We start from the raw sequence: 55,218 nt of genomic DNA on the forward strand, positions 1-55,218 counted from the left end.
GGGGGGGGGGGGGGGGCCCCCCGGGGCGGGGGGCCGGGGGGGGGGGGCGGGGGGGGGGCCCCCCCCCCCCCCGGGGGGGCGCCCCCCCGCGGGGGGGGGGGGGGGCGGGGGCCCCCCCCCCCCCCCCCCCCGGCCGGATCCGTCGCGGCACCGTCCGTGCCGCGCCGTTCACCGAGCGTCGCCGCCCCGGCCCGGCGACGCGCCGACCGCGATACGGTCGCAGGACGGGTACGGCGACGAGAGGTGGCGGGTACGGATGGCTGAGCAGGCGACGGCGCAGATCGGCGTGACCGGGCTGGCGGTGATGGGCCGCAACCTGGCCCGCAACCTGGCCCGCAACGGCTTTCGGGTGGCGGTGCACAACCGGTCGCCGGAGCGCACCCGCAGCCTGGTCGCCGAGCACGGTGACGAGGGCACCTTCGTGCCGGCCGAGTCGCTGGCCGACTTCGTCGGCGCGCTGGAGCGGCCCCGCGCGGTGATCGTGATGGTCAAGGCCGGCGCGCCGACCGACGCGGTGATCGACGAGCTGGTGCCGCTGCTCGAAGAGGGCGACATCGTGGTCGACGCCGGCAACGCGCACTTCGCCGACACCCGGCGCCGGGAGGAGGCGCTGCGCGAGCACGGGCTGCACTTCGTCGGCACCGGGGTGTCCGGCGGCGAGGAGGGCGCGCTGCGCGGGCCGAGCATCATGCCGGGCGGCTCGGCGGAGTCGTACCAGAAGCTCGGGCCGATCTTCGAGAAGATCGCCGCGCAGGTGGACGGCGTCCCGTGCTGCCGGCACATCGGCCCGGACGGCGCCGGCCACTTCGTCAAGATGGTGCACAACGGCATCGAGTACGCCGACATGCAGCTCATCGCCGAGGCGTACGACCTGTTGCGGGCCGGGCTGTCGGCGAGCCCGGCGGAGATCGCGGAGATCTTCCGGGAGTGGAACACCGGCGAGCTGGAGTCGTTCCTGATCGAGATCACCGCCGAGGTGCTGGCGCACACCGACGCCGCCAGCGGCAGGGCGTTCGTCGACGTGGTGCTCGACCAGGCGGAGCAGAAGGGCACCGGCCGCTGGACGGTGCAGAGCGCGCTGGACCTGGGCATCCCGATCACCGGCATCGCCGAGGCCACCTTCGCCCGGTCGCTGTCCGGGCACGCCGACCAGCGCGCGGCCGCCCGCCGCGCCTTCGGCGACGCGGGCGAGAAGTGGCAGGTCGAGGACCGGGACGCCTTCGTCGAGGACGTCCGGCGCGCGCTGCTGTCCAGCAAGATCGTCGCGTACGCGCAGGGCTTCGACCACATCCGCGCCGGCAGCGACGAGTACGACTGGGACATCGACCTCGGCGGCACCGCCACCATCTGGCGGGGCGGCTGCATCATCCGGGCCCGCTTCCTGAACCGGATCCGGGAGGCGTACGACGCCGAGCCCGGGCTGTCCACGCTGCTGGTGGCGCCGTACTTCGCCGACGCGGTGAGCGACGGCGTGCCGAGCTGGCGGCGGGTGGTGGCCGACGCGGCCCGGGCCGGCGTGCCCACCCCGGCGTTCTCCTCGTCGCTGGCGTACTTCGACGCGCTGCGCGCCGAGCGCCTCCCGGCGGCGCTGATCCAGGGCCTGCGGGACAACTTCGGCGCGCACACCTACCACCGCGTCGACCGCGACGGCTCCTTCCACACCCGCTGGGCCGCCGACCGCTCCGAGGTGGAGGCCTGAGAGGACCGCTCGATCGACGTGGGCGCCGGCGGAGCGATGAGATCGCCGGCGCCCACCGGTCCACCCCCCGACCGTGACAACCGAGAAGATCGGGAGCAGGGGCATGGGCCTCATCCACATCGAGCTGTTCACCACCCTCGACCTGGTCGGGCAGGCGCCCGGCGGCCCCGACGAGGACCCGATCGGGTTCCCGTTCGGCGGCTGGCAGGAGCCGCTGCTGGACGACGTCGCCGGGGCGCAGGTCGCGGCCGCGTACGAGGGCACGGACGCCCTGCTGCTCGGCCGCCGGACGTACGACATCTTCGCCGCCTACTGGCCGCGGCAGGACGGCCGAAACAACGCGATGGCCACGCTGTTCAACGGCATCCCGAAGTACGTGGCCTCGCGTGGCCGGCCGGACCTGTCCTGGGCCGGCTCGACGCACCTCGGCCGGGACCTGGCCGGCGCGGTGCGGGAGATCCGGGACAGGCACGAGCACGTGAAGGTCGTCGGCAGCCTCAACCTGGTGCAGACGCTGCTGCGCGAGCGGCTCTTCGACCGGCTCGACCTCTGGGTGCACCCGATCGTGCTCGGCGTCGGCAAGAAGCTGTTCGACGGCGGCGCGGCGCCGACCAATCTCACCCTGCTGGCGCCCCCGGTGGCCGGCCCGAAGGGCGTCGTGCACCTGCGGTACGCGCTGGCCGACGGCACGCCCGGGACGGGCGACATGACCGCGCCCGATCGCGGGCGTCGGGGCTGACCCGCCCGGCCGTGGACGCGCGACGGCGCCGTCACCCGCGCGGGTGACGGCGCCGTCGGGTCACGTCAGAAGAACCGGCGACGCTTCGCCTTCTGCGGGCGCAGCATGTCGGCGCCCTTGGTGAGCAGCCGGCTCACGCCGGACGGGCCACGCCGGGCCTCCAGGGTGCTGCTGAGCCGACGGGCACCGGCCGCCGCGAGCGGCACGGCGACCGCCATGACCGCCCACTGGGCAATCCGCTTCTGAATCATGTGGGTTCACCTCCGCGTCGTGTCTGTTGCACGTGGAGATACCCCGAGCGGCGGGTCGCCAACCGTGAGCTACGCCCCCGGCGCGGGCGGGGCCACCGGGTTGGGCAGCGCGCCACCGAACCGGCGGTCCCGCTGGGCGTACAGCTCGCAGGCGTACCACAGGTGGCGGCGGTCGAAGTCCGGCCAGAGGGTGTCCAGAAACACCAGCTCCGCGTACGCGGTCTGCCAGAGCAGGAAGTTGGAGATCCGCTCCTCGCCGGACGGGCGGAGGAAGAGGTCCACCTCGGGGATCTCCGGGTGGTAGAGGTACTTCGCGACGGTCTTCTCGGTGACCTTCGCCGGATCCAGCCGGCCGGCCGCCACGTCCCGGGCTATCGCGGCGGCCGCGTCGGCGATCTCCGCCTGTCCGCCGTAGTTCACGCAGAACTGCAGGGTCAGCGTCGAGTTGTCGCGGGACATCTCCTCCGCGGTCTGCAGCTCGGAGATCACGCTCTTCCACAGCCGGCCGGCCCGCCCCGACCAGACCACCCGGACGCCCAGCTCGACGAGCTGGTCCCGGCGGCGGCGGATGACGTCCCGGTTGAAGCCCATCAGGAAGCGGACCTCGTCCGGCGAGCGCCGCCAGTTCTCGGTGGAGAACGCGTACGCCGACAGGTAGGGCACGCCCAGCTCGATCGCGCCCTCGACGGTGTCGAAGAGGCTGTGCTCGCCCTGCTCGTGACCCTTCGTGCGGGGCAGGCCGCGCTCCTTGGCCCACCGGCCGTTGCCGTCCATCACCACCGCGATGTGCCGGGGCAACGCCTCGGCGGGCAGCGCCGGCGGCCGGGCGCCCGACGGGTGCGGTGTCGGCGGCACCGGCTCGCGCCGGCCGGCCCTCAACGATCGGATCACTCGCTCTTCCCCCTGTCCACGCCGTCCACCCGGGCGACCGCGCCGCGCGGCGACGGGACCGGGCCGGCCGCGCCACCGCCCGACGACGGGACCGGACCGGGCGCGCCACCGCCCGAGGGCGGGGCAGCGCCGGCCGTCCCCCGGTCGACCAGCGGCAGCGAGCGTAGCGCGCGCTCCAGGTGCCACTGCAGGTGCGCCGCGACCAGGCCGCTGCACTCCCGGCGTACCCCCGTGCTCGTGGCGTCGGCGACCACCCAGTCGCCGCCGGTCAGCGCGGACATCAGGTCGATGGTGGCCGGGGCGGGATGGGCCGCGCCGGGCGGACGGCAGTCCGGGCAGACCGCGCCGCCGGCCGGTACGGAGAAGGCCCGGTGCCGCCCCGGCGTGCCGCAGACCGCGCAGGCGGTCAGCGCCGGTGCCCAGCCGGCCAGCGACATCCCGCGCAGCAGGTACGCGTCGAGCACCAGGCCGGTGTCGTGCTCGCCCCGGGACAGCGCCTTGAGCGCGCCCAGGGTGAGCTGGAACAGCCGCAGCGACGGCTCCCGCTCGACCGGGGTGAGCCGCTCGGCGGTCTCCGCGATCGCGCTGGCCGCGGTGTAGCGGGGATAGTCGCCGAGGAAGCGCTTGCCGTACAGCTCGATCCCCTCGACCTGGCTGACGCTGTGCAGCGAGCTGCCGGTGTTGCCCTTCGGGTCGCCGGCGAGCTGCACGTCGACGTGGCCGAACGGCTCCAGCCGGGCACCGAACTTGCTGGTGGTGCGCCGCACCCCGCGGGCCACCGCGCGCAGCCGGCCGTGCCGGCGGGTGAGCAGGGTGATGATCCGGTCGGACTCGCCCAGCTTCTGCACGCGCAGGACCACCGCGTCGTCGCGGTAGAGCTGTCGGCGGTACCCGGCCATCGGGCCATTCTCCCTCGGGGTCGGAAATCAGGGTCGGTTCGGGGTGGATCGGCGGATCGCCCCGGATGTGCGGCGCCCGGGGCCGGCCGTAGGTTGCTGCCATGGCACTCCCCCGCACCGCCGTCGCCCTGGGCGCGGCCGCGACGCTCATCCTCACCGCCGGGTGCGACACGCTGTCCACCCGCCGGCTCGACTTCGACACCACCGAGTCGGTCGCGATCAAGCGCGTCACGGTCCGGCCCGGCGCGGGGGACGTGACGGTCCGGGCCACCGGCCCGGCCACCGAGGTCCACGTCAAGCGGGTGCTGCGCTACCAGGGCGACCAGCCGGACACCACGTACACGGTCAGCGGCGACGAGCTGGTGCTGAACACCGACTGCGGCTTCCGCTGCTCCGTCTCGTACGAGGTGACCGCCCCGCCCGGGGTGCGGGTGGGGGGCGAGACCGGCTCCGGCGACGTGGAACTGGCCGGCACCGGGCCGGTCGAGTTCAAGCTCGGCTCGGGCGACCTGCGGATCCTCGGCGCGACCGGCGCGGTCCGGGCGGAGACCGGCTCGGGGAACATCACGGTGGACGGGGTGGCCGCCCCGGTGGAGCTGCACACCGGCTCGGGTGACATCACCGGCGTCCGGCTCGGCGGTGAGGTCGCCGCCCAGGCCGGCTCCGGCGACGTCACGGTGGAGCTGGACAAGCCGGCGTCGGCGCGGGCGCACGCCGACAGCGGCGACGTGCGGCTGGTGGTGCCGACCGGCCGGTACCGGGTGCGATCCAGCACCGGCTCGGGTGACGCCCGGCTCGGCGTCACCGACGACCCGAGCGCCACCGTGCTGCTCGACGTCGGCGCGGGCAGCGGGAACGTCGAGGTCAGCGCGCGTTGAGCTCGACCGTGGTCGGCTCGTCCGGGACGTCGTCCCGGGGCGTCCGCTGCCGCGGGACGACCGACCGGCCCGGGACGACCGACCGGCCCGGCGCGGCCGACCGGGCACCGGCCGGCGCCGGGCTGGTGGGCGCGGCGGCGGCCCGGGAGGCCGCCCCGACCAGGACCGGAACGCCGCCCGGGCGGACCGGGCGCCGGGCCGGCCGACCACCGGGGACCAGCTCGGGTGGCCGGCGGGCGGCCACGTCCTCCACCCAGCCGACGGCCAGCGTCACCACCCCGACCAGGGCGAAGACCAGCACCACCCGGATGGCCAGCCCCACCGGCTCGCGCGGGCCCCAACCCACCAGGCCGACCAGCGGGGTGAGCGCCACCACGAACGACATGTGCCAGAGGTAGACGGTCAGCGCCCGCCGGTTGAGCAGGGTCACCAGCCGGCCGAACGCTGCCCGGCGGTCCACCCACGCGGCGGTGGCCGGCGCCCGGCCGATCATCACCAGGATGAACGCGGCCGACCAGAGCGCGTTGCCGAGCGGGATGTCGTTCAGGTCGTAGCCACGCGCGCCGGGGTGGGTGAGGATCCAGGCCCCGCCCGCGCCGGCCAGCAGCAACACCGCCGGCACCAGCACCCGGTTGGCCAGCCGGCGCAGCACGCCGTCGTGGTGGGCGAAGCCGAGCAGCCAGGCGCCGAAGTAGAGACCGAACTCCCGCACCGGCTGGACGGCCGGCAGGCCACCCACCTCGATCGCCGCCAGCAGGGCGTACGGGCCGAGCAGGGTGGGCAGCGGCGCCCGGCGGAACAGCCACAGCGCCGCCGGGGAGGCGAGCACGAACCACAGGTAGTCCCGGAGGTACCAGATCGGGCTGAGCGCCAGCGAACCCCAGTCGTTGGCCGGCGGGTCGGCGACCGGGAAGAACCAGAGCAGCGCCTTCCACGTCGGCGCCAGGCCGGTCAGCAGCATGGCCGGCACGAAGATCGCGGCGAGCACCCACAGCGAGGGCAGCAGCCGGCGCAACCGGCGCAGCACCGCGGACGACCCCGACCTGGTGAGCGAGGCGGCCATCAGCGACCCGGCGAGCGCGAACATGATCGACATCGCCGGGAAGATCAGCGTCAGTGAGGCCAGCCCGGTGACGTGGTAGACCACGACGCGGACGATGGCCAGGAACCGGAGCAGGTCGAGGTATCGGTTACGCATCAGGCAGCATCTGTGTCGGGGGCAGGGAGGGGTCGGTCTTCCCTACCCTCCGGGCCGCTCGCCGGAAACCGCCAACCCCCCGGGCCGGAAGTGAAACTTCCCATACGTCCCCCCGGGTCGAACGGGGGCGAACGCCCCAGCGGCCGCTCCGGGCGAGCCGTGCCCGGGGGCGGCCGAGCCGCCGCGGCGGTCAGTGGGGCTCGCCGAGCGGGCGGACGGCGAAGGACCCGCCCAGCAGGCCGGCCGCCCGGCGCTCGTCCGGCGTGGGCAGGCCCGGCCCGGCGTACGCCTCGGCGTCGTCGCGCGGCGCGAAGCCGATCTCACGGCCCTCGGCCAGCGACCACCAGCGGCGGCGGTTCGCGCTCACCCCCCAGATCACCCGGAAGCCGGTGACCCCGGTGGTCAGGCAGGCGGTGACCAGCCGGGCGCAGTCGTCCGGGGAGAGCCACATGTCCAACCCGCGCAGCCCGGGCGGCCGGACGAAGCAGGCGCCGATCCGCAGCGCGAACACGGTCATCCCGTACCGGTCGGCGTAGAGGCTGCCCAGCGACTCGATCGCCGCCTTGCTCCAGCCGTAGAAGCTGTCCGGCCGCGCCACGGCGTCGGCCGGCACGCCGTCCGCGCCGCGCGGGGCGGGCACCCCGCCCGCCGGGCCGTCGGGCGCCGGCCGCCCCGCGGCCTCGTCCCGGTAGAAGCCGACCGCGTGGTTGGACGAGGCCAGGATCACCCGGGGTACGCCCGCGGCCCGCGCCGCCTCCAGCACGGTACGGGTGCCGTCGACGTTGACCCGCAGGATGTTCTCCCAGCTGTCCTCGTGCGGCAGGGCCGCCAGGTGCAGCACCGCGTCCACCCCGACGCAGGCCCGGGCCAGCGCGGCGGCGTCGTCCAGGTCGGCCCGGACGATCTGGACCGGCTCACCCGGCCCGGCCGGGGCCTGGTCCTGCCGGTCGAGCAGCCGCAACGCCCAGCCCCCGGCGACCAGCCGTGGCCGCAGCATCCCGCCGATCCGCCCGGCCGCCCCGGTGACCAGCACCGTGCCGGCCGTCCGGCCCGGTTCGTCGGCCACGCCCGACATCAGAAACCGAGCTTGCGCAGCTGCTTCGGGTCGCGCTGCCACTCCTTCGCCACCCGGACGTGCAGGTCCAGGTAGACCCGGGTGCCGAGCAGCTCCTCGATCTGCTTGCGGGCGGTGGTGCCGACCTCCTTGAGCCGGCTCGCCTTGTGGCCGAGCACGATCGCCTTCTGGCTGGGCCGCTCGACGTACAGGTCGGCGTAGATCTTCAGCAGCTGACCCTCGGGGATCATCTCCTCCACCACCACGGCGATGGAGTGCGGCAGCTCGTCCCGGACGCCCTCCAGCGCGGCCTCCCGGATCAGCTCGGCGACCAGCACCTGCTCCGGCTCGTCGGTGAGCATGTCGTCCGGGTAGAGCTGCGGCGACGGCGGCAGGTAGTCGGTCATCACGTCGACCAGGGTGCCGACCTGGTGCCCGGAGACCGCGCTGACCGGCACCACCGCCGCGAAGTCGCCCAGCTCGCTGACCGCGAGCAGCTGCTCGGCCAGCCGCTTCTTGTCCACCAGGTCGGTCTTGGTGACCACCGCGAGCACGGTGGCCTTCAGCTCGGCCAGCTCGCCGCTGATGAACCGGTCGCCCCGGCCCACCGGCTCGTCCGCCGGGATGCACAGCCCGATCACGTCGACCTCGGACCAGGTGGTGCGGACCAGGTCGTTGAGCCGCTCGCCGAGCAGCGTCCGGGGGCGGTGCAGGCCCGGGGTGTCGACCAGGACGAGCTGCGAGTCGGGGCGGTGCAGCACCGCCCGGATCACGTGCCGGGTGGTCTGCGGCTTGTTCGAGGTGATCGCGATCTTCTGCCCGACGATGGCGTTGGTCAGCGTCGACTTGCCGGCGTTGGGCCGCCCGACGAAGCAGGCGAAGCCCGCCCGGTAGGGCCGCTGGTCGGTGCTGGTCACTCGACCACCGTGCCGAGGACCGTGCCGTCCGGGGCGGCGACGTGGATCGGCGCGTCGGCCGAGAGGTCGCGCACCGCGGCGTGCCCGGCGCCGTCCAGCGTCGACGCCTCGGTCACCACCACCGCCGCCTCCAGCCGGCTCGCGCCCGCCGCCACCGCGGAGGCCACCGCCAGCTGCAGCGCGGTGAGGGTCAGCGAGGGCAGCGACACGCTGGCCGCGGCGTACGTCCGGCCGTCCTGGTCGCGGACCGCCGCGCCCTCGACGGCCGCCACCCGGCCGCGGGCGCCCCGGGCCAGCACGACCAGCTTGCCGTCCTCGGCGCTCAGCGCGCCCGGGTCGGACGGGGTGGGCCGGGCGGCCGGCACGGCGGGCGTCTCAGGCATCGGCGGGTAGCCTCTCCTCGGTTCGGTTGTCGTTGTCCGGCGCGGCCCGGCCGGCGACCGGCTCGTCACCCGGTTCCACCCGGCTGACCAGCACGCTGTCGATCCGGTTGCGCCGGCCGGTGGTGCCCTCGGCGATCAGGCGCAGCCCGGCCACCTCGGCCAGGGCGCCCGGGATGGGCACCCGGCCCAGCGCCTGGGCGAGCAGGCCGCCGACCGTCTCCACCTCGTCGGTGGGCAGCTCGGTGTCGAACAGCTCGCCCAGATTCTCCACCGGAAGCCGGGCGGTGACCCGCACCGACCCGTCGTCCAGGTGTTCCACCGGCGGGCGTTCGACATCGTACTCGTCGGTGATCTCGCCGACGATCTCCTCCAGGATGTCCTCGATGGTGACCAGGCCGCCGGTGCCGCCGTACTCGTCGACGACGATGACCAGGTGGTTGCGGGCGGCCTGCATCTCCGACAGCAGGTCGTCGACCGGCTTGGACTCCGGCACGAAGGTGGCCGGGCGCATCAACTGGGCGACCGGCAGCTCGTCGGCACCGGGATCGCCGCCCTGGGTGCGGCGGATCAGGTCCTTGAGGTAGAGCACGCCGAGCACGTCGTCGACGCTCTCCCCGATCACCGGGATCCGGGAGAAGCCGGAGCGCAGGAAGAGCGCGAGCGCCTGGGAGAGCGTCTTGCCCTCCTCGATCCACACCATCTCGGTCCGCGGCACCATCACCTCCCGGGCGATGGTCTCGCCGAGCGCGAAGACCGAGTGGATCATCTGCCGCTCGCCGTGCTCCACCACCCCGCGCTGCTCGGCCAGGTCGACCAGCTCGCGCAGCTCGATCTGGCTGGCGAACGGCCCCTCCCGGAAGCCGCGCCCCGGGGTGACCGCGTTCCCGATCAGGATCAGCAGCGAGGCGAGCGGGTTGAGCGCCCGGCCCAGCCAGCGCACCAGCGGGGCGACCGCCCGGCCGACCGCGTACGCGTGCTGCCGGCCCAGGGTGCGCGGCGCCACGCCGACCGCCACGAAGCTGACCACGGTCATCGCGCCGGCGGTGACCAGCGCGGCCCGCCAGCCGGCGCCGAAGCTGTCCACCGCGACCAGCGCCACCAGGGTGGTGGCGGTCAGCTCGGCGAGCAGCCGGAGCAGCAGCAGCAGGTTGAGGTGGCGGACCACGTCACCGGCGACGGCCTGGAGGGTACGCGCGCCGCGCGCCCCGTCCCGGGCCAGCTCGGCGGCCCGGGCCGGGGAGACGGCGGCCAGCGCCGCCTCGGTCATCGCGATCAGGCCGGCGAGCACCACCAGCCCGGCCGCGAAGAAGATCAGCTGGAGGTCGGGCAGGCCGGCGGTCGGGCCGGCCGCGAGGGTGACCATCACCGGGACCGGGTCGACCGCCAGCTGGCCAGCAGTCGGGCCTGGAGCGCGAACATCTCCCGCTCCTCCTCCGGCTCGGCGTGGTCGTAGCCGAGCAGGTGCAGCACGCCGTGCACGGTGAGCAGGTGCAGCTCGTCGGCGGCGGAGTGGCCGGCCGCGGCGGCCTGCTTGGCGGCCACCTCCGGGCAGAGCACGATGTCGCCGAGCAGGGCCGGCTCACCGCCGGCCGGGCCGGTCTCCCCCGGGCCGTGGTCGACGCTGCCCTCGTCCATCGGGAAGGCGAGCACGTCGGTCGGCCCGTCCCCGCCCATCCAGCGGTGGTTCAGCTCGGTCATGTAGTCGATGTCGACCAGCAGCACGGAGAGCTCGGCGAGGGGGTTGACCCCCATCTCGTCGAGGGCGTGCCGGGCCACGGCCAGCACGGCGTCGGTGTCGACCTCGACACCCGACTCGTTGGCGATCTCGATGGACAACTGTCTTCCTCTGGTGTTAGCGGCGCCGGCCGGCCCGGCCGCCCTGGGCGGTCCGCCCCGGCACGGCGTGCACGCCCTGCGCCTGCTGGTTCTCCCGCTCGTCCCAGCGGGCGTACGCGTCCACGATCTCCCCCACCAGCCGGTGCCGGACGACGTCCGAGCTGGTGAGCGGGGCGAAGTGCACGTCCTGGACATCCTTCAGGATGTCCCGGACGACCCGCAGGCCGCTGTTGGTCCCGCCGGGAAGGTCCACCTGGGTGATGTCACCGGTCACCACGATCTTGGACCCGAAGCCGAGCCGGGTGAGGAACATCTTCATCTGCTCGGGCGTGGTGTTCTGCGCCTCGTCCAGAATAATGAAGGAACTGTTCAGGGTGTTGTGGGTGACCAGGAAGTCGTCGGTCACATACAGCGAATCGGCCGCGGCCACCTGGATGCACATCGTTTCCCGGATGCCGGCCGGGATGATCGAGTCGATGAATCGCATCGGCCGACCGCCCCCGTGCGCGTCGTAGAGACGACGCTTACGGGACAGTCGGAAGGGCTCGATACCGGCCGGCAGCCGAATCTCCACCACGAAACAGTCCGATCGGTACGGAACGGGATGCCCGTTGGCGAAGCCGGGTTTGCGCCCTTCCGCCTCCCGTAGCCGCCACGTTGCCACCCCACCCAGCGACTGGACCAGGTACACCACGTCGTCGCGCAGCTGAGGCGAGCTGGTGGAGTACTGCACCCGGCAGGTGCGCCCGGGCTGCGTGGCCAGACCGCCGTCGGTGTCCAGCAGTCCCTGCAGCACGGCCAGCCGGACCTCGAGGCTGTTCTGCTTGTACTCATCCGGGACGAACTTGGTTCCGGACTTCGTACCGGCCAGGCCCAGTTGACGCAGCGCCGCCGTCACCGGGTTGGCGAGTGCAACGCCCCGTCCCCCGTTGACGTGGCGCAGCACGTAGTCGTACTTGCTCTTGTGGACCAGCTCGATGTCGGGGAGCGCCTGCTCCATCGCGACGGCGAGTTCCGGGTCGGCGGTGCAGAACGCCGGGGTGGTGCGGCACGAGATCGAGCCGTCCCCGAGGAGCAGGCCGAGCGCGTACGGGTCGAGCGGGACGTCCCTCGGCTCCATCTGGACGGGCGCCACGACCGGAAGCTCGTACCGGCGGGTGTGGCCCCGCCACTCGTTGCCGATCATGTCCTGCGTCTCGACGGTGCGCCGACGCCCGCGCCGCTTGTCGTCGGGAGTGGCGACGGTCCAGAGGTGTTCGCCGCAGCAGAGCGTCGAGGACCCGTCCTGCGTGGTGACCCGGTAGACCTTCTTGGGGCCCTGCGGGTAGATGCCGATCACCGGGGTGGGCGTCCCGTCCGAGCCGATCACCAGGTCACCGACCTGGAGCGACCCGAACGGCTTGAAGCCCTCAGGGGTGAGGACCCGGGCGTCGTAGGGCTGGGCCCTACCCCTCATGTACGCCAGCGGCGCGACCTCGATCGTGCCGGCGGCCATCAGCTTGGGGATGGTCTCCGGGTCGAGCATGTCGTGCAGCGCGTCGTAGAGCGGGCGCAGGTAGGGGTCGATCTTCTCGTTCAGCGTGCCGGGCAGGAAGCCGAGCCGCTCGCCCGCCTCGACCGCCGGCCGGGTGAGGATGATCCGGTCGACCTGCTTGGCCTGCAGCGCCTGGACGGCCTTCGCCATGGCCAGGTAGGTCTTGCCGGTGCCGGCGGGGCCGATGCCGAAGACGATGGTGTTGTCGTCGATCGAGTCGACGTACTGCTTCTGCCCGAGCGTCTTGGGACGGATGGTGCGCCCGCGCCGGGAGAGGATGTTGAGCGTCAGGACCTCGGCGGGCCGCTCGGCGCCGCCCTGCTCGAGCATGCCGACGGTACGCCGGACGGCGTCAGTGGTCAGGGTCTCGCCTTTCTCGATCAGTTCGAGGAGCTCACTGAAGAGGCGCTCGGCGAGCGCATTGTCCGCGGGCGCGCCGGTGATGGTGATCTCGTTGCCGCGTACGTGCACGTCGCTGACGACCGAGCGTTCGACGAGTCGCAGGATCTCGTCGCCCGCGCCGAGCAGGTTGACCATGATCTTGGGATCGGGGACGGTGATCCTGGTCTGCACCCGGGGCGGGCCGGGAGGTGGGGTGCCGGTCATAGATCGGGCCCGTCGGGCCCTGCGCCACCTGCTTCCGATCTCGGTGCCGGGCCCTGCTGGCGGCGGCGTGCGGACGTTGCTCCCATCGTATCCGTTGAACCCCGGCGACACCGCGCCCATTTCCGCCGCCCCGCCCGCCTTCCGGAGGGTGCCCAAGGGGCACGGAACCCGGCCGGTGTCACGCTGTGCGACCGGGCGGGACACACCGTCACGGCTGGGAGCAGATCGACCGCAACGCGCTGAACTGCGGCAACAACTTTCGACATAGCAGAGATGGATGAAAATTGGCACCTTCTGCTTCAAAGATTCTCGTGATTGGCTGCTTCTTGTCCGGTTCGCACGGAAGAGGAGAGTGATCCATGTCCGTACCCCGTACCGCCCGCTGGTTGACCGCCGCAGCCGTGGGCGTGGCCGCCGTCGTCGTGCCGCAACTTCCCGCCAGCGCCGCCGCGGCCACGGTGTGTTACGACACCAGCCAGGCCGGCGCCTACGCCGGAACGACCGACTCGGCCGCCTCGATCTGGAACGGCGCCACCAACGTCACCCTGGCCCAGTGCGGGTCCAGCCTCCGGGTGCACCAGATCACCGGCGGTGGCTCGTACGCCGTGCGCACCTCGCTCGGCGTGGGCGACGTCTACATCGACACCGAGCAGGCCGCCCAGTACAGCCCGCTGCGCATCGTCACCCACGAGATCGGGCACATCCTCGGCCTGCCCGACAACTACAACGGCGACTGTTCGCTGCTGATGTCCGGCGGCAGCGCCGGCACCGCCTGCACCAACCCGTACCCGAGCGCCGGCGAGGCGGCCCAGGTGGACGCCTACTTCGGCACCGGGCTCACCGCCCGCTCCGCGGACGGCGGTCAGGTCTTCCGGGACAGCTGGCCGGCCCCGGCGGCCGTCACCGGCTGACCGACTGCACCGCCGACGCGTCGGCCCGCCCGGGACCCCCTTCCCGGGCGGGCCGACGCGCACCGGTCAACCGCGGAAGTCGTACCGGTCGAAGGTCTCCTGGTGGCGGGTGAACCGGTAGGTCGCCCAGTGCAGGGTGACCACCGCCCCGGACCCGTCCCGGGTCATCCGCAGCAGCTCGCCGGCCTCCCGCCCGGAGACGGTGCGGAACACGTCCGGCTCGCCGGGCACCGGCGCGAAGACCGCCGGCGGTTTACCCGCCGGGTCGTCGGCGCCCCGGGCCCGCAGTGCCCCGTCGTGCCAGCCGAAGACGTACTCGAAGCCCTCGCCCCACCAGCGGCCCAGCATGCCGCGCAGCGGCCCGGGCGCGGGCGGGCCCGGTCGCCAGGGCGGCACCTCCGCCGGGTCGTGCTCGGCGGAGGCGGCCAGCAGCCGGTGCGGCAGCTCGAGGATCTCCCCCGCCGTGCCGGACGAGCCGAGCACCGCGCAGCCCATCGCCCCGGCGGTGCCGTCGCCGCCGCGCCGGCCGTAGACGGCGGCCAGGAAGCCCGGCATCGCGCCGTCGTGCCCGACGTGCACCACCCGCTCCGGGTACGGCAGCAGGATCAGGCCGAGCCCGAAGCCGGCCGCCCAGAGCGTCTCGTCGGTGGTGGTCACCGGCCAGCGCATCTCGTCCAGGGTGGCCGGCGCGAGCACCGCGCCGTCCGGGTCCAGCGCCGCCGGGTCGGCCAGGAAGGCCGCCCAGCGGGCCATGTCGGTGGCGGTGCTCCACAGCTGCGCGGCCGGGGCGACCGCGCCGAAGTCGGTCGGCGGCTCCGGATGCGCCTCGTCGGAGTACGCGTCCACCAGGAAGCCGGTCGCCGCCTCCGGGCCCGGGTCCACCGAGGTGGCGGCCAGCCCCAGCGGGTCGAGCACCCGCGCGGCGAGCACCTCGGCCCAGCTGCCGCCGCGCAGCTCGCCGACCAGCCGGCCGAGCAGCGCCATGCCCAGGTTGGAGTAGTGGTAGCGCCGGCCGGTGGGCAGCACCCGCTCCACCCGGGCCAGGTCGGCGACCAGCTCCTCGACGCCGGGGGCGCGCAGGGTGTCCCAGACGTCCCCGTACGGCTCGCGCTGCAGGCCGGCGGTGTGCGAGAGCAGGCGGCGCACGGTCAGCTCGCCGTGCGCCGGCAGCTCCAGGTGCCGACCGATCGGGTCGTCCAGGTCGAGCAGCCCGTCGTCGCGGCACTGCATGACCAGCACGGAGGTGAACGTCTTGGTGACCGAGCCGATCCGGAAGCGGGTGGCCGGGCCGAGGGTGGTGTCGTTGCCGGTGCCGCCGACCTCGCAGGTCCACAGCGGCCGGTCGGCCCGGTGCAGGGCGACCGCCAGCGCCGGCACCCGCGCCTGCGACTGGACCAGGCGGGTCAGCCGCGCCAACCGGTCGACCGCCCCGGTCACGCCAGGTCCCGGGCCAGCATCGGGCCGAGCGGCGCGCCACCGAGCAGGTGCGCGTGCACGTGGAAGACCTCCTGCCCGCCGTACGCCCCGGTGTTGAACATCAGCCGGAAGCCGTCGCCGAGCAGCCCCTCGTCCTCGGCCACCGCGGCCGCCGTCTCCAGCACCTCGCCGGCCAGCGCCGGGTCGCTCTGGGCGAGCGTCACCACGTCCGCGTAGTGCTCCTTGGGGATCACCAGCACGTGCACCGGCGCCTTCGGGCCGATGTCGCGGAAGGCGAGCGTGCGGTCGGTCTCCCGGACGACGGTGGCCGGGATCTCGCCGGCGACGATGCGACAGAACAGGCAGTCGGGTTCCATTGGGGCATGGTAAGGCGCGGCGGCCGGCTGCGGCATGATGTGCCCCGTGACTTCACGGGCGGTGCTGGTGACGGGGGCCTCGCGGGGCATCGGACGGGCGGTGGCCCGGGCGTTCGCGGCGGGCGGGGACCGGGTGGCGATCCACCACCGCGACTCGGCGGAGCTGGCCGAGGCGCTCCGCGCCGAGCTGCCCGGCGACGGGCACGTGGTGGTCCGCGCCGACCTGGCCGACCCGGACGCGGTACGCGCCATGGTGGACTCCGCAGCCGAGCTGCTCGGCGGGCTGGACGTGCTGGTCAACAACGCCGGCGTGTTCGGCCCGGCGGACCCGCCGCACCCGGTCTTCGAGACCGGCTACGAGCAGTGGCGGCAGCGCTGGCGGGAGGTGCTGGACACCAACCTGGTGGGCGCGGCGAACGCCGCCTGGTGCGCGGCCCAGCACATGCGGGAGCGGGGTGGGCGGATCGTCAACGTCTCGTCCCGGGGCGCGTTCCGGGGCGAGCCGGCGAATCCGGCGTACGGGGCGAGCAAGGCGGGGTTGAACGCGATGGCACAGTCCCTCGCGGTGGCGCTGGCCCCGTACGGCATCGGGGTGGCCAGCGTGGCGCCGGGCTTCGTCGAGACGGACATGACCAACGAGCACCTGAAGTCACCGCGCGGCGACGCGGTCCGGGCGCAGAGCCCGTTCGGTCGGGTCGCCCGACCGGAGGAGATCGCCGCGGCGGTGCACTGGCTCGCCTCGCCCGAGGCGGAGTGGGCCGCCGGTACGGTGATCGATCTCAACGGCGCCTCGTACCTGCGTACCTGAGCGTCACCGTTCAGCAAACTGCCAGCCATCTCCAGGTGGCTGAACGCCATTCGGCGGGGTAACTGCGTGGAGCATGACCGACACCCCCACCCTGCTGGACCTCTCCGCCGACTACCGGGTGGAGGACGGCCACGACGACGACCCGGTGCTGCTGCGCCCGGACGGCAGCCCGGTGGACACCTGGCGGGAGAACTACCCGTACGACCACCGGATGGCCCGCGACGAGTACGACCACCACAAGCGGCTGCTCCAGATCGAGCTGCTGAAGCTCCAGGAGTGGATCCAGGAGACCGGCGAACGCCTGGTGATCATCTTCGAGGGGCGGGACGCGGCCGGCAAGGGCGGCACGATCAAGCGCTTCATGGAGCACCTCAACCCGCGCGGCGCCCACGTGGTGGCGCTGACCAAGCCGAACGAGCGGGAGTCCACCCAGTGGTACTTCCAGCGCTGGCTGGCGCACCTGCCGGCGGCCGGCGAGATCGTGCTGTTCGACCGGTCCTGGTACAACCGGGCCGGCGTGGAGCGGGTGATGGGCTTCTGCGGCCGGCGGGACTACCTGGAGTTCCTGCGCCAGGCCCCGGAGCTGGAGCGGATGCTGGTGCGCTCGGGCATCCGGCTGGTCAAGTTCTGGTTCTCGGTGTCGCAGAACGAGCAGCGCACCCGGTTCGCCGTCCGCCAGGTCGACCCGGTACGCCAGTGGAAGCTCTCCCCGATGGACATCGCCTCGCTGGACCGCTGGAACGAGTACACCGAGGCCAAGGAGGCGATGTTCTTCTGGACCGACACCGCGGACGCGCCGTGGACGGTGGTGAAGAGCAACGACAAGAAGCGCGCCCGGCTGGAGGCGATGCGGCACGTGCTGAGCCGCTTCGACTACACCAACCGGGACGACGAGGCGCTCGGCGTGCCCGACCCGCTGATCGTCGGCCCCGCCGGCCTCGACCTCGCCCCCGAGGAGGAACCCGTCCCCGTCTTCCCCCGCCCCTGACCCGCCGGACCGCCTGCCTACCAGCGGGAGAGGCGGGTGGCGAGGACGGTGAGGGCGGCTACGCCGGCGGTCGAGGTGCGCAGGACCGACGGGCCGAGTCGGACGGGGCGGGCGCCGGCGTCGGCGAAGGCGGTCAGCTCGGCCGGGGCGATGCCGCCCTCCGGGCCGACCACCAGCACGATCTCGCCGGCCTCCGGCAGCGCGGCGGTGGTCAGCCGCTCGGTGGCCTCCTCGTGCAGCACGTAGGCGGCGGCCGCCCCGGCGATCCGCCGGGCCACCGTGCCGGTCGACTCGTCCGGCGCGCCGGCCACCACCGGTAGCCAGGGCCGGCGGGCCTGCTTCGCCGCCTCCCGAGCGGTGGCCACCCACTTCTCCCGGGCCCGTACGCCCCGCTCGCCGCGCCACTGCACCACCGAGCGGGACGCCGCCCAGGGCACGATCTCGTCCACCCCGACCTCGGTCATCGCCTGCACGGCCAGCTCGCCCCGGTCGCCCTTGGCGATGCCCTGCACCACGGCCACCCGGGGCACCGGCGCGTCCGCGTACCCCCGGGAGGTGACCTGGACGTCGAGGGTGCCCCGGCCGACGGCGGTGACGAGCGCGGCGGCCGTGCCGCCCCGACCGTCGGCGAGCAGCAGCTCCTCGCCGACCCGCAGCCGCTGCACGGTCGCCGCGTGGTGCCCCTCCGGGCCGTCCAGGGTCCACGTGTCGCCGGTCGGCAGTGTGTCGACCAGGAACAGCGGCGCGGACACCTCAGGCGTGCCCGTTGAACGCGTCGCGCATCCGGGAGAAGAAGCCGCCCTGCTTGGTCAGCTCGGCGATCTCCTCACCCCGGGTCTTGGCGAAGTCGCGCAGCATCCGCTCCTGCTCCGGCTCCAGCTTGGTGGGGGTGCGCACGTCCAGGTGGACGTAGAGGTCGCCGCGGCCGGTGCCGCGCAGGTGCGGCACCCCCCGGGCGCGCAGCCGCAGCGTGCTGCCCGGCTGGGTGCCGGCCTTGACGTCGACGATCTCCTCGCTGTCCAGCGTCTTGATGGTCAGCCGGGTGCCGAGCGCGGCGGCGGTCATCGGCACGGTGACCCGGCAGTGCAGGTCGTCGCCCTTGCGCGAGTAGACGTCGTGCGGCCGCTCGTGGATCTCCACGTAGAGGTCGCCGGCGGTGCCGCCGCCCGGGCCCACCTCACCCTGCTGGGCGAGCCGGATCCGCATGCCGTCCTCGACCCCGGCCGGGATCTTCACGGTCAGCGAGCGCCGGGTGCGCACCCGGCCGTCGCCGGCGCAGGTCGGGCAGGGGTGCGGGATGGTCGTGCCGTACCCCTGGCAGACCGTGCACGGCCGGGCGGAGACCACCTGGCCGAGGAAGGTCCGCTGCACCGACTGCACCTCGCCCCGGCCGCCGCACGCCTCGCAGGTGGCCAGGTGGGTGCCCGCCGCGGTGCCCGCGCCGGCGCAGGTGGTGCAGAGCACGGCGGTGTCCACCGTGATCGGCGCCTCGGCCCCGAACGCGGTCTCGTGCAGGTCCAGCTCCAGCCGCAGGATCGCGTCGGCGCCCGGCCGGGTACGCGGGCGCGGACCGCGCGCCCCGCCACCGGCGGCGCCGCCGAAGAACGCGTCCATGATGTCCTGGAAGCCGACGAACGGGCCGGCCCCGCCGGGCCCGCCCGGTCCACCGGCGCCGCCGCCACCCGGGGCGAGCGGGTCGCCGCCCAGGTCGACGATCTGCCGCTTGCGATCGTCCGAGAGGACCTCGTACGCGGCGTTGATGTCCTTGAACTTCTCCTGTGCCTCCGGGTCCGGATTGACGTCCGGGTGGAACTGCCGCGCCAGCTTGCGGTAGGCGCGCTTGATCTCGTCGTCGGAGGCCTCCCGGCTCACGCCGAGAATGCCGTAGTAGTCCCTGGCCACTGCGTTCGGTGTCCTCATGTTCGTCTCGCGTTGCGCCGGTCGGCGGCCGGAGCCGGCCGTCGGCCCTGACTGGTCAGTTCTGGGCCAGCAGCTCGCCCACGTAGCGTGCCACGGCGCGCACCGTGGCGATGGTGCCGGGGTAGTCCATCCGGGTGGGGCCCAGCACCCCCAGGCCCCCGACGATGGTCGCACCCGGGCCGTACCCGGTGCTGACCACCGAGGCGGCCCGCAGGTTGTCGATCTCGTTCTCGTCGCCGATCAGCACCCGGGTGGTGCTGGGCTCGGCCTCGCCGATCAGCTTGAGCAGGACGACCTCCTCCTCCAACGCCTCAAGGATGGGCCGCAGCGAGCCCTGGAAGTCGAGGATGCCGCCCCGGGTCAGGTTGGCGGTGCCGGCCAGCGCGAGCCGCTCCTCGGTGCGCTCCACCAGGGTCTCCAGCAGCACGCTGGACAGCGTGGTCATGGCGCCGCGCAGCTGCGGCGGCGACTCCTCGACCAGCGCCTGGACCAGCGGCGGGGTCTCCGACAGCCGGCTGCCGACCAGCTTCTCGTTGACCAGCCGGCGCAGGTCGGTGACGTCGTCGGCGGGGACCGGCGCGGGCAGCTCGACCAGCCGCTGCTCGACCCGGCCGGTGTCGGCGATCATGACCAGCATCAGCCGGGTGGTGGAGATCGGCACCAGCTCCAGGTGGCGCACCGAGGAGCGGGCCAGCGACGGGTACTGCACCACGGCGACCTGCCGGGTGAGCTGCGCCAGCAGCCGCACCGTGCGGTGCACCACATCGTCCAAGTCGACCGCGCCGACCAGGAAGCGTTCGATCGCCCGGCGCTCGGCCGGGCTGAGCGGCTTGACCCGGGAGAGCCGGTCGACGAAGAGCCGGTAGCCGCGGTCGGTGGGCACCCGGCCGGCGCTGGTGTGCGGCTGCCGGATGTAGCCCTCCTCCTCCAGCACGGCCATGTCGTTGCGGACCGTCGCCGGGGAGACCCCGAGCTGGTGCCGCTCGACCAGGGCACGGCTGCCGACCGGCTCCTGCGTGGCGACGTAGTCCTCGACGATCGCGCGCAGCACCGCGAGCTTGCGGTCGTCGAGACCCATCCGTCCACCTCCTGACGCACGTCGGCCCGGGGCGGGTGCGCGCCGGGCGAGCGCTCTGGCACTCGACTGTAGCGAGTGCCAGTCTACGTCGGCGTCCGCACCGGCGCGATGATCAGCGCCGGACGCCGGGCGCGACGGTAGAGCCGTTCAGCCGGACAAGCCGGGCGATGTCGCTCTGGTCACCCCTTGCCGGCAGCCCCTACCGTGACGGCATGACTGAACCACCTCGCCCTCCCGGCGCGGGGGACCCCGGCGACCGCCCGGACCCGACCGCACCGTCCGGCTCGTCGTACGAGCCACCCACCGCACCACTGTCCGGGGCGTCCGGCGCGGGCGGCTATCCCCCGCCCGGTGGCTATCCGCCGCCGCCCGGTGACCAGCCGCCGTCGGGCGGTTACCCTCCGCCGGGCGGCTACGCCGCACCGGGTGCCGGCTACCCGCAGGCGGGCGCCGGCTACCCGACCGGCGGCGCGTACGGCCCGCCGAGCGGCGGCTGGGCCAGCAACGACGACAAGACCTGGGCCCTGGTCGCGCACTTCGGTGGCGCCGCGGCGATGTTCGTCAGCGGCGGCGTGCTCGGCTGGCTGCCCCCGCTGGTCGCCATGCTGGCCCGCGGCAACCAGTCGCCGACCGTCCGCCAGCACGCCGTGGCGGCGCTCAACTTCCAGCTGCTCTGGTCGGTCGTCGGCCTGGTCGGCTGGATCCTGAGCTGCATCCTGATCGGCTTCGTCGCGGTCGGCGCGGCCGTGATCCTCGGCGTGGTCTTCGGCATCCTGGCCGGCGTCCGGGCCAACGAGGGGGAGCTCTACCGCTACCCGATGAGCATCAGCATGATCAAGTGAGCGTGCCGGCCGGCCTCCGGGCCGGCCGGCGTGTTCCACCCCGCCCGGCCGGGGTCGCCCGGCTGGGGTTTCGGGGCGTTCAGGGCAGCAGGTCGCGGACCACCGCGTCGGCGAGCAGCCGGCCGCGCAGGGTGAGCACCGCCCGCCCGCTAGCGAACCGCTCCGGGTCGAGCAGCCCGTCGGCGAGCGCCCGCTCGGCGCCGGGCCGCCCGGCGGTGTCCAGCGCGGCCAGCGGCAGCCCGTCGGCCAGCCGCAGCCGCAGCATCACGTCCTCCATGTGCGCCTCGTCGGCGGTGAGCAGCTCCCGGGCCAGCCCGGGCGACTCCCCCGCGGCCAGCCGCTTCGCGTACGCCGAAGGGTGCTTGACGTTCCACCAGCGCACCCCGCCGACGTGGCTGTGCGCCCCCGGGCCCAGGCCCCACCAGTCGGCGCCGGTCCAGTAGAGCAGGTTGTGCCGGCAGCGGGCCGCCTCGGAGCGGGCCCAGTTGGACACCTCGTACCAGGAGAAACCGGCCGCGTCGAGCGCGGCCTCCGCGGCCAGGTAGCGGTCCGCCGCCACGTCGTCCGAGGGGTACGGCAGCTCGCCGCGCCGCATCCGGGCGGCCAGCCGGGTGCCGTCCTCGACGATCAGGGCGTACGCGCTGACATGGTCCACCCCCGCGGCGACCACCTGCTCCAGCGAGGCGGCGAAGTCGTCGGCGCTCTCCCCCGGCGTGCCGTAGATCAGGTCCAGGTTGACGTGGTCGAAGCCGGCGTCCCGGGCCTCGCGGGCGGCCTCGGCGGCCCGGCCGGGGCGGTGCCGGCGGTCCAGGATCGCCAGCACCCCCGGCGCGGCCGACTGCATGCCCAGCGAGATCCGGGTGTAGCCGGCGGCCCGCAGGGTCTTCAGCGACTCCGGCGTGACCGACTCGGGGTTGGCCTCGGTGGTCACCTCGGCGTCAGCGGCCAGCCCCCAGGTGCGGTCGATGCCGTCCAGGATCCGGGCCAGGTCGTCGGCGGGCAGCAGGGTCGGGGTGCCGCCGCCGACGAAGACGGTGTCCACCCGCGGCGGCGGGGCGTCGCCGAGCACCCGGGCGGCCAGCGCCAGCTCCGCCAGCACGGTGTCGGCGTACGACTCGCGGTCGGCGCCCCCGCCCAGCTCGGCGGCGGTGTACGTGTTGAAGTCGCAGTAGCCGCAGCGGCTGGCGCAGAAGGGCACGTGCAGGTACACCCCGAATCCGCGCGCGCCGACCGAGGTCAGGGCGGCGGCGGGCAGCGTTCCGTCGACGGGGACGGTCTCGCCTTCTGGAAGGACGCCGGGCATGGCCACTAGTGTGCCCGGCATGACCTCTCCGGACGCTCTCGTGCGGGTCGCCACGGCCCGTGGGGTGACCACCCTCACCCTGGACAGCCCGCACAACCGCAACGCCCTGTCCACCCCGCTGATGACCCAGCTGCTGGCCGGGCTGGCCGCCGCGGTGGCGGACGACGCGGTCCGGGTGATCGTGCTGGACCACACCGGCCCGGTCTTCTGCTCCGGGGCGGACCTGAAGGAGACCGCCGCCGCGTACGCCAGCGGCAGCGTGCCGGCCGGCATGCTCGGCGACGTGCTGGTCGCGGTCCGGGAGTGCCCGAAGCCGGTGCTGGCCAGGGTGGCCGGGCCGGCCCGGGCCGGCGGTCTGGGGCTGATCGCGGCGGCCGACCTGGCGGTCTGCGCGCGGGAGGCGATGTTCGCCTTCACCGAGGTGCGGATCGGGGTGATCCCGGCGGTCATCTCGGCCACCGTGCTGCCCCGGCTGGCCCCGCGGGCCGCTGCCGAGCTCTACCTGACCGGCGACACCTTCGACGGGCGGCGGGCCGCCGAGGTCGGCCTGGTGACCGCCGCGGTGCCGGCGGACGAGCTGGACGCGATCGTGGCGCACTGGTGCGCGGCGCTGGTGCGCGGCGCCCCGCGGGCGCTCGCCGGCGCCAAGGAGCTGCTGCGCCGGCCGGCCGCCACCGACCTGCGCGCCGAGGTGGCCGCGCTGGGCGCACTGTCCACCGGCTACTTCCTCTCCGACGAGGGCCGGGAGGGCGTGCTGGCCTTCCGGGAGAAGCGCGACGCCGCCTGGGTGCCGGGCGAATAGTCGGTTTCTTTCGATTCGTCCCGGGAAATGTGAACCGGTCGGCCGACCCGTCTCGCCTTGATCGGGACGTACGCTGGTCGGACTGTCGATCAGGAGGTGCGGGTGCGAACTCGGACATTCGTGGCAGCCGGCGTCGTGGTCGCGGTGGTCGCCCTTCTCGGGGTCTGGGTCGTGGTCCGCCACCTCGGCGACCAGCTCGGGTTGCCGATGGCCGGCCGCAGCTGCACGGTACGCGCCGACGGCACCGTCGTGCTCGACGCCGACCAGATGGCCAACGCGGCCACCATCGCGGCGATCGGCAGCCAGCGGCAGATGCCGGAGCGCGCGGTGGTGGTGGCGCTGGCCACCGCCTTCCAGGAGTCCGGCCTGCGCAACCTGCCCGACGGCGACCGCGACTCGATCGGCCTGTTCCAGCAGCGGCCCAGCCAGGGGTGGGGCACGCCGGCCCAGATCCGCGACGAGCGCTACGCGGCAGAGCGGTTCTACGCGGCCCTGAAGAAGGTGCGCGGCTGGGAGGGCATGGAGGTCACCGAGGCCGCCCAGGCGGTGCAGCGGTCCGCCTTCCCCACCGCCTACCAGAAGTGGGCCGACGAGGCGGAGGTGCTGACCCGCGCCCTGCTCGGCGACGCGACCGGCGCGGTCGCCTGCACGGTCGGCGGCTCACCGGCGATGCGCGGCGCGGTCGCCGCGGCGGCGCTCACCCGGGGCCTGGCCCTGGACTGGGGCGTGCCCGACACCGCCCCGACAACCGAGCTGGCCGGGCTGACCGTCTCGGCTCCCGACCGGCGCGACGGCTGGCGGTACGCCCACTGGCTGGTCTCGCACGCCACCGACCACGGCGTGAAGCGGGTCCGCTTCGCCGACCTGGAGTGGACGGCTCGCGACGGCAACTGGGTCAAGGTCGCCGACGGCCGGCCGAGCGACGCCCGGGTGCTGGCGGAGGTCTTCCCCACCGAGGGCTGATCCACCTCGGCGGCCCGGTGCGCGGCCCTACCCGGCCCGGTACGCGGCCCTACCCGGCCCTACCCGGCCCGGTGCGCGGCCCTACCCGGCCCGGTGCGCGGCCCTACCCGGCCCGGTGCGCGGCCCTACCCGGCGCGGCCGTTGCCGGGCCGACGGCTGCGGCCGGGGCGGGCGACGCCGCGGTCAGGTGCCGCGCGGGTCAGTGGGCGCCGGCCACCCGGCGGCGCGCCTTGTCCAGCAGCGGCTCGGGCAGCTCGGCCGCGTCGAGCAGCCGGGGCAGCAGCTCCGGCTCCAGGCTGAACGCCCGGAACACCTCGCCGATGGTCACCCCGTGCGCCGGCCGGTCCACCACCTCGACCGGGTCCCCCGGGCCGACCGCTCCCTCGCGCAGCACCCGCAGGTACGCCCCCGGCGCCGCCCGCTCAGTGAACCGCTTGATCAGATCCGGTACGCCCCAGAAGCCGGCGAAGGTGGTGCACGGGGTGCGCGGCTTGGTCACCTGCAGCAGCGCCTCGCCCACCGCCCACTGCTCGCCGATCACCGCGCCGGTGACGTCGACCGCCCAGGTGGTGAGGTTCTCGCCGAACCCGCCGCTGCGGATGCCCCGGCCCAGCTCGGCCGCCCACCACCCGGCGTCCTCCTCGGCGTAGGCGTAGACCGCCTGGTCGGGGCCGCCGTGGTGGGCCCGTTCGCCGATGAAGTCGCCGTCCACGCCGGTCGCGCGCACCAGCACCGGCCGGTCGACCGGCCGCTTGTCGATGCCGCTGCGACCGCTCGCGTCGCCGGCCCAATCCGCCTCGGTCACCGTGCCGAGGTTCACCGCCGCCACCCTGCCCGTCATGGCGGTCAGCCTAGCCGCGGGGCCGCGCTCCCCGACACCCGGAAAATCAGCCCTTGACCGCGCCGGCCACCAGGCCGGAGGTCATCCGCCGCTGCACCAGCAGGAAGAAGACGATCACCGGCAGGGTGAACAGCGTCGAGGCGGCCATCACCGAGCCCCAGGCGGTGTCGTCACGGCCGAAGAAGAACGTCATCGCCACCGGCAGCGTGTAGCGGCTCTGGTCGTTGACGAAGGTCAGCGCGAAGATCAGCTCGTTCCACGCGGTGATGAAGGAGAAGATGCTGGTCGCCACCAGTCCCGGCGCCACCAGCGGGAAGAGCACCTTGCGAAAGGTCTGCGCCCGGCTGGCGCCGTCGATCGCCGCGGCCTCCTCCAGCTCCTTCGGCACCGCGGCCACGAAGCCGCGCAGCATCCAGACCGCGAACGGCAGCGAGAAGCCGAGGTACGTCAGGATCAGGCTGGGCAGCGTGTTGTAGAGGCCGAGCCGCTGGATCATCAGGAACAGCGGGATGACCAGCGCCTCCAGCGGGATCATCTGCACCACCAGCAGCAGGATCAGGAAGCTGGTCCGCAGCGTGAACCGGAACCGGGCCACCGCGGTCGCGGCCAGCAGCGCGACCAGGCCACTGAGCACCACGGTGCTCACCGCCACCAGCACGCTGTTGAGGAAGAAATCGGCGAAGGTCACGCCGGGGATCAGGTTGCCGGTGAGGATCTCCCGGTAGTGCTCCAGGGTGGGGTGCGCCGGCACCGGCCGGGGGGTGGCCGAGAAGATCTCCCGGTTCGGCTTCAGCGACGTCGCGATCATCCAGTAGACCGGGAACGCGGCGAAGAGCGCCACCAGCACGCCGGCGCCGTTGAGGGCGATCTTCTTCACGACTCGTCCTCCTGCTTGAGCACCATCCGGACGTACAGGCCGGTTACCACCAGCAGGATCAGCGTGAGGATGACCGCGATGGCGGAGCCCACGCCGTACTTCGGCGGCGGCGAGAAGGCCTCGGCGTACGAGTAGATCGAGAGCATGAACGTGGGCCGGTCCTGGGTGCCGCCGGCCAGCACGAACTGCTGGGTGAAGACCTTGAAGTCCCAGATCGTCGACAACACGACCAGGATGCCGAAGACGGGTCGCAGCACCGGGAAGGTGATCCGCCAGAACACCCGCCACGGCCCCGCCCCGTCGACCCGGGCGGCCTCGTGCAGCTCGCTCGGCACGCTCTTGAGCCCGGCCAGCACGCTGACCGCGATGAACGGGAACGAGTGCCAGACCACCACCAGGGTGAGGATGGCGAAGAACAGCAGCGGCGAGTTGAACCAGCCGTACCCGGTCCAGTCGGCCCGCCCGAACAGCGCGCTCGAAAGGCCGTCGGGCAGGGCGTTGAACAGCCAGGTGACCAGGCCGGACGTGTCGTCGAAGATCCACTTCCAGACGATCGTGCCGGTCAGCGCCGGGGTGGCCCAGGCGAGCATCACGCAGCTGGCCACGAACGTCGCCATCCGCTTGCCGAGCCGGTTGAGCAGCAGCCCGACCAGGGTGCCGAGGATCATCGTCAGCAGCACGTTGGCCGCGGCGAAGAGCACCGTGTTGCGCAGCACCGTACGGAAGAACGGGTCGCCGAGGATCTGGGTGTAGTTGGCCAGCCCCACCCAGGGCCACTCGCGGTCGCCGCGCAACTGCCGGACGCTGTCCAGCTTGTAGAACGACATCGCCACCACCTGACCCAGCGGCCAGAGCAGCAGCACCCCGATGACCACCAGGCAGGGCAGCAGGAGCAGGTACGGCAGGCGGTCCACCCGGCGGCGCCGCCGCGCGGGGGTCTCCCGCGCGGCGGTCGTACCGGTGGGTCTGGTCAGGGTGCTCACTTGGCGTTGAGGACGCTTTCCATCTCGGCCGCCGCGTCGGCGGTGGCCTGCTGGACCGACTTCTGCCCCTTGATGATCGAGCTGTTCATCGCCTGGGTCACCGTCTTGGTCCGGCTGACCTCGACCCACTTGGGGCTCAGCGGCGTGACCTTGGTGTTCTGCATGGTGGTGGCGAACGCGGCCATCACCTTGTCGTTCGCGTAGCTGCCGCCGGAGACCAGGTCGGAGTAGACCGGGAAGAAGCCGAGGCTGCCGGCGAAGGCCTGCGCGTTCTTCTTGTTGTTCAGCACCGTCAGGTAGTCCCAGGCCAGGTCCTGCCGGCCGCTGTCCTTCCAGACGGCGAGGTCGGAGCCGCCGGCGAAGGCCGGGGCGGGCTTGCCGTCCGGGCCGGGGATCGGGAAGGTGCCCCAGACCTTGGCGATGTCGGGGTTGTCCTTCTTCATGGCGCCGCCCTGCCAGCTGCCCGCGAAGGCCATCGCCGCCTTGCCGGTGGCGAACTGGGTACGCGCGTCGACCTCGTTCCAGGCCGCCGCGGCCGGCGGCGCGACCTTGTGCACGGTGACCAGGTCGGTCCAGAACTTGACCGCCTTCCGGGCCTCCGGGCTGGTGTAGCCCGACTTCCAGCTGCCGCCCTGCTCGGTGGCGATCTCACCGCCGGCGCCCCAGAGGAAGGAGTAGAACGGCAGCTCCGAGTTGCCCGGCAGCGCGATGCCGTAGGTGTTCGGCTTCTTGGCCTGCACCGCCTTGGCCACCGTGACCAGCTCGTCCCAGGTCTTCGGCGGCTGCACACCCGCCTCGGCGAACCAGTCGGTGCGGTAGTAGATGGCGCGCACCCCGGCATACCACGGGACGCCGTACTGCTTGCCGTCGAGCTGGGCGTTCTTCACCAGGTCGGGCAGCAGGTCCTTGCCGTCGGACCAGCCGGCGAACTTGTCCGAGACGTCGGCGAGCGCGTCCTGCGCCGCCCAGCCCTGGGTCTCGGTGTTGCCGAGCTCGGTGACGTCCGGGCCGGCACCGCCGGCCAGCGCCGCCTGGAACTTCTTCGGCGCCTCGAGCCAGGGGATGTACTGCACGACCACGTCGGTGTCCGGGTGCTTCTGCCGGAACTCCTTCTCGACCCCGTCGAGGAACGTCGTCTGGGCGTCGCCGCCCTCACCCATCATCCAGACCGTCAGCTTGCTGTCATCGGCCGCCGCGTCGTCGCCCGAACCACCGCACCCGGTGAGGACCATCGCGGCCGAGGCCACGACGGCGGTGACCGGGGCCAGCCGCTTCCACCTGTTCACGCCACTTCTCCCTCGCGCCATCTGGCACTAACCTTCCGTGCCGCACCCTAGTAGGAAAAATTCCTTTACGACAGGGGTGCCGGCGGGCGAGGCGACCGTACCGTAGGTCGCGGTGGCCCCGACCCGCCCCGACCCGCCCCGACGGGCCCGCCGGGGGCCGACCCGCCCCGGCGTACGAGCCGACGCCGACGACCGTCCGGGGTACGGGCGGACGGCGAGGGCGTCCGGGGTACGGGCGGACGGCGAGGGCGTCCGGGGTACGGGCGGACGGCGAGGGCGTCCGGGGTACGGGCAGAAACGAGCGGGCGCCCGCACCCCCGAAGGGGTACGGGCGCCCGCTGAGACGCTGCGCTGCGGAGATTACCGGTGGGTGACGCCCCGGCGACCACCCACACCGGCCACCAGCGCCACGGCGACCGCGGCGAGGAGGACCTGCAGCAGGAACTCACGCCAGTCGAAACCGGCGGTGTCCGCGAAGCCCGACGCGCGGGCGATGATCGTGCCCAGCAGAGCGGCGCCAACGCCGATCAGCATGTGCAGCCAGATCGGCATGTTCTGGCGGCCCGGCACGACCAGGCGGCCCAGAGCGCCGACGATCAGGCCGACGACGATGGCGGTGATGATGCCCCACACGGTGAGCTCCACGGCCCGTACTCCTTCATTAGACAAGTCTCAGGTTGGGTGGTTCCTGGTGCGACAGATAGGTTCCCGACCCGGCGAAATCCCAAACCGACTTTCGGCCCCGCCGACCCCAAAACCGCTCGCGGACCACGGACGGGGGCCCGCGGCGTCCTGCCCGCCGGGGTTTTCGCGGTCCACGGTCTGCGGGGTCCGTGGTCTGCGGGATTCCGTGGGGCTGCGGGGTCTGTCGACTGCGTCGGTCGGGGCACTGCGGTCCGTGGGCCCACGTCGGATGACGGTCGGAGACGCATGAGGAATGAGCGTGATGACTCCGAGGCATGAATATGCCTCAGAGTCATCACGCCTCTCGGGAAGTTGCTTCCGGCAGCCATCACGCTCCGTGACCCACGCCGCCGGACTCCCGCTTTACCCAGGTAACGCCGGCCGGCCGAGCCGCCGGCCGGCACGACCGCTCACCGCCGCCGCGAGGCCTGGCCAGGAGGTCGGGGCGCGCACGCGAGCGGGCGCCCGCACCCCCGAAGGGGTACGGGCGCCCGCTGAGACGCTGCGCTGCGGAGATTACCGGTGGGTGACGCCCCGGCGACCACCCACACCAGCCACCAGCGCCACGGCGACCGCGGCGAGGAGGACCTGCAGCAGGAACTCACGCCAGTCGAAACCGGCGGTGTCCGCGAAGCCCGACGCGCGGGCGATGATCGTGCCCAGCAGAGCGGCGCCAACGCCGATCAGCATGTGCAGCCAGATCGGCATGTTCTGGCGGCCCGGCACGACCAGGCGGCCCAGAGCGCCGACGATGAGACCAACAACGATGGCGGTGATGATGCCCCACACGGTGAGCTCCACGGTCGCCCTCCTCCTGAATGTTCGAGTCGCACGTTGTCGTGCGGTTCTTGTCGTGACCGCTAGATGCCCGAACCGCCGAAAAACCAAACCGACTCATCACCACAAGGTTCGCGCCGGTCGATGCCCGGCCGACGCGTCGATTGCCGCACGGGACGTCTACGCAGCTCAGGCCGGGTGCGGCTGATGGGAGCGCGCCCAGGTGCCACCGGAAGTTAATCCCGGTGACATGCACCGGCCCGGACGGAAACGGCCGGCACACCGCCGTCGGGCGGGGTGCCGGCCGTCCGTTCGCCGGTCGGGGTGGGCTACTTCTTGGCCGAGCCCTTGGCGTCGCCGGAGTCGGAGGAGAGGGCGGCGATGAAGGCCTCCTGCGGGACCTCCACCCGGCCGACCATCTTCATCCGCTTCTTGCCCTCCTTCTGCTTCTCCAGCAGCTTGCGCTTCCGGCTGATGTCACCGCCGTAGCACTTGGCGAGCACGTCCTTGCGGATGGCGCGGATGGTCTCCCGGGCGATCACCCGGCTGCCGATTGCCGCCTGGATCGGCACCTCGAACTGCTGGCGCGGGATCAGGTTGCGCAGCTTGGCCGCGATGGTGACCCCGTAGTTGTACGCCTTGTCCTTGTGCACGATCGCGCTGAACGCGTCCACCGGCTCACCGTGCAGGAGGATGTCCACCTTCACCAGGTCGGACGCCTGCTCGCCGGAGGGCTCGTAGTCCAGCGAGGCGTACCCCTTGGTGCGGCTCTTGAGCTGGTCGAAGAAGTCGAAGATGATCTCGGCCAGCGGCAGCGTGTAGCGCAGCTCCACCCGGTCGGCGGAGAGGTAGTCCATGCCGAGCAGGGTGCCTCGGCGGCCCTGGCACAGCTCCATCACCGCGCCCACGTAGTCGTTTGGGGTCAGCACGGTGGCCCGGACCACCGGCTCGTACACCTCGGCGATCTTGCCGGTCGGGTACTCGCTCGGGTTGGTCACCACGATCTCCTGGCCGTCCTCGGTGATGGCCCGGTAGACCACGTTCGGCGCGGTGGAGATCAGGTCGAGGTTGTACTCCCGCTCCAGCCGCTCCCGGATGATCTCCAGGTGCAGCAGGCCGAGGAAGCCGCAGCGGAAGCCGAAGCCGAGCGCGCCCGACGTCTCCGGCTCGTAGTCGAGCGCGGCGTCGTTGAGCTTGAGCTTGTCCAGCGCCTCGCGGAGGTTCGGGTAGTCCGACCCGTCGATCGGGTAGAGCCCGGAGTAGACCATCGGCTTCGGGTCCTTGTAGCCGCCCAGGGCCTCCGTCGCCGGCCGGGCGTTGATGGTGACGGTGTCACCGACCCGGGACTGGCGGACGTCCTTCACGCCGGTGATCAGGTAGCCCACCTCGCCGACGCCGAGCGCGCCGGCCTTCTGCATCTCCGGCGAGATCACCCCGATCTCCAGCAGCTCGTGCACCGCGCCGGTGGACATCATCTTGATCCGGTCCCGGGCGCTGATCAGGCCGTCGATCACCCGGACGTAGGTGACCACGCCCCGGTAGACGTCGTACACCGAGTCGAAGATCATCGCCCGGGCGGGCGCGTCGGCGTCGCCGGTGGGCGGGACGAACTGCCGGACGATCTCGTCGAGCAGGTAGGGCACCCCCACGCCGGTCTTGCCGGAGACCCGGATGCAGTCGGCCGGGTCGCCACCGATCAGGTGGGCCAGCTCCTCGGCGTACTTCTCCGGCTGGGCGGCCGGCAGGTCGATCTTGTTGAGCACCGGGATGATGCGCAGGTCGTTCTCGAGCGCCAGGTAGAGGTTCGCCAGGGTCTGCGCCTCGATCCCCTGCGCGGCGTCGACCAGCAGGATGGCGCCCTCGCAGGCCGCCAGCGAACGGGACACCTCGTAGGTGAAGTCCACGTGGCCCGGGGTGTCGATCATGTTGAGCACGGCCTGCTCGCCGGCCCGCTCCCCCTCGCGGATGGTCCACGGCATCCGGACGGCCTGGCTCTTGATGGTGATGCCGCGCTCGCGCTCGATGTCCATCCGGTCCAGGTACTGCGCGCGCATCTGCCGGGGGTCGACCACGCCGGTGAGCTGCAACATCCGGTCGGCCAACGTCGACTTCCCGTGGTCGATGTGGGCGATGATGCCGAAGTTCCTGATGCGTGCCGGGTCGGTGGCACCAGGAGCGTTCGCGCCGGGATCGAGCGTCGGTGGCACAGCGGTCCGTTCTGGTCGGCTGACGTGAGCGGGCCGACGCGACGCCGGCCCCCTCTATGCTCCCACGTCGCCCCGGACGCGGTCCGATCACTCCTCGGGCCGCGCTTCACTCCTGCGGCGGCTCCACGAACAGCGCGGCCAGGCGGGGCAGTCGGCGGCGCGCCTCGTCCTCGTCGTCGAAGTCCCAGAAGTCGTTCAGGTCGGGCGTCGCGACCGGGTCGCGCTCCGCCGGCAGCTCGGTCGCGGTCGCCTTCCGGTACGCGTCCCAGGGCACGGTGAGCATCTGCGGGCAGCGGAACTCCTCGCCACTGAGCGAGGCGGCCCGCACCCGGGGCAGCTCGGCCAGCGCGTCCGGCTCGGCGACCGCCCGGGCGAAGACCGCCCGGCCCTGGGTCATCAGCCAGCCCCGGAACGCCTCGAAGTCGTCGGCGGCGGCACCGGAGTTGATCAGGTACGCCGCGCCCCACAGGTCGACCCGGTGCGAGGCGGCCAGCACCCGCCGCTGGTGCTGGGCGTAGCCGGCGATCTCCTCGGGATCCCGCTCGGCCAGCAGCGCGACGGCCCGGGCGGCGACCGCGGGCGCCTCCCCGCCGCCACCGGCCCGGGCCTGCTCGATCAACTGCCAGAAGTCCTCGGTCCTCATGGCCTGGCAGTCTCCCAGACCCACTCCCGACCGCACCCGGTCGGCGGGGACACGCCGGCACTGGTCCGCCCGGGGCCGGGCGGGCAGCATGACGGGGTGACCGCCAGCCCGCCGCCGCCGTACCACGCCACCGCCGTACGGCCCGACTGGTCGGCGCTGCCGGCCGGGCTGCGCGCCGCGGTGGCCGCCCGGCTCGGCGGGCCGGTGACCTCGGCGCGGACCGCGCGAGCCGGCTTCACCGGCGGATTCGCCGCGGTCCTGGCGACGGCGGACGGCGGCCGGGTCTTCGTCAAGGCCGCCGACCTGGCCCGGCAGCGGCCGCTCGCCGACTGGTACGCCCGGGAGGCCGAGGTGCTGGCCCGGCTACCGGCCGGCCTGCCGGTCCCCCGGCCGCGCTGGACGCTCACCCACTCCGGCTGGTACGCCCTCTGCCTGGACGCGATCGACGGGCGGACGCCCCGGCTGCCCTGGTATCCGGCCGAGCGGGACGCCATCCTGGCCGGGTACGCCGAGGTGGCCGCCGCGCTCGCCCGACCCCCCGCCGGCCTGGTCGACCTCGGCCCGCCCCGGCTGGCCGACCTGGCCCGCGACGACATCCTCTGGTGGGGCGAGGTGGCCGCCGGTCGCGAGCCCGCACCGCCGCTGCCCGGCCCCGTCGCCCACCGGCTGCCCGAGCTGGTGGCGCTGGAGTCCCGCCTGCCCGGGTACGCCGCGGCCGGCACCGGCCTGGCGCACGGTGACCTGCGGATGGACAACGTGCTGCTCGACGCCGGCGGCCGGGCCTGGTTCTGCGACTGGGCCTGGCTGTGCCGGGGGCCGGCCTGGTTCGACCTGGTCACCCTGCTGCTCACCGGGTACGACGGCGGCGGTGGAATGGACGGGCTGTTCGCCGGCCACCCCGCTGCGGCCGGCGCCCCGCCGGACGCCCTGGACGTGACGCTCGCCGCGCTCGCCGGCTACCACCTCACCGGGGCGGCCGCCCCCGAGCCGGCGGACGGGCCAACGGACGGGCCGGTGGCGTCGCCGCACCGGCGGGCGCACCAGCGGTTCAGCGGGGAACGGGCGCTCGCCTGGCTGGCCGCGCGGCAGGGCTGGGTCTGAGCCGTTTTGGCTCGTCCCGGGTGACCTGGTAACCTGGTTCTTCGCGCAGCGATGACGCATGCTCGTCGTCGCGCGCGGCAAGCAGACCATACCGAGCTATCAAGACGAGGCTGTCGCGTGGCGAACATCAAGTCCCAGATCAAGCGCAACCGGCAGAACGAGAAGCGCCGGCTGCGTAACAAGTCGGTCAAGTCGTCGCTGAAGACCGCCATCCGCAAGTTCCACGAGGCTGCGGAGGCCGGTGACAACGAGCAGGCCGCCGTGCTGATGCGTGAGGCCGCTCGCAAGCTGGACAAGGCCGCCAGCAAGGGCGTCATCCACGCCAACCAGGCGGCCAACCGGAAGTCGGCGATCGCCAAGCGCGTCGGCGTTCTCTCCGCCTGATCCGAGTCACCTCGGAACGACCGGAAGCCCCCGGGGTCAACCCCGGGGCTTCCGGTTTTTGGCGTGCCCGCACCCCGGCTTTGTTCGTGCCGGGCCTGCGTGCGGCCGTCCCGATGGGCGCGCGGCCGTGCGGGGCTCCCGGCGGGTCCGCGCCAGGTCGTCCCGTGGCCGCCGGTGCCGGGTCAGCGCCAGTCGGGCAGGTCGTCGCCGGCGGCCGGCCAGTCCGTCGGCACCCGGCCGTAGCCGCCGGGCGTCGCCGGCCGGTGCCACCGCTGCGGGTACGCCTCGGCGCTCACCGCCGCCCCCGGCAGGGCGCGCGGCACCGTGGCCCGCCCGACCACCGGTTCCACCTGTCGCCGGAAGCGGTCCCGTTCCTGCTCGGGCACCAGCGCCGCGGTACGGACCACCGACTCGGCGACCACGTCGTTGAGCTTCACCATCAGCGCCACCGCGACCGGCAGGATCAGCACCGCCCACCAGGTCACCAGCTCGGCGAGGGCGAGCAGCACGGCGAGCGCGACGGCGCCCTCGAAGAACAGGAAGCACAGCACCCCGCCCGGGTTCACGAACCGCAGCCCGAGCGCCCGGGCGTAGAGCGGCCGGTACCGCTCCTCCTCGCTCGGCACGCTGGCCCACGACCGCCGGGAGTGGCCGGTCACCGGGCCCCACCCCGGCGGGCCGCCGCGACCGAGAAGACCGCCTTCTCCAGCGCGTACGCCCGGTCGTCGGCGCCACCCTTGACCGCGGCGTTGCACTCGGCGGCCGCCCGCATCGCGTCGACCAGCCCCTCCGGGGTCCAGCCCCGGGCCCGCTGCTGGGCGTTCTTGATCTTCCAGGCGGGCATGCCGAGCGTGCTGGCCAGCTGGTAGGGGTCGCCCCGACCGGCAGCGGCCACCCGGGCCACGGTGCGCACCCCGTCGGCCAGGGCGTCGGCGATCGGCACCGGATCGACGCCGACGTGCAGCGCCCAGCGCAGCGCCTCCAGCGCCGCCGGGACGTCCCCGATCATCGTGGCGTCGGCCACGGTGAAGCCGCTCACCTCGACCCGGCCGCGGTAGTAACGGGCCACGGTGTCCGCGCCGATCCGCCCGTCGGTGTCCGCGATCAGCTGGGAGCAGGCGGCGGCGAGCTCGCGCAGGTCGTTGCCGACCGCGGCGATCAGCGCCTCGGCCGCGTCGTCGGTGCACCGGCCGCCGCCGCGCCGGATCTCGTCCCGGACGAAGGCCACCCGCTCCCGGTGCCCCTTGAGCTTCGCCGCGGGCACCACCGTCGCGCCGGCCGCCCGCAGCCCGTCGGCGAAGGCCCTGCCCTTGGCCCCACCCAGGTGCAGCACCACCAGCTGGACGTCCGGGTCGGGGTTCTTCGCGTACCCGAGCAGGGCCGCGACCAGGTCCTTGCGGGCGTCCTGCGCCGACTGGAGCACCAGCACCCGGCGGCCACCGAACAGCGACGGGCTCAGCATCTCGGCGATCTCGCCCACGGTCAGCGACCCGGCCTGGTACTCCCGGACGTCCACGTCCGGGTCGACCTGGCGAACTTTCGCCACGGCTTCGGTCACCGCGCGCGTGGCGAGCAGCTCCTCGTCGCCGATGACGAGCAGAATGGGAGCGAGGCTGGCGGTCACGCCGCCCATCTTGGCACGGGTCACGGCGGGCGCGGGCGTGCTGCCGGACGGCCGTGAGGGCGCACCCCGCACTCAGCGCAAATCAAGACATTTGCCATGATTACTGGGCTGATAGCGGCAATACGGCAGCCTTCCTGAGTTTTCCTCCCTTCCGCAGCATCTTCCCCGGCCCGCCGCCCACCGTCGGCGGCCGCGAGCTGCCGAGCATCGCGGGCGGGCGCCGGCCACCGCCACCGCCGGCGAAACCCGGGGCTCACCGCTCACCGCCGACCCGGTGGCAGGCCGCGGGCGACGACGGCCAGCCCGCGCGGGCCGGTCACCACCGCCACATCTCCGTCGGTGTCGGTGCGCAGCACCCGGACCCCGTCCCGGGCGAACCCGCTCAGGATGCTCGGGCTGGGGTGCCCGTAGTCGTTGTCCAGACCCACCTCCACCACAGCGACCGCCGGCCGGACCGCCGCCAGGAACGCCGGATCCTGGTACGCGCTGCCGTGGTGCGCCACCTTGAGCACCTCGGCCCGCAGCGCGTCGGGCGGCACCCGGTCCAGCAGGTCCCGCTGCTCCTCGGTCTCGGCGTCGCCGGGCAGCAGGATCCGCACCCCGGCCACCGTGGCCCGCAGCACCACCGAGTTGTTGTTCGGGTCCGACCGGGTGCCCCGCAGTGGATCCACCGGCCCGAGCGCCACCAGCTCCACCCCGCCGGCCCGGTACGACCACCCCGCCGCCGCCACACCGAGCGCGACCGCACCCGCCGCGTCGGCCACCAGCTTCCGCCCGTCCGGCGGCTCGGGCAGGCCCGGGGCGAGCACGGCGGTGACCCGCCGGCCCCGGAAGACGCCCGCCACCCCGCCCACGTGGTCGGCGTGGAAGTGGCTCACCACCAGCAGCGACACCTCCCGTACGCCGAGGCGGCGCAGGCAGCCGTCGACCGCGGACGGCTCCGGCCCGGCGTCCACCACCACCGCCCGCCCGGCGGCGACCGGCAGCACCAGGGCGTCGCCCTGGCCCACCGCGCAGCCGACCAGCAACCAACCGACCGGCGGCCACCCGTCGGCGATCAGCCGCACCGGCAGCGTCCCCAGCACGATCGCGACGGCGCAGACCGCCACCAGCCGGCGGATCACCGGCCGACGGGTGGCGATGAGCAGCGCCACGGTCAGCCCGGCCAGCAACAACGCGCCCGGCACCCCGCCCGGCCAGGGCAGGGTGCCCGCCGGCAGCCGGGCCCCGACCCGGGCGACGGTCACCAGCCACCAGGCCGGCCAGCTCGCCAGCCAGGCGACGAACTCGGCCGCGGCCGGCCAGACCGGCGAGATCACCGCCGCCGTCACGCCGAGCACCGTGGCCGGCGCGATCGCCGGCACCACCAGCAGGTTGGCCGGCACGGCGACCAGACTGACCGTGCCCGAGATGCCGGCCACCACGGGCCCGCAGGTGACCTGTGCCGCCGCCGGGACGGCGAGCGCCTCGGCCAGGCCCGGCGGCACCCGCCGGCGGCGCAGCGCGTCCCGCCAGCCCGGCGCGAGCAGCAGCAGCCCGCCGGTGGCCAGCACCGAGAGCGCGAAGCCGGGGTCGCCGGCCAGGTCCGGATCGAGCAGCACCAGCACGGCGACCGCCGCGCCGAGCGCCGGCAGCGCCGCCCGGGGCCGGCCGACGGCCAGCGCGGCGAGCCCGATCGCGCCCATGGTGGCGGCCCGGACCACGCTGGGCGAGGGGCGGACCAGGACGACGAAGCCAATCAGGGCCAGCCCGCACAGCACGGCGGCCGTCCGCGGACCGGCTCGCGCCCAGCGGGCGAACAGCAGCACCGCGCCGACCACGATGGCCACGTTGGAGCCCGACACGGCGTTGAGGTGGGTCATCCCGGTGGCCCGGAAGTCCTCCTCCACCGTGGCGGGCAGCCGGCTGGTGTCCCCGACGACCAGCCCGGGCAGCAGGCCGCCCCGGTCGTCCGGGAGCGGCTCGCAGGCCCGTTGCAGGCCGCCGCGGAGCGTTCCGGCGGCGCGCTGGAGCCAGGGCGCCGGCCCGAGCGGCACGGGCGGGCCAGTCGCCGTGAGCACGGCGGCGGTGAGGTCGCCGCCCCGAGGGGTGGCCAGCCGCCCCCGCGCGGTGAGCCGCTGCCCCGGCAGCTGCCCCCGCCACCCCGGCTCGGTGGTCAGCACCAGCAACCGGACCGGCGCCCGCAGGCGGGTGCCGTCCGGGCCGGTGAGTCGCACCAGGTCCGCGGTGACCAGCAACGGCGCCGGCTGGCCGGGAGCACCGCGGATCGGGCGGGGGTCGTCGCGGAGCACCAGTTCGGCGGTGACCCGGGCCCGCTCCGCCGCCAGCGAGCGCAGCGGATCGGCGTCGCGCCCGTGCAGTCTCGCGGCGGTGGCCGTAGCCCCGCAGACCACGCCGAGCAGCACCGCGACGGCGATCCAGCCGTACCGCCGAGCCGGTGGGCGGGGGCGACCGAGCAGACCGGACAGGTGTGCCGCCGCGCCGACGGCCGACGCGGCGGCGACGCCGGCGATCGCCGCGGCCGGCGCGGCCGGCGCGGCGGTGAGGTGCAGGCAGCCCAGCGCGGTCAACCACGCCGCCACCGCCAGCCCGGCCAGGCGCAGGTCGGGTGGCTCCGGCGGCTGGGTCGCGGACGTCCCGGACGGCGGCTGGGGTGGGCTCACACCGTCACCAGGTCCTTGAGCTGTTCGTAGCGGGCGTCGCCGATGCCGTCCACCTGGCGCAGGTCGCCGACCGAGCGGAAACCGCCCTGCTGGTCACGGTGGGTGAGGATGCGCTGGGCCAGCACCGGACCGACGCCGGGCAGCGCGTCGAGCTGGGCCAGCGTGGCGGTGTTCAGGTTCAGCCGGGCGCCCGGGGCGGGCGCACCACCCGGGGCGGCGCCACCGGCCGACGCTCCGGCCGGCCCCGCGGCGGGCGCGGGCTGGCCGGGCGGCGCCGCGACGCCGACCAGGATCAGCTCGCCGTCGGTGACCTTCCGGGCCGGATTGAGCAGCGCCACGTCGACGCCGGGCAGCGCCCCGCCGGCCGCCTGCACCGCGTCGGCCACCCGGGACCCGGCCGGCACCCGGACCAGCCCGGGGCGGCGTACCTTGCCGGCCACCGCGACCACCAGGTCGCCGGCGGGGGTGGCGGTCGGGCCGGGCGCTCCGGACGCCGCCCCGCCGATCGGGGCCGCCGCGGCCAGCTCGGTGGGGACCGGCTCGGCGTGCGGGCGGGACCGCCAGGCCCAGAAACCGGCGCCGAGCACCACCACCACGGCAACGGCGGCCAGCGCACGCACCCCACGGCGGCCGGGATCGAAGGCACCCGGGCCGGGCAACCGGGACGCGGTGGTCGGGGCCGGCTCGTCGGGGCCGGCATCCTCCGGGTGGTCCGGCTCCTCCACCGGCCAGGGCACGGCCGGCAACCCCCGGTCGACCTGCCCGGCCGACGTCGTCCCGAGCCAGGCGGACGGGTCGATCGGGCGGGCCGCGCCGACCCACTCGCCGCCGGGCCGGCTGCCCTCGACGGCACCGGTCGCCGGCGGCCCGGCGGAACCGACCTGGACCTCCGGTTCGATCAGCCGGTACAACCGCCGCCGCACGATGGCCTCCTCGTCGTCTGACACGAGGCGACGGTAGGACGGGGGGAAGTGCTGGGCGGCGCACCGAAGGTCGGCTGTGGACGACGGAGGCCGCTGTGGACAACCACCTGATCATGCGGGTGGTCTGGTATGAGGACGAGCCGCAGCGCACCCGGATCGGGACCGCCTCGGCAGGTACTCCACGGTGGTCGGGTCAGCTGATTCGTTTACGTCATCAGGTCCGTAGCGTCCCACGGGATACCCCGGCCTCCCCCGCCCCGGAGATTCCGCACTGGCGCGGGAGCCACCCGTCCCGCCTGGTCCGACTCGGTCCGGAGTCTCCTCCTGGAGGCTGCGGCCCTTCGACGGACCGCTCCCCTAGCGGGCCTCGGGGTCCAGGCCGAGTGCCGCCCGGCCGCCGTCCACCGGCAGCACCACCCCGTTGACGAACGCCGCCGCCGGGGACAGCAGGAAGGCGACCACCTCGGCGACCTCGTCGACCCGGCCGATCCGACCCACCGGGTGCAGCCGGGCCAGCTCGGCCTCGACCCGCCGCGCCTCGGCCGGTTCCGCGGCCGCGAGGAACGCGGCGTGCCGCTCGGTGGCGATCGAGCCGAGCGCGACCGCGTTGGTGCGGATCCCCCGGCCGCCGTACTCGACCGCAAGCGCCCGGGTCAGCCCCTCCACGGCCGCCTTGGCGGTGGCGTACGGCAGCGCGCCGGGCACGGCCCGGGTCGCCTGGTGCGAGGAGACGTTGACGACGGCGCCGCCGGTGCCGGCCGCGAGGAAGCGGCGCACGGCCGTGGCGGCGCCGGCCACCGCCGGGCCGAGGTTGCGGCCGATCAGGTCGAGCACCTCGGCGGCGGGCGTGGCGTCGACCGAGGCGTCCCGGAAGACGGCGGCGTTGTTCACCCAGCCGGCCAGCGGCGCGGCGGCCTCGGCCAGATCGGCGGCGCGGCCGGTGGTCCGCTCGTCGCCGGCGTCACCGGCGACCGGCAGCAGCCGGCCGGCGGCGGGATGGGCCGGCTGCCAGGCCAGCGCGTCCGGGTCGTGCTCGACGACGACCACGGTGCCGCCGTCGGCGAGCAGCCGCTCCACGATCCCCCGCCCGACGCCCCGGCCACCGCCGGTGACCACGTACGACCGGGGGTCACCCACCGGTGCGCTCCCGGCGGTGCACCACGACGCTGGCCAGGCCGGGCCCGGCATGGGCGGCGACCACCGCGCCGGCCTCGGTGACGTACGTGTCGTGCAGCCGGTCGCCGAACCGGGCGGTGAGCGCCTCGACCAGCTGGGTGGCGCGCTGCGGCGCGGCGAGGTGGTGCACCCCGAGGTCCACCTCGGCGTCGCCGGCCGCCTCGACCGCCAGGTCGACCAGCCGGGCCACTCCCCGACTGGCGGTGCGCACCTTGTCCCGCAGCACGATCGCGCCGGCCGGCATGTGCATGATCGGCTTGACCGAGAGGGCGGTGCCGAGCAGCGCCTCGGCGGCGTTGATCCGGCCACCCCGGCGGAGGAATTCGAGGGTGTCGACGTAGAACCAGATGCTGGTCCGCTCGACCGCGGCGTGGGCGGCGGCGCGTACCGCGGTCAGGTCGCCGCCGGCCTCGGCCGCGGCGGCGGCGGCGAGCGCCGGGAAGCCGATGCCCATCCCGGCGGAGCGGCTGTCGACCACCTCGACCCGGTCACCGACCTCGGCGGCGGCGAGCCGCGCCGCCTCCACGGTGCCGGACAGCTCGGCCGACAGGTGCACCGACAGCACCGCGTCCGCGCCACCGTCCAGCAGCTCCCGGTACGTCCGGACGAACCGCTCGGGGGCCGGCCGGGAGGTGCTCACCGAGACCCGCCGACCGCCCAGCGCCCGGGTCGCGTCGGCCGGGAAGGTCTCCACCCCCTCCAGCCCCTCCGCGCCGTTGAGCACCACGGTCAGCGGCACGACGGTCAGCCGGTGGGCCCGCACCAGGTCGGGCGGTAGGTAGGCGGTGGAGTCGGTGACGACCGCGACGGACATGCGAGGCACGCTAGCCGATGTCCGCCCCGGCCGCCCGGGCCGGAGTGCTCAGATCGCCTCGGTGGACGGCGGCCGGGTGATCAGGCCGACATTGTGTGCCCGCAGGTGCCAGCCCCGCTCGCCGTCGTCGCGCAGCTCCGTCCAGTGGCAGTTGGCCAGCGAGCCGATCGTGCGCAGCACGGAGTTGTCCCAGCCGAGCAGGTGGCCGACGCCCTGCCGGGCGCCGCCGCCGTGGGTGGCCACCACGACGGTGCCGCCGGGCGCGAGGTCGGCGGCGTCGGCGAACGCGGTGCCGACCCGCTTGCCGAGGTCGTCGAGGGTCTCGATCTCGGCGCCCGGGTCCGGGTCGCCGGCCCGCCAGCGGGCGTACTCGGCGGGGAACCGGGCGGCGGCCTCGGTGAGGGCCAGCCCCTGCCAGCTGCCGAAGTGACGCTCGCGCAGCCGGGCGTCGGAGCGTACCGGCAGGCCGGTGAACTGGGCTAGGGCGGCGGCGGTGTCCGCGGCCCGGCGCAGGTCGGAGGCGACGATCACGTCGGGTCGCAGCGCGGCGAGCAGCGGCGCGGTCGTGGCGGCCTGCTCCCGGCCGAGGTCGTTGAGGGGTACGTCGGTCTGGCCCTGCACCCGGCCGGCGGCGTTCCAGTCGGTGTTGCCGTGCCGCCAGACGATCAGCCTGGTCATTCGGCGGTGGTGGGACCGGCGGCGTCGGCGTCGACCAGGTCGCGGTCGACGAACCGCACCTGCGGGCAGTCCTTCCAGAGCCGGTCGAGGGCGTAGAACTCGCGCTCCTCGGTGTGCTGCACGTGCACCACGACGTCGACGTAGTCCAGCAGCACCCAGCGGCCACCCCGCTCACCCTCGCGGCGCACCGGCTTGGCCTTCTCCGGCAGCTCCAGCAGGCGCTCCTCGACGGCGTCGACGATGGCCTGCACCTGACGCTCGTTGGGGGCGGCGGCGAGGACGAAGGCGTCGGTGATCGCGAGCTGCTCGCCCACGTCGATGATCACGATGTCCTGTGCCTTCTTGTCGGCCGCGGCCTGGGCGGCGGCCATCGCCAGCTCGTGAGCGCGTTCGGAAACTGACACCGTTCTCCTTCGATCAACCGTGCGACTGCTCAAGCGTCTCACACCCGCCGGCACGGCGACCTGTCAGTTCTGCCCGGTTTCAGGGACTAACCGCCACATAGCGGGCGGGGTCAGGCCTGGTAGAGGCTCCGCTTGGCGATGTACTGCACCACACCGTCGGGCACCAGGTACCAGACCGGCTCGCCCCGGCCGACCCGGGCCCGGCAGTCGGTGGAGGAGATCGCCATCGCCGGCACCTGCACCAGGCTTACCGTGTCGGCCGGCAGGTGCTTGTCGGTCAGCTCGAAGCCCGGCCGGGTGACCCCGATGAAGTGGGCCAGCTCGAAGATCTCGTCCAGATCCTTCCAGGAGAGGATCCGCTCCAGGGCGTCCGCACCGGTGATGAAGTAGAGCTGGACCTTCGGGCCGAACTCGGTCTGCAGGTCACGCAGGGTGTCGACGGTGTAGGTGGGGCCGCCGCGGTCGATGTCGACCCGGCTGACCTGGAAGCGCGGGTTGGAGGCGGTGGCGATCACCGTCATCAGGTAACGGTCCTCGGCCGGGCTGACCGGTTCGTCCGCCTTCTGCCAGGGCTGGCCGGTGGGCACGAAGACCACCTCGTCCAGGCCGAACCGGTCCGCCACCTCGCTGGCGGCGACCAGGTGGCCGTGGTGGATCGGGTCGAACGTGCCGCCCATGATCCCGATCCGCCGGATGTCTTCCTCCACCCGTTGATCGTAGGACGGGGCCGGCCGGCGACCCGGGCGGGTCGCCGGACCGGCCCGGGTCGCCGCCGGTCAGGCCGCCGCCGCGGCCACCGCCGTGCGCGCCACCAGCGCGCGCCGCAGGTCGTCGTCCGCGTCGGTCACCACCCGGCGCAGCCCGGGGGTGAGGTCGTCGCGGATCAGCATGGCGCGGACCGATTCCCGGGTGGGCTGCGCCACGGCGTAACGCGGAAAGGCCAGGCCGGCGACGCGGTCGGCCACCCAGGGGGTACGCCGCCGCGCGGCGTCCGGCATCTCGGTGAAGTACCGGTCGACGTACGCCGCGGTCAGCTCGACCTGCTCCGGCTGCCAGAAACCCTCCGCGGCCGCCTCGACCAGCCGGTTGGACAGCTCGGTGTTGCGGGTGACGATCTCCCAGGCGGCCTCCTTCGCCGCCAGCTCGGGCAGGGCGGCCCGGCACAGGGCGGCGCGTTCCGCGCCGGTGGCGCTGCGGTCGGTCGCCGCCTCGGCCGCGATCTCCCGCTCGCCGGCCGCCCCGAGCACCACCATCCGGCGCAGCAGCGCCCAGCGCAGCTCGGCGTCCACGGCCAACCCCGCCGGCACGTCGGCGCCGGAGAGCCAGCCGCCCAGCAGGTCGGCATCGGCGGTCGCGGCGATCAGGCCGCGCGCCGCGGCGAGCTGCAGCGAGCCGCCGGCCGGGGCGCCGGCCAGCAGCGCCGCGCACGCCTCGGCCACCCGCAGCAGCGCGGCGTCCCGGGACAGCGGGTCGAGGTAGCGGTCGATCAGGGTCTGGGCCCGGCCGAGCACCTGCTCGGCGATCACCACCTCACGCTCCGCGGGCAGCGCCGCGGCGATCAGCGCCACCACGCCGGCCACCGGGCGTTCCCCGTCGGTGGCCGCGTCCAGCGCCTCACCCCAGAGCAGCGCCCGGGCCAACGGGTCGGTCAGGCCCGGCAGCACCATCGGCACCGCGTCGGCGGAGGCCGGATCCAGCCGGATCTTGGCGAACGTCAGGTCGCCGTCGTTGGGCAGCAGCAGGCCGGTGGCCGGGTCGCCGATCAGCGCGGTGAGCGGCGTACGGCCCCGGTCGGCGTCCGGGTCCAGGTCGACCATGAGCCGGTGCGCCGCGCCGTCGGCGCCGTACCGGCCGACGCCGATCCGGTGCGGACGCAGCACCGGGTACGCCTCCGGCGCGGTCTGCACCACGGCCGCCTCGGTCCACCGGCCGTCGGCGTCCACCCTGGTCTCCATCCGCAGCGTGTTGACCTGCGGCCGGCGCAGCCAGCGCTCCGCCCAGTCGGTCAGCTCCCGCCCGCTGGCGGCGCCCAGCGCGGCGAGCAGGTCGGCCAGGGTGGCGTTGCCGAACCGGTGGGCGGCGAAGTGCGCGTTCAGCCCGGCCAGGAAGGCCTCGTCACCGAGCCAGGCGACCAGCTGCCGCAGCACGCTCGCGCCCTTGGCGTACGAGATGCCGTCGAAGTTCAGCAGCGCCTGGGCGGCGTCGGCGACCTCCCGCGGGGCCACCGGGTGGGTGGACGGGCGCTGGTCGGCCGCGTACCCCCAGGCCTTGCGGCGGATCGCGAAGGTTGTCCAGGCCTGACCGAACCGGGTCGCCTCGGCGGTCACCCGGGTGCCCAGGTACTCCGCGAACGACTCGTTCAGCCACAGGTCGTCCCACCAGGCCATGGTGACCAGGTCGCCGAACCACATGTGGGCCATCTCGTGCGCGATGGTGGTGGCGCGCTGCTCCCGCTCGGTCTCGGTGACGGCGGAGCGGAACAGGTAGTCGTCACGAAGCGTGACCAGGCCCGGGTTCTCCATCGCGCCGGCGTTGAACTCGGGCACGAACGCCTGGTCGTACTTGCCGAACGGATAGCGCTCGGTGAACAGCTCGTGGAACCGGTCGAGGCACTGCTTCGTGACGGTGAGGATCTCGTCGACGTCGGCGTCCAGGTGCGCGGCGAGCGACCGCCGGCAGTAGAGGGCGAGCGGGATGCCGTCGTGCTCGTCCCGGCGGACGTGCCAGGGCCCGGCGATCAGCGAGACGAAGTACGTCGACAGCGGCGCGGTGGGCGCGAACTCCCAGCGGCCGGGGCGCGGGGTGGCGGCCACCGCGCCGTTGGCGGCGACCGTCCACTCCGGCGGCGCGGTCACCGCGAGGGTCACCGGGGTCTTCAGGTCGGGCTGGTCGAAGGCGGCGAAGATGCGCTGCACGTCGTCCAGGAAGGACATCGCGTAGAGGTAGGTCTCCCCGTCGGCCGGGTCGACGAAGCGGTGCATCCCCTCGCCGGTGTTCGAGTACGCCATCTCGGCGGTGACGGTGAGCGTGTTCTGGGCCGCGAGATCGGTCAGCGTGAGCCGGTTGTCCGCCAGCGTGGCCGGGTCGAGGTCGCGGTCGTTGAGGCGTACCGCCCGCAGGGCCGCGGGTTTGACCTCGACGAACGTCTCGGCGCCAGGGGCCGTGTCGAAGCGGACGGTGACGGTGGAGCGGAAGCGTTCGGCGCCGCCGGTCAGGTCGAGATCCACCTGGTAGGACACGACGGTGATCAAAGCGCGACGCGCGGTCGCCTCTGCACGGGTCAGGCTCGGCATCCGCTTATCCTGCCCGACGGGGAGCCGAACCGGCTTCCTTCGACGCGTGGTGATGGAGGACGAACAATGGGTCAGCACCCCAAGGGCGATTTCGACCTGTCCCGGGCGGTCTGGCAGCGGGCCGAGGGTGACACCTCGGAGAGCGCGGTGGAGGTGGCCTTCGTCGACGACCTGATCGGTATGCGAAACTCCGCCGAGCCGGACGGCCCGGTGCTGGTGTTCACGCAGGCCGAGTGGGACGCCTTCGTGGCCGGCGCCCAGGACGGCGAGTTCGACCTGGACTGAACGGCGGCTTACCCGTCCCCCTCGCCCCAGCCCAGGCCGCCGGGGCCGGGGGCGTGGTGGAAGCCCGGATGGCCGGCAACGTCGGCGCAGCGCTCGCCGTCCGGCCCGAGCGCGTCGCAGAAGAGCCGCTCGGCGCGGTGCCAGGCGTCCGCCGGGGACAGCGCCGCCGCCCGGAGCGCCAGCTCCGGGCGGAGCAGGCTCAACGCCTCGGCGTACGCCACGGCGAGCTCGCGGGCCTGGTCGGGCCCGTCGGCCTCGAAGCCGAGATGGGCGGTGAAGCGCCGGGGCGGCCGGGCCGGCCGGCGGGGCGCCGCGATCAACGACGCCTCCTCGGCGCCGGCCCGGCGGCCGCTGATCGCCTCGACCGCCCGCCGCTGCCGCCAGTACGGCGGCCTGTTCTGCCGCATGCGTCCTCCCCGTGCTCGCCGCTCGCCGGACCCGCTGCCGGCTCGGAAACGAGCCAACCAGGTCTCCGGCGCCGTGGGAGGGGCCAGCGGACGACCCGTTCGCGGGCCCACACCCCGCCGGTCTCCGCCGCGGTGGGATTCAGCGCCCCTGACCTGGGTAGACGTGACGGCCACGCCGGCCGACCGTCCACCCGTCAGGAGCACCGATGGCCAGTACTCCCGTCGACCGCAGCCCGGAGAGCACGTTGGCGTTCCTCCGCGAGGGGTACCGCTTCATCAGCACCCGCTGCGAGCGGTACGGCAGCGACGTCTTCGCCACCCGGCTGCTGCTGGAGCCCACCATCTGCCTGCGCGGGCGGCCGGCCGCGACGATCTTCTACGACCAGGAGCGCTTCGAGCGGGCCGGCGCGATGCCGAAGCGGGGCCAGCGGACGCTGACCGGTCAGGGCGGCGTTCAGGGGCTCGACGGGGCGGCGCACGCCGACCGCAAGGCGATGTTCATGGCACTGATGACGCCGGCCGCCGTCCGCCGGCTCGGTGACCTGTTCGAGCGGGAGTGGCGGGCCCGGATCCCGGTCTGGGAGCGGTCCGGCCCGGTCGGGCTGTACGACGAGGTCGGCCGGATGCTCACCCGGGCGGTCTGCGCCTGGGCCGGGGTGCCGCTGGCCGAGAACGAGGTGGCCCGGCGCACGGACCAGCTGCACGCCATGATCGACGCCCCCGCCGCGTTCGGTCCCCGGCACTGGCGGGGCCTGCTCGCCCGGCGTCGCGGCGAGAGCTGGATCGGCGACGTCGTCGAGCGGGCCCGGGTCGGCACCCTGCCCGCGCCGGAGGGCAGCGCGCTGCGCGTGATCGCCGAGCACCGCGACCGGTACGGCCTGCTGCCCCGCAGGGTCGCCGCGGTGGAGCTGCTGAACGTGCTGCGCCCCACCGTGGCCGTAGACCGGTACGTGGTCTTCGCCGCGCTGGCCCTGCGCGACCACCCGGCGTGGCGGGACCGGGTCCGGGTGGGCGACGACGTCACCGAGTGCTTCGTCCAGGAGGTCCGCCGCTACTACCCGTTCTTCCCGGTGGCCGCCGCCAGGGTCCGCCGGTCCTTCGACTGGCAGGGTCACCACTTTCCGGCGGGCCGCCGGGTGCTGCTGGACCTGTACGGCACCAACCACCACCCGCAGCTGTGGCCGGAGCCGGAGCGGTTCCGGCCGGAACGCTTCACCGGCTGGCGGGACGACCCGTACGGCCTCGTGCCGCAGGGCGGCGGGGACCACCTGGGCGGGCACCGCTGCGCCGGCGAGTGGCTCACCATCGAGCTGATGAAGCGCGCGGTGGGCCTGCTGACCGGGGCGATGCGCTACCAGGTGCCGCCGCAGGACCTGCGGCTGGACCTGAGCCGGATGCCGACCATGCCGCCCAGCGGCTTCCTGATCGACGACGTCCGCCGCGCCGACTGACCGCGCCGGCCCGGCGGACCGCGGCGCTCAGGCCGCCTGGGGATGCAGCACGCTGCGCAGGCAGCCGTCCTGCTTCTTCTGGAACATCTCGTAGCCGCGCACCCCGTCCTCCAGCGACATCGGGTGGGTGGCCAGGTAGCCGGGGTCGATCTCGCCGACGGCGAGCCGGTCCAGCAGCATCGGGATGTAGCGCTGGGCGTGCATCTGCCCCATCCGCAGCACCAGCGCCTTGTTCATCGCCGCGCCGAGCGGGAACTTGTCGACCAGCCCGGCGTACACGCCGACGATGCTGACCGTGCCGCCCTTGCGGCACGCCATGATCGCCTGCCGGACGGAGGTGGGCCGGTCGGTGGTCAGCCGGGCCGCCTGCTTGGCCCGGTCGTACGCGTAGCTCGGGCCGACGTCGTGCGACTCCATGCCGACCGCCTCGATGCAGGCGTCCGGGCCGCGACCGGCGGTCATCTCCCGCAGCGCCTCCAGCACGTCGGTCTCGGCGTAGTTGACGGTCTCCACGCCCAGCCGGTCGGCCGCGGCGCCCAGCCGCTCCGGCAGCCGGTCGATCATGATGACCCGTTCCGCGCCGAGGATCTGTGCGGCCCGGGCGGCCATCTGACCCACCCCGCCGGCGCCCCAGACCGCCACCACCTCGCCGCCCTTCAGGCCGCAGAAGTCGGCGGCCTGCCACCCGGTCGGCATGGCGTCGGAGGCGAACACGACCGCGTCGTCCGGCGCGCCGTCGGGCACGGTGAACGCGCCGACGTCGCCGAACGGCACCCGGATGTACTCGGCGTGACTGCCCGAGTAGCCGCCCGCGGCGTGCGAGTAGCCGAGGATGCCGGCCGGCGAGTGGCCCCAGAGCTTCTCCGGGATGACCGGCTGCGGGTTGGAGTTGTCGCAGAGCGAGTACTGCTCGGTGCGGCAGTACCAGCAGCCCCCGCAGGCCACCACCGAGCCGACCACCACCCGGTCGCCGACCTTCAGCCGCCGCACCCCGCGACCGGTCTCCACCACCTCGCCCATGAACTCGTGGCCGAGGATGTCACCCTCCCGCATCGCTGGCAGGTACCCGTTGATCAGGTGCAGGTCGGAGCCGCACACGCTGCTGGCCCGGACCTTGACGATGATGTCCCCCTCGGCCCGGATCCGCGGCTCCGGGACGTCCCGGACGGCGAGCTTGCCGACGCCTTCCCAGCAGAGCGCCCTCACGCCCGTCCTCCCGCCATCAGCTTCTCCCGGGCCCTGTCGGTCGCCGCCTCCTGCGCCGCTGTGCGGCCGGACGGGTCGTGCCGGGTGTCGATCATCTGGCCGGCCTCGACCAGCGACTTGATCCGCCGGAGCGCGTCCCGCAGCCCCAGGTCCGGGTCGTCACCGCGGGCCAGGCCGAGCGCCCGGCGCAGCGGTCCGCCGCGGTAGCGCAGCTCGGCGCGGAGCTCGGTGCCCCGGTCCTGCGGCGCCGGGGCCAGGTCGACGTGCCCCTCCTGCGGCACCGGCCCGTCGGTCACCCGCCAGCGCAGCCGGCCCGGTCCGTCGACGGTGATCTCCGCCCGCCACTCGGTGCCGCCGCCGGCCGGGTCGGTGGCCACACACCGCCACCGGTCGTCGTCGAGCTGCTCCAGGGTGGCCCACTCGGCCAGCGCCCGGTCCAGCCGCTCGCGGTCGGTCCAGAAGCCGATGACGGCGTCCATCGGCCGGTCCACGGTGATCCCGCGCCGGACCACGTACCAGCCGTCCTGCCGGTCCGGCTGGCGTCGCCGCCGGCGCCGGGCCACCGCGCCGACGACTCCCGCCGCGGTCGCGGCGGCGGCGCCGAGCAGCGCCCACCTCGTCCCATCGCTGGTCATAACGCCTCCCTCACGGAGCCCGGGAATGGACCCCCATCATCAGCCGCTACCCGTCGCAGGGTCGGCAAAACGCACCTTTTGACCGACTCCACCGGCCCCGGCCCCTACCGCGCAAACAGCTCGCGGCCACGTCCCGGCAGACGCCGGGAGTGGCCGCGAGCTGCGGTCGGGAGTGGTTCCGGTCAGTACCGGACCTGTTCGCGGGACTGCTGGGCCTGGTCCCGGAGGTCCTGCGCGGCCGACTTCGAGTCGTCCTTGACCGTCTGCACGGCGTCCTGCGCGGTGGAGCGCACCGACTCGGTGGCGTGCTGGGCCGGCTCGCGCAGCTCGTCCCTGAGCTCGCTGGCCACCTCGCCCAGCTTCTCCTTGACCGCGCCGCTGTGCTCGGTCGCCTTGTCCTTGACCTGCGTCGCCAGCTCCTGCTCGCGGCGGGTGGCCGGGATCAGCGAGGAGACCAGCATGCCGACGCCGAAGGCGATCAGGCCGGCCGCCAACGGGTTGCCCTCGGACTTCTCGCGGATCACCCGCGGCGCCCGCTGGGCCGCGTCGCCGACCGTGGAGGCGGCCGAGTGGGCCTTGTCGCTGACGGTGGAGGCCGCGGACGAGGCGCGGTCGCCGACCGCGTGGGCGGCGTTGCCGGTGCCGTGGCCGAGGTCGGAAGCGGAACCCATGACCTTGTCCCTCACATTCTGCAGCGCGTTGCGCGCCCGCTGCTTACGGTCGTCGACGATGCGGCTCGGGCTGACCTTGTACGCCAGCGCGTCCACGTCGGTGCTGAGGCTGTTGCGGGTGGCCTCGATCTCCCGGCGGATCTGGTCGGGATCGGTGCTCATCGGGTGACTCCCTCCGGGTGCGGCTTGAGCGCGTCGGGGATCTGCTGGACGCTTTCGTTGGTCTTCTTGAGACCGCGGATGTTCTGGGCGTTCTTCTTCGCCTTGGAGTAGAGGACGGCGGCGACCACGGCCCAGACGACGGCCACGATCAGCGCGGCCAGGCCCGAGTCCATGACGTTGTCCAGGAACTGCCAGATGGCGATGGACACGAACAGGGCGACCATGTAGCCACCGAAGCCGGCGCCGCCGTAGAAGCCGGCCGCCTTGCCCGCCTTCTTGCCCTCCTGGCGGATCTCGGCCTTGGCCAGCTCCACCTCCTGGCGCATGAGGGTGGACAGGTCGGTGGTGACCGACCGCATCAGCTCACCGATCGAGCTGCCGCGCACCTCGTCGGCGGTGTGCGGGGCGCCCTCGGGGTGGTACCCGGAGTCCAACCCGGACCCCTGCGTCGGCATGCTCATGCCGCCGCCTCCCTTCGGATGACTCGTACGCTCACGGACGGGTGGTGCCGCTGGACGGGACGCCCGGCAGGGGGTCGGTCTGGGTCACCGGCGGCAGCGGCTGGCCAGTGCCACCCGCCGGGTCGGCGTAGCTGGTCGAGGTGCCCTGGTCCGGGTAGGCCGCGCCCTGGCCCGAGTAGCCCGGGTCCGGCTCGGCGTAGGTGCCCGGGGTCGGGTCGAGGTAGCCACCCGCTGGCACGGTGTCCGCCGCGCGCGGCGCGGGCGGGGTCGGGATGACCGCGGTGCGGTCCGGGTCGTAGCCGGTGCCGCCCGAGCCGGAGCGGCCCTGGTAGCCGCTGGTGCCGTCGCTCGCCGAGGTCAGGCCCTTGGCGAGCCGGCCGGCCACCACGCCGAGCAGGGCGGCGCCGACCAGGAAGGTGCCCGGGTTGCGGCGGGCGTAGCTCTTGACCTCGTTGAGCAGGTCACCGGGCTCGCGCTGCTCCAGCCAGCCGGCGACGCCGTGCACCCGGTCGGCCGCCTGGTGGGCGAGCTCGGTCACCGGGCCGCTCTGGCCGCTGCTCTGCGCCATCGAGCGCATCTCGTCGGCCAGCGACCGCAGGCCACCGGCGGCCCGCTGCTGCTGCTGCGAGGTCTGGCCGGCGAGCTGGTTGCGGGCCTCGCCGTACAGGTTGCGGGCCTGGCGCCTGGCCTCGCCGACGACCTGCTGGCCCTGCTCCTTGGCGGTCTGGGCGACCGCGCCGCCCGCGTTGGCGGCCTCGTTGCCCACCTGGCGGGCCTGGTCGCGGACCCCGCCGCCGTTGCTGTGCCCCGACTCGTAGGTGGAGGACGTGGGTGAAAGGTCGTAGGTCATGATGTCCCTTCCGCTGGAGAAGCTCGTCGCGGTGTAGCGCCTGGGGGAATCACCGACCGTGACGTCGGCGTGCTCAGATCCCTACCCCCGGTCGCCTGGTCCATGCCTGATTCGTCATTTCTCTGCGGAACCGCCCCGTCCCGGTCACACAATGGAGGGTCGTCCGGCTCCCGCCGGCTGCCGATCCACCGGAGGTGACCCGATGGCAGGTGACCCGCGCCGCCGTGACCGCTCGGCCCCGCGGCCACGGATCCAGGCGGTCGCCGCCGCGGTGGCCGCCGTCTTCACGCTGATCGGCGTGCTGGGCTTCATCCCCGGCATCACCACCGGGTACGACGAGCTGACGTTCGCGGGGCACCACTCCGGGGCGAAGCTGCTGGGCGTGTTCCAGGTGTCGGTGCTGCACAACCTGCTGCACCTGCTCTTCGGCCTGGTCGGCCTGGTGCTGGCCCGCAGGGTCGGCGGTGCGCGGCTGTTCCTCGCCGGCGGCGGAGCGGCCTACCTGGCGCTGTGGCTGTACGGCTTCGCCATCGACCGGGACAGCGGGATCAACCTCGTCCCGGTCAACGACGCGGACAACTGGCTGCACCTGGGGCTCGGCTTCGGCATGCTCGCGGTCGGGCTGCTGCTCTCCAACGACGTCGGCACCGGCGCCCGGCCGGACACCCCGATCGACCGTCCCTGATCAGGCGCCCGCCGAGACCGGTGCCTGACCGTCCGGCCCCTCCGCGAGCGGCGGACCGGGCCGGGTCTCAGGCCGCGACCGGGAGCCGCTTGGCCAGGCAGACGCCGGACGGGTCGCCGTCGTGCTCCCCGTACGCCGGGATCGGCTGGTAGCCGCAGGAGGTGTAGAGGCCGATCGCCGCCGGCAGGTACGCCCCGGTCCGCAGCCGCAGCACCGAGTGACCGCGCTGGAACGCGAGCTCCTCCAGGGCGCCCAGCAGGTGCCGGCCGATGCCCCGGCCGCGGAACGCCGGCCGGACGTACATCCGCTTCAGCTCGCCGGTGTCGGCGTCCAGCCCGAGCAGGCCGCCGCAGGCGACCGCCCGGCCGGCGACCACCACGGCGAGGTAGTCGACCTCGTCGTGGGCGAGCGGGCCCGGGCCGCCCCGGCGGGCGTCGACCTGCCGCAGCTCCCGCTGCTGGGCGACGACCAGGGCACCGATCTCCGGATCGACGGCGGGACGGGACTCGATCAGCATCACCCCACGCTAGGGTGGGTCGATTTCTCGGAGGTTTCTGGCGAACGACCCGAACACGACCGGTATGGAGCTATTCCAGGTCCTCGTCGTCGTCCGCGTCGTCCGGCTCCGCCGCACCGGCGGCCAGCTCGTCGTCGGATCGCACCCGGCGCGCCTTGCGAGCGGCCAGGCGGTCCGCGGCCGAGGGGCGGTTGGACTTCTCCTCCAGCCGCACGTCGGTGCCCCGGTTGCCGGGCACGAAGTCGGCGCCCGCGTAGAGGGTCGGCTGCCAGTCGAACTCCCGCTCACCGATCCGCACCAGGTCGCCCGGGTTGGCGCCGGCCTTGGCCAGCTTCTCCTCCACGCCGAGCCGGGCCAGCCGGTCGGCGAGGAAGCCGACGGCCTCGTCGTTGTCGAAGTTGGTCTGCTTGACCCAGCGCTCGGGACGGCTTCCCCGGACGGTGAACGAGCCGTCCGCCTCGGCCTCGATGGTGAAGCCGGCGTCGTCGACCGCCTTGGGGCGGATCACGATCCGGGTGGGCTCGGCCGGCGGCGCCGCGCTGCGCCCCTGCTCGACCAGCTCGGCCATCGCGTAGGTGAGCTCCTTGAGCCCCTCCCGGGTGGCGGCGGAGACGTCGAAGACCCGGAAGCCACGGGCCTCCAGGTCGGGTCGGACGATGTCGGCGAGGTCCTGCCCGTCCGGCACGTCGACCTTGTTCAGCGCGACCAGCCGGGGCCGGTCGGCCAGGCCGCCGTACTGGGACAGCTCGGCCTCGATGGTGTCGATGTCGGCCAGCGGGTCCCGGCCGGGCTCCAGCGTCGCGGTGTCGACCACGTGCACCAGCACGGCGCAGCGCTCGACGTGCCGGAGGAACTCCAGCCCGAGGCCCTTGCCGGTGGCCGCGCCGGGGATCAGGCCCGGCACGTCGGCGACGGTGAAGGTGTGGTTGTCCACCCGGACCACGCCCAGGTTCGGCACCAGGGTGGTGAACGGGTAGTCGGCGATCTTCGGCTTGGCCGCGGAGATCACCGAGATCAGCGACGACTTGCCGGCCGACGGGAAGCCGACCAGGCCGACGTCGGCGACGCTCTTGAGCTCCAGCACCACGTCGAGCTTGTCGCCGGGCTCGCCGAGCTCGGCGAAGCCGGGGGCCTTGCGGCGGGAGTTGGCCAGCGAGGCGTTGCCGCGACCACCGCGCCCGCCCCGGGCCGCCTCGAAGGTGGTGCCCGCGCCGACCAGATCGGCCAGCACCTCGCCGTCGAGGGTCTGCACGACGGTGCCGTTCGGCACCTTGATCAGCAGGTCGTGACCGTTGGCCCCGTCCCGGTTCGAGCCGGCGCCGCCCTTGCCGTTCTCGGCCTTCAGGTGCGGCCGGAAGTGGAAGTCCAGCAGGGTGGTCACCTGCGGGTCGACGACCAGCGAGACGCTGCCGCCGTGGCCGCCGTTGCCGCCGTCGGGGCCACCGAAGGGCTTGAACTTCTCCCGGTGGATGGAGACACAGCCGTGCCCGCCGTCGCCGGCCTGCATGTGCAGGACGACCCGGTCAACGAACGTCGTCACGACGCCAATCCTTCCAGCGGGGGCGGGCCCCGCACGTGAAAATGCCCCGCGGCTGAAACGCTCCGCGGATGAAACGCCGAAGCGGGCCGGGACCCCGAGGTCCGCGGCCCGCTTCGCCGGAAGACTACTGCTGCGGCACGATGCTGACGGTCTTACGACCGCGCTTGGTGCCGAACTGGACCGCACCGGCGGACAGCGCGAAGAGCGTGTCGTCCCCGCCGCGGCCGACCAGGTCACCGGGGTGGAACTTGGTGCCACGCTGACGGAGGATGATCTCCCCCGCGCTGACGACCTGACCACCGAAGCGCTTCACGCCGAGTCGCTGGGCCGCGGAGTCACGACCGTTACGCGAGCTGGACGCACCCTTTTTGTGAGCCATTGGAGGACGACCTACTTCCCGCTCTTGGAGATGCCGGTCACCTTGACCTGGGTCAGCGGCTGGCGGTGACCCTGGCGCTTGTGGTAGCCGGTCTTGTTCTTGAACTTGTGGATCTTGATCTTCGGGCCCTTGGTGTGCGCGGCGATCTCGCCGGACACCGCGACCGAGGCAAGCTTCGCCGCGTCGGTCACCAGGTCGTCACCGTCGACGAGGAGCACCGCGGTGAGCTTCACCGCGTCACCGGGGGCGCCGGTGAGCTTCTCGACCTCGATCACGTCGCCCTCGGCGACCTTGTACTGCTTGCCGCCGGTCTTGACG

57 protein-coding genes and 3 pseudogenes (1 of these 60 only partly in view) are annotated in these 55,218 nt (G+C 73.9%); 14 read left to right on the forward strand and 46 right to left on the reverse strand.

Annotated features, from left to right (window positions below; translation table 11 throughout):
* Positions 1–256 precede the first annotated feature (256 nt).
* Positions 257–1,699, forward strand: a complete 1,443-nt coding sequence (gndA, locus tag ACFY3U_RS25980; protein WP_387206315.1) for an NADP-dependent phosphogluconate dehydrogenase — start codon at positions 257–259, stop codon at positions 1,697–1,699.
* A 103-nt stretch (positions 1,700–1,802) separates the two neighbouring features.
* Positions 1,803–2,438, forward strand: a complete 636-nt coding sequence (locus ACFY3U_RS25985) for a dihydrofolate reductase family protein (RefSeq protein WP_387206317.1) — start codon at positions 1,803–1,805, stop codon at positions 2,436–2,438.
* A 65-nt stretch (positions 2,439–2,503) separates the two neighbouring features.
* On the opposite strand, the gene ACFY3U_RS25990 is transcribed toward ACFY3U_RS25985, so the two are convergent.
* From ACFY3U_RS25990 to recO, 3 genes are all read right to left on the reverse strand, one after another.
* Positions 2,504–2,689 (reverse strand): hypothetical protein, encoded by a 186-nt coding sequence (locus ACFY3U_RS25990; protein WP_387206318.1) that lies wholly within the window; start codon positions 2,687–2,689, stop codon positions 2,504–2,506.
* A 69-nt stretch (positions 2,690–2,758) separates the two neighbouring features.
* Positions 2,759–3,544: an isoprenyl transferase gene (locus ACFY3U_RS25995; RefSeq protein ID WP_387206443.1), complete on the reverse strand. Its 786-nt coding sequence runs from the start codon at positions 3,542–3,544 to the stop codon at positions 2,759–2,761.
* 32 nt (positions 3,545–3,576) lie between these two features.
* Positions 3,577–4,479 (reverse strand): DNA repair protein RecO, encoded by a 903-nt coding sequence (gene recO / locus ACFY3U_RS26000; protein WP_387206320.1) that lies wholly within the window; start codon positions 4,477–4,479, stop codon positions 3,577–3,579.
* A gap of 101 nt (positions 4,480–4,580) precedes the next feature.
* Here recO and ACFY3U_RS26005 point away from each other — a divergent pair, with 101 nt between their 5' ends.
* Positions 4,581–5,357, forward strand: a complete 777-nt coding sequence (locus tag ACFY3U_RS26005; RefSeq protein WP_387206322.1) for a DUF4097 domain-containing protein — start codon at positions 4,581–4,583, stop codon at positions 5,355–5,357.
* Here the strand turns inward: ACFY3U_RS26005 and ACFY3U_RS26010 are convergent.
* The 9 genes and pseudogenes from ACFY3U_RS26010 to ACFY3U_RS26050 all read right to left on the reverse strand — a co-directional run.
* Positions 5,344–6,555: an acyltransferase gene (locus ACFY3U_RS26010; protein ID WP_387206324.1), complete on the reverse strand. Its 1,212-nt coding sequence runs from the start codon at positions 6,553–6,555 to the stop codon at positions 5,344–5,346. The genes ACFY3U_RS26005 and ACFY3U_RS26010 overlap by 14 nt on opposite strands.
* Positions 6,556–6,745: 190 nt before the next feature.
* Entirely contained in the window at positions 6,746–7,621 is an 876-nt protein-coding gene (locus ACFY3U_RS26015) for an NAD-dependent epimerase/dehydratase family protein (protein ID WP_387206326.1), read from the reverse strand.
* Between the two features lie 8 nt (positions 7,622–7,629).
* Positions 7,630–8,526 (reverse strand): GTPase Era, encoded by an 897-nt coding sequence (era, locus tag ACFY3U_RS26020; protein ID WP_387206328.1) that lies wholly within the window; start codon positions 8,524–8,526, stop codon positions 7,630–7,632.
* Entirely contained in the window at positions 8,523–8,909 is a 387-nt protein-coding gene (locus tag ACFY3U_RS26025) for a cytidine deaminase (RefSeq protein ID WP_387206330.1), read from the reverse strand. The genes era and ACFY3U_RS26025 overlap by 4 nt, the downstream gene beginning before the upstream one ends.
* The gene (locus ACFY3U_RS26030) at positions 8,902–10,296 is read right to left on the reverse strand and encodes a hemolysin family protein (protein ID WP_387206445.1); all 1,395 of its coding nucleotides are present in this window, start codon (positions 10,294–10,296) and stop codon (positions 8,902–8,904) included. Before ACFY3U_RS26030 ends, ACFY3U_RS26025 begins: the two co-directional genes overlap by 8 nt.
* A complete protein-coding gene (gene ybeY / locus ACFY3U_RS26035) occupies positions 10,272–10,745 on the reverse strand; it encodes an rRNA maturation RNase YbeY (protein WP_387206332.1) in 474 nt (157 codons plus the stop codon). The genes ACFY3U_RS26030 and ybeY overlap by 25 nt, the downstream gene beginning before the upstream one ends.
* Before the next feature lie 16 nt (positions 10,746–10,761).
* Positions 10,762–11,124 (reverse strand): annotated as a pseudogene (locus tag ACFY3U_RS26040) (PhoH family protein); the annotation flags it as partial.
* Positions 11,125–11,433: 309 nt separating this feature from the next.
* Positions 11,434–11,931, reverse strand: a pseudogene (locus tag ACFY3U_RS26045) (LAGLIDADG family homing endonuclease); the annotation flags it as partial.
* A 212-nt stretch (positions 11,932–12,143) separates the two neighbouring features.
* Positions 12,144–12,885, reverse strand: a pseudogene (locus ACFY3U_RS26050) (PhoH family protein); the annotation flags it as partial.
* A 359-nt stretch (positions 12,886–13,244) separates the two neighbouring features.
* Here ACFY3U_RS26050 and ACFY3U_RS26055 point away from each other — a divergent pair.
* A complete protein-coding gene (locus ACFY3U_RS26055) occupies positions 13,245–13,796 on the forward strand; it encodes a snapalysin family zinc-dependent metalloprotease (protein WP_387206334.1) in 552 nt (183 codons plus the stop codon).
* 66 nt (positions 13,797–13,862) lie between these two features.
* Here the strand turns inward: ACFY3U_RS26055 and ACFY3U_RS26060 are convergent, their stop codons facing one another.
* On the reverse strand, positions 13,863–15,233 hold the full coding sequence (locus ACFY3U_RS26060; protein WP_387206335.1) for a serine hydrolase domain-containing protein: 1,371 nt from the start codon (positions 15,231–15,233) through the stop codon (positions 13,863–13,865).
* The gene (locus ACFY3U_RS26065; RefSeq protein WP_387206337.1) at positions 15,230–15,589 is read right to left on the reverse strand and encodes a histidine triad nucleotide-binding protein; all 360 of its coding nucleotides are present in this window, start codon (positions 15,587–15,589) and stop codon (positions 15,230–15,232) included. The genes ACFY3U_RS26060 and ACFY3U_RS26065 overlap by 4 nt, the downstream gene beginning before the upstream one ends.
* A gap of 46 nt (positions 15,590–15,635) precedes the next feature.
* On the opposite strand from ACFY3U_RS26065, the gene ACFY3U_RS26070 reads away from it, so the two are divergent.
* Complete coding sequence (locus ACFY3U_RS26070; protein WP_387206339.1) at positions 15,636–16,397, forward strand: SDR family NAD(P)-dependent oxidoreductase; 762 nt, start codon at positions 15,636–15,638, stop codon at positions 16,395–16,397.
* A 73-nt stretch (positions 16,398–16,470) separates the two neighbouring features.
* Entirely contained in the window at positions 16,471–17,385 is a 915-nt protein-coding gene (gene ppk2, locus ACFY3U_RS26075; RefSeq protein WP_387206341.1) for a polyphosphate kinase 2, read from the forward strand.
* Positions 17,386–17,402: 17 nt separating this feature from the next.
* Here ppk2 and ACFY3U_RS26080 read toward each other — a convergent pair whose 3' ends face one another.
* The 3 genes from ACFY3U_RS26080 to hrcA form a co-directional block, all read right to left on the reverse strand.
* Positions 17,403–18,137: a 16S rRNA (uracil(1498)-N(3))-methyltransferase gene (locus ACFY3U_RS26080; RefSeq protein ID WP_387206342.1), complete on the reverse strand. Its 735-nt coding sequence runs from the start codon at positions 18,135–18,137 to the stop codon at positions 17,403–17,405.
* 1 nt (position 18,138) lies between these two features.
* Positions 18,139–19,287 (reverse strand): molecular chaperone DnaJ, encoded by a 1,149-nt coding sequence (gene dnaJ / locus ACFY3U_RS26085; RefSeq protein WP_387206447.1) that lies wholly within the window; start codon positions 19,285–19,287, stop codon positions 18,139–18,141.
* A 73-nt stretch (positions 19,288–19,360) separates the two neighbouring features.
* Positions 19,361–20,383, reverse strand: coding sequence for a heat-inducible transcriptional repressor HrcA (hrcA, locus tag ACFY3U_RS26090; protein WP_387206345.1), 1,023 nt, complete (start codon positions 20,381–20,383; stop codon positions 19,361–19,363).
* Positions 20,384–20,595: 212 nt separating this feature from the next.
* Here hrcA and ACFY3U_RS26095 point away from each other — a divergent pair, with 212 nt between their 5' ends.
* Positions 20,596–21,225 carry a DUF4870 domain-containing protein gene (locus ACFY3U_RS26095; RefSeq protein WP_387206347.1) on the forward strand — a complete coding sequence of 210 codons (630 nt, stop codon included), beginning with the start codon at positions 20,596–20,598 and terminating at the stop codon, positions 21,223–21,225.
* A 79-nt stretch (positions 21,226–21,304) separates the two neighbouring features.
* Here ACFY3U_RS26095 and hemW read toward each other — a convergent pair whose 3' ends face one another.
* Positions 21,305–22,528 carry a radical SAM family heme chaperone HemW gene (hemW, locus tag ACFY3U_RS26100; RefSeq protein ID WP_387206349.1) on the reverse strand — a complete coding sequence of 408 codons (1,224 nt, stop codon included), beginning with the start codon at positions 22,526–22,528 and terminating at the stop codon, positions 21,305–21,307.
* Between the two features lie 19 nt (positions 22,529–22,547).
* Between hemW and ACFY3U_RS26105 the strand changes: the two genes are divergently transcribed.
* Together ACFY3U_RS26105 and ACFY3U_RS26110 are read left to right on the forward strand one after the other, a co-directional pair.
* Positions 22,548–23,330, forward strand: a complete 783-nt coding sequence (locus tag ACFY3U_RS26105; RefSeq protein WP_387206351.1) for an enoyl-CoA hydratase-related protein — start codon at positions 22,548–22,550, stop codon at positions 23,328–23,330.
* Positions 23,331–23,426: 96 nt separating this feature from the next.
* Positions 23,427–24,293, forward strand: coding sequence for a hypothetical protein (locus ACFY3U_RS26110; RefSeq protein WP_387206353.1), 867 nt, complete (start codon positions 23,427–23,429; stop codon positions 24,291–24,293).
* 199 nt (positions 24,294–24,492) lie between these two features.
* Here ACFY3U_RS26110 and ACFY3U_RS26115 read toward each other — a convergent pair whose 3' ends face one another.
* The 8 genes from ACFY3U_RS26115 to ACFY3U_RS26150 form a co-directional block, all read right to left on the reverse strand.
* Entirely contained in the window at positions 24,493–25,134 is a 642-nt protein-coding gene (locus tag ACFY3U_RS26115) for an MOSC domain-containing protein (RefSeq protein ID WP_387206355.1), read from the reverse strand.
* A 46-nt stretch (positions 25,135–25,180) separates the two neighbouring features.
* On the reverse strand, positions 25,181–26,011 hold the full coding sequence (locus tag ACFY3U_RS26120) for a carbohydrate ABC transporter permease (RefSeq protein WP_387206357.1): 831 nt from the start codon (positions 26,009–26,011) through the stop codon (positions 25,181–25,183).
* A complete protein-coding gene (locus ACFY3U_RS26125; protein ID WP_387206359.1) occupies positions 26,008–26,994 on the reverse strand; it encodes a carbohydrate ABC transporter permease in 987 nt (328 codons plus the stop codon). The genes ACFY3U_RS26120 and ACFY3U_RS26125 overlap by 4 nt, the downstream gene beginning before the upstream one ends.
* The gene (locus ACFY3U_RS26130; protein WP_387206361.1) at positions 26,991–28,280 is read right to left on the reverse strand and encodes a sugar ABC transporter substrate-binding protein; all 1,290 of its coding nucleotides are present in this window, start codon (positions 28,278–28,280) and stop codon (positions 26,991–26,993) included. The genes ACFY3U_RS26125 and ACFY3U_RS26130 overlap by 4 nt, the downstream gene beginning before the upstream one ends.
* 360 nt (positions 28,281–28,640) lie before the next feature.
* Positions 28,641–28,925, reverse strand: a complete 285-nt coding sequence (locus tag ACFY3U_RS26135) for a GlsB/YeaQ/YmgE family stress response membrane protein (RefSeq protein ID WP_387206363.1) — start codon at positions 28,923–28,925, stop codon at positions 28,641–28,643.
* Positions 28,926–29,480: 555 nt separating this feature from the next.
* Positions 29,481–29,765 carry a GlsB/YeaQ/YmgE family stress response membrane protein gene (locus tag ACFY3U_RS26140; RefSeq protein WP_387206363.1) on the reverse strand — a complete coding sequence of 95 codons (285 nt, stop codon included), beginning with the start codon at positions 29,763–29,765 and terminating at the stop codon, positions 29,481–29,483.
* A gap of 305 nt (positions 29,766–30,070) precedes the next feature.
* Positions 30,071–31,948, reverse strand: a complete 1,878-nt coding sequence (gene lepA, locus ACFY3U_RS26145) for a translation elongation factor 4 (protein ID WP_387206364.1) — start codon at positions 31,946–31,948, stop codon at positions 30,071–30,073.
* 106 nt (positions 31,949–32,054) lie between these two features.
* Entirely contained in the window at positions 32,055–32,591 is a 537-nt protein-coding gene (locus ACFY3U_RS26150) for a DUF4240 domain-containing protein (protein WP_387206366.1), read from the reverse strand.
* Between the two features lie 60 nt (positions 32,592–32,651).
* Here ACFY3U_RS26150 and ACFY3U_RS26155 point away from each other — a divergent pair, with 60 nt between their 5' ends.
* Both ACFY3U_RS26155 and rpsT read left to right on the forward strand, forming a co-directional pair.
* Positions 32,652–33,692 carry a phosphotransferase family protein gene (locus tag ACFY3U_RS26155; RefSeq protein ID WP_387206449.1) on the forward strand — a complete coding sequence of 347 codons (1,041 nt, stop codon included), beginning with the start codon at positions 32,652–32,654 and terminating at the stop codon, positions 33,690–33,692.
* 117 nt (positions 33,693–33,809) lie between these two features.
* Complete coding sequence (gene rpsT, locus ACFY3U_RS26160; protein ID WP_387206368.1) at positions 33,810–34,076, forward strand: 30S ribosomal protein S20; 267 nt, start codon at positions 33,810–33,812, stop codon at positions 34,074–34,076.
* A 182-nt stretch (positions 34,077–34,258) separates the two neighbouring features.
* Here rpsT and ACFY3U_RS26165 read toward each other — a convergent pair whose 3' ends face one another.
* From ACFY3U_RS26165 to pepN, 10 genes are all read right to left on the reverse strand, one after another.
* Entirely contained in the window at positions 34,259–34,735 is a 477-nt protein-coding gene (locus tag ACFY3U_RS26165) for a hypothetical protein (protein WP_387206370.1), read from the reverse strand.
* The gene (holA, locus tag ACFY3U_RS26170; protein WP_387206372.1) at positions 34,732–35,709 is read right to left on the reverse strand and encodes a DNA polymerase III subunit delta; all 978 of its coding nucleotides are present in this window, start codon (positions 35,707–35,709) and stop codon (positions 34,732–34,734) included. The genes ACFY3U_RS26165 and holA overlap by 4 nt, the downstream gene beginning before the upstream one ends.
* A gap of 251 nt (positions 35,710–35,960) precedes the next feature.
* Entirely contained in the window at positions 35,961–38,363 is a 2,403-nt protein-coding gene (locus ACFY3U_RS26175; RefSeq protein WP_387206374.1) for a ComEC/Rec2 family competence protein, read from the reverse strand.
* On the reverse strand, positions 38,360–39,310 hold the full coding sequence (locus ACFY3U_RS26180; protein WP_387206376.1) for a helix-hairpin-helix domain-containing protein: 951 nt from the start codon (positions 39,308–39,310) through the stop codon (positions 38,360–38,362). The genes ACFY3U_RS26175 and ACFY3U_RS26180 overlap by 4 nt, the downstream gene beginning before the upstream one ends.
* A gap of 333 nt (positions 39,311–39,643) precedes the next feature.
* Positions 39,644–40,423: an SDR family NAD(P)-dependent oxidoreductase gene (locus ACFY3U_RS26185; RefSeq protein WP_387206378.1), complete on the reverse strand. Its 780-nt coding sequence runs from the start codon at positions 40,421–40,423 to the stop codon at positions 39,644–39,646.
* Positions 40,416–41,276 (reverse strand): DegV family protein, encoded by an 861-nt coding sequence (locus tag ACFY3U_RS26190; RefSeq protein WP_387206380.1) that lies wholly within the window; start codon positions 41,274–41,276, stop codon positions 40,416–40,418. Before ACFY3U_RS26190 ends, ACFY3U_RS26185 begins: the two co-directional genes overlap by 8 nt.
* Positions 41,277–41,324: 48 nt before the next feature.
* The gene (locus tag ACFY3U_RS26195) at positions 41,325–41,954 is read right to left on the reverse strand and encodes a histidine phosphatase family protein (RefSeq protein ID WP_387206382.1); all 630 of its coding nucleotides are present in this window, start codon (positions 41,952–41,954) and stop codon (positions 41,325–41,327) included.
* Positions 41,951–42,358: a ribosome silencing factor gene (gene rsfS / locus ACFY3U_RS26200; RefSeq protein ID WP_387206384.1), complete on the reverse strand. Its 408-nt coding sequence runs from the start codon at positions 42,356–42,358 to the stop codon at positions 41,951–41,953. Before rsfS ends, ACFY3U_RS26195 begins: the two co-directional genes overlap by 4 nt.
* Before the next feature lie 110 nt (positions 42,359–42,468).
* A complete protein-coding gene (gene nadD / locus ACFY3U_RS26205) occupies positions 42,469–43,065 on the reverse strand; it encodes a nicotinate-nucleotide adenylyltransferase (RefSeq protein WP_387206386.1) in 597 nt (198 codons plus the stop codon).
* Between the two features lie 69 nt (positions 43,066–43,134).
* Entirely contained in the window at positions 43,135–45,651 is a 2,517-nt protein-coding gene (gene pepN, locus ACFY3U_RS26210; protein WP_387206388.1) for an aminopeptidase N, read from the reverse strand.
* Positions 45,652–45,717: 66 nt separating this feature from the next.
* Between pepN and ACFY3U_RS26215 the strand changes: the two genes are divergently transcribed.
* Positions 45,718–45,936 (forward strand): DUF397 domain-containing protein, encoded by a 219-nt coding sequence (locus tag ACFY3U_RS26215; RefSeq protein ID WP_091442482.1) that lies wholly within the window; start codon positions 45,718–45,720, stop codon positions 45,934–45,936.
* An 8-nt stretch (positions 45,937–45,944) separates the two neighbouring features.
* Here ACFY3U_RS26215 and ACFY3U_RS26220 read toward each other — a convergent pair whose 3' ends face one another.
* Entirely contained in the window at positions 45,945–46,343 is a 399-nt protein-coding gene (locus ACFY3U_RS26220; RefSeq protein WP_387206391.1) for a hypothetical protein, read from the reverse strand.
* Between the two features lie 206 nt (positions 46,344–46,549).
* On the opposite strand from ACFY3U_RS26220, the gene ACFY3U_RS26225 reads away from it, so the two are divergent.
* A complete protein-coding gene (locus tag ACFY3U_RS26225) occupies positions 46,550–47,794 on the forward strand; it encodes a cytochrome P450 (protein ID WP_387206393.1) in 1,245 nt (414 codons plus the stop codon).
* A gap of 27 nt (positions 47,795–47,821) precedes the next feature.
* Here ACFY3U_RS26225 and ACFY3U_RS26230 read toward each other — a convergent pair whose 3' ends face one another.
* The 5 genes from ACFY3U_RS26230 to ACFY3U_RS26250 form a co-directional block, all read right to left on the reverse strand.
* On the reverse strand, positions 47,822–49,000 hold the full coding sequence (locus tag ACFY3U_RS26230; RefSeq protein WP_387206395.1) for a zinc-dependent alcohol dehydrogenase: 1,179 nt from the start codon (positions 48,998–49,000) through the stop codon (positions 47,822–47,824).
* The gene (locus tag ACFY3U_RS26235) at positions 48,997–49,635 is read right to left on the reverse strand and encodes a cyclase (protein WP_387206397.1); all 639 of its coding nucleotides are present in this window, start codon (positions 49,633–49,635) and stop codon (positions 48,997–48,999) included. Before ACFY3U_RS26235 ends, ACFY3U_RS26230 begins: the two co-directional genes overlap by 4 nt.
* Before the next feature lie 182 nt (positions 49,636–49,817).
* A complete protein-coding gene (locus ACFY3U_RS26240) occupies positions 49,818–50,468 on the reverse strand; it encodes a DUF3618 domain-containing protein (RefSeq protein WP_387206399.1) in 651 nt (216 codons plus the stop codon).
* Complete coding sequence (locus ACFY3U_RS26245) at positions 50,465–50,929, reverse strand: phage holin family protein (protein ID WP_387206400.1); 465 nt, start codon at positions 50,927–50,929, stop codon at positions 50,465–50,467. The genes ACFY3U_RS26240 and ACFY3U_RS26245 overlap by 4 nt, the downstream gene beginning before the upstream one ends.
* 31 nt (positions 50,930–50,960) lie before the next feature.
* Positions 50,961–51,779, reverse strand: coding sequence for a hypothetical protein (locus ACFY3U_RS26250; RefSeq protein WP_387206402.1), 819 nt, complete (start codon positions 51,777–51,779; stop codon positions 50,961–50,963).
* 202 nt (positions 51,780–51,981) lie between these two features.
* On the opposite strand from ACFY3U_RS26250, the gene ACFY3U_RS26255 reads away from it, so the two are divergent.
* On the forward strand, positions 51,982–52,464 hold the full coding sequence (locus ACFY3U_RS26255) for a DUF4383 domain-containing protein (RefSeq protein ID WP_387206405.1): 483 nt from the start codon (positions 51,982–51,984) through the stop codon (positions 52,462–52,464).
* Positions 52,465–52,531: 67 nt separating this feature from the next.
* On the opposite strand, the gene ACFY3U_RS26260 is transcribed toward ACFY3U_RS26255, so the two are convergent.
* The 4 genes from ACFY3U_RS26260 to rplU all read right to left on the reverse strand — a co-directional run.
* Positions 52,532–52,981, reverse strand: coding sequence for a GNAT family N-acetyltransferase (locus ACFY3U_RS26260; RefSeq protein WP_387206407.1), 450 nt, complete (start codon positions 52,979–52,981; stop codon positions 52,532–52,534).
* 70 nt (positions 52,982–53,051) lie between these two features.
* On the reverse strand, positions 53,052–54,521 hold the full coding sequence (gene obgE / locus ACFY3U_RS26265; RefSeq protein ID WP_387206409.1) for a GTPase ObgE: 1,470 nt from the start codon (positions 54,519–54,521) through the stop codon (positions 53,052–53,054).
* A gap of 124 nt (positions 54,522–54,645) precedes the next feature.
* Positions 54,646–54,900 carry a 50S ribosomal protein L27 gene (gene rpmA / locus ACFY3U_RS26270; RefSeq protein WP_387206411.1) on the reverse strand — a complete coding sequence of 85 codons (255 nt, stop codon included), beginning with the start codon at positions 54,898–54,900 and terminating at the stop codon, positions 54,646–54,648.
* 11 nt (positions 54,901–54,911) lie between these two features.
* On the reverse strand, positions 54,912–55,218 hold the 3' portion of the coding sequence (gene rplU / locus ACFY3U_RS26275) for a 50S ribosomal protein L21 (protein ID WP_387206413.1). Its footprint extends 11 nt past the window's final position; only the last 307 of its 318 coding nucleotides appear in the window; its start codon lies beyond the right edge, outside the window; the stop codon is at positions 54,912–54,914.

Origin of the sequence: Micromonospora sp. NPDC000089 (assembly GCF_042899365.1) — a bacterium.
In the GTDB taxonomy this organism is placed as follows: domain Bacteria; phylum Actinomycetota; class Actinomycetes; order Mycobacteriales; family Micromonosporaceae; genus Micromonospora.

What these genes read in the sequence shown, in the direction of transcription:
- ACFY3U_RS26245 (WP_387206400.1), bottom strand. Translation starts at nt 50,929, where the DNA reads ATGAGCATGCCGACGCAGGGGTCCGGGTTGGACTCCGGGTACCACCCC.
- hemW (WP_387206349.1), bottom strand. Translation starts at nt 22,528, where the DNA reads ATGCCCGGCGTCCTTCCAGAAGGCGAGACCGTCCCCGTCGACGGAACG.
- ppk2 (WP_387206341.1), top strand. Translation starts at nt 16,471, where the DNA reads ATGACCGACACCCCCACCCTGCTGGACCTCTCCGCCGACTACCGGGTG.
- ACFY3U_RS26115 (WP_387206355.1), bottom strand. Translation starts at nt 25,134, where the DNA reads ATGACGGGCAGGGTGGCGGCGGTGAACCTCGGCACGGTGACCGAGGCG.
- recO (WP_387206320.1), bottom strand. Translation starts at nt 4,479, where the DNA reads ATGGCCGGGTACCGCCGACAGCTCTACCGCGACGACGCGGTGGTCCTG.
- ACFY3U_RS26260 (WP_387206407.1), bottom strand. Translation starts at nt 52,981, where the DNA reads ATGCTGATCGAGTCCCGTCCCGCCGTCGATCCGGAGATCGGTGCCCTG.
- ACFY3U_RS26195 (WP_387206382.1), bottom strand. Translation starts at nt 41,954, where the DNA reads ATGACCAGGCTGATCGTCTGGCGGCACGGCAACACCGACTGGAACGCC.
- ACFY3U_RS25990 (WP_387206318.1), bottom strand. Translation starts at nt 2,689, where the DNA reads ATGATTCAGAAGCGGATTGCCCAGTGGGCGGTCATGGCGGTCGCCGTG.
- ACFY3U_RS26240 (WP_387206399.1), bottom strand. Translation starts at nt 50,468, where the DNA reads ATGAGCACCGATCCCGACCAGATCCGCCGGGAGATCGAGGCCACCCGC.
- ACFY3U_RS26055 (WP_387206334.1), top strand. Translation starts at nt 13,245, where the DNA reads ATGTCCGTACCCCGTACCGCCCGCTGGTTGACCGCCGCAGCCGTGGGC.
- ACFY3U_RS26150 (WP_387206366.1), bottom strand. Translation starts at nt 32,591, where the DNA reads ATGAGGACCGAGGACTTCTGGCAGTTGATCGAGCAGGCCCGGGCCGGT.
- pepN (WP_387206388.1), bottom strand. Translation starts at nt 45,651, where the DNA reads ATGCCGAGCCTGACCCGTGCAGAGGCGACCGCGCGTCGCGCTTTGATC.
- ACFY3U_RS26095 (WP_387206347.1), top strand. Translation starts at nt 20,596, where the DNA reads ATGACTGAACCACCTCGCCCTCCCGGCGCGGGGGACCCCGGCGACCGC.
- ACFY3U_RS26010 (WP_387206324.1), bottom strand. Translation starts at nt 6,555, where the DNA reads ATGCGTAACCGATACCTCGACCTGCTCCGGTTCCTGGCCATCGTCCGC.
- hrcA (WP_387206345.1), bottom strand. Translation starts at nt 20,383, where the DNA reads ATGGGTCTCGACGACCGCAAGCTCGCGGTGCTGCGCGCGATCGTCGAG.
- holA (WP_387206372.1), bottom strand. Translation starts at nt 35,709, where the DNA reads ATGGGCGGCGTGACCGCCAGCCTCGCTCCCATTCTGCTCGTCATCGGC.
- ACFY3U_RS26225 (WP_387206393.1), top strand. Translation starts at nt 46,550, where the DNA reads ATGGCCAGTACTCCCGTCGACCGCAGCCCGGAGAGCACGTTGGCGTTC.
- ACFY3U_RS26190 (WP_387206380.1), bottom strand. Translation starts at nt 41,276, where the DNA reads ATGTCCGTCGCGGTCGTCACCGACTCCACCGCCTACCTACCGCCCGAC.
- ACFY3U_RS26025 (WP_387206330.1), bottom strand. Translation starts at nt 8,909, where the DNA reads ATGCCTGAGACGCCCGCCGTGCCGGCCGCCCGGCCCACCCCGTCCGAC.
- ACFY3U_RS26105 (WP_387206351.1), top strand. Translation starts at nt 22,548, where the DNA reads ATGACCTCTCCGGACGCTCTCGTGCGGGTCGCCACGGCCCGTGGGGTG.
- gndA (WP_387206315.1), top strand. Translation starts at nt 257, where the DNA reads ATGGCTGAGCAGGCGACGGCGCAGATCGGCGTGACCGGGCTGGCGGTG.
- ACFY3U_RS26215 (WP_091442482.1), top strand. Translation starts at nt 45,718, where the DNA reads ATGGGTCAGCACCCCAAGGGCGATTTCGACCTGTCCCGGGCGGTCTGG.
- ACFY3U_RS26065 (WP_387206337.1), bottom strand. Translation starts at nt 15,589, where the DNA reads ATGGAACCCGACTGCCTGTTCTGTCGCATCGTCGCCGGCGAGATCCCG.
- ACFY3U_RS26250 (WP_387206402.1), bottom strand. Translation starts at nt 51,779, where the DNA reads ATGACCTACGACCTTTCACCCACGTCCTCCACCTACGAGTCGGGGCAC.
- ACFY3U_RS26235 (WP_387206397.1), bottom strand. Translation starts at nt 49,635, where the DNA reads ATGACCAGCGATGGGACGAGGTGGGCGCTGCTCGGCGCCGCCGCCGCG.
- ACFY3U_RS25985 (WP_387206317.1), top strand. Translation starts at nt 1,803, where the DNA reads ATGGGCCTCATCCACATCGAGCTGTTCACCACCCTCGACCTGGTCGGG.
- ACFY3U_RS26220 (WP_387206391.1), bottom strand. Translation starts at nt 46,343, where the DNA reads ATGCGGCAGAACAGGCCGCCGTACTGGCGGCAGCGGCGGGCGGTCGAG.
- ACFY3U_RS26255 (WP_387206405.1), top strand. Translation starts at nt 51,982, where the DNA reads ATGGCAGGTGACCCGCGCCGCCGTGACCGCTCGGCCCCGCGGCCACGG.
- ACFY3U_RS26005 (WP_387206322.1), top strand. Translation starts at nt 4,581, where the DNA reads ATGGCACTCCCCCGCACCGCCGTCGCCCTGGGCGCGGCCGCGACGCTC.
- rpmA (WP_387206411.1), bottom strand. Translation starts at nt 54,900, where the DNA reads ATGGCTCACAAAAAGGGTGCGTCCAGCTCGCGTAACGGTCGTGACTCC.